Below are 56,030 nucleotides of genomic sequence, written 5' to 3'. Positions count from 1 at the left end.
TCACCGGCCACGACATCCTCGCCGCCCAGCACTTCCCCGATGCCATCGCGCACGGCGCCTACCCCGTCGACATCCACAACCCCCGCGGCACCGGCACCACGCTGCGGCGCGTGCCGCGCGGCAAGATGTACGACATCCCGCTGCGCTGCCTGATGCCCAGGGACACCGAGCGGATGCTGGTCGCCGGCCGGTGCATTTCCGGTACACACGTGGCCCACTCCTCGTACCGCGTGATGCCCATCGCGATGGCGACCGGGCAGGCCGCAGGTGTGTGCGCGGCCCTCGCGGTACGCATGGGCCGCAACCCGCGGAAGGTCCCGGCAGCTTGGGTCCAACGCGAACTCGTCAAGCAGGGCGCCTACCTACGTGAAGGGATCAGCGCGGAATCCGGCTCGGTCCCGCAGGGCCCCACGGCGTTCCCTTGAGGTCACTTGATTTTCCGCGACGTCCGGGGAGTCGGGGGGAAGGCCGGCAGCCCGTAAGCCGGGACCCGAGGCGGCCGTGGTCAGGCGGTGTCGAAGGTGTAGTGCGCGGTGTGGTCCAGCAGGTCCGCCGGGCGGACGTTGTTCCACGGCTTCATCGTCTCGTTGAGGTCGACGACGTCGGGGGTGCCGGCGAGCGGCAGGTAGCCGGAGGCGGGGTGGCGGCGCTGCCACTCGGCCCACAGCTTGTCTATGTAGGCGTGGTGGAGCCAGAAGACGGGGTCGTTGGGGGAGACTCCGGTGGCCATCTGACCGCCCACCCAGACGTGGACCCGGTTGTGCAGATTGACGCCCCGCCAGCCTTCGAGGTGATTGCGGAAGCCGTCCGAGGCACTGTTCCACGGGGCCATGTCGTACGTGGCCATGGCGAGCACGGACTCCACCTCGGCGCGGGTCGGCAGCTCCCGGCTGCCGCCCCCGAGCGATCTGCGCAGATACGTACGGTTGTCGACGCGCACGTTGATCGGCCAGTTGCCCGACGAGGCCGCGAACGGGCCGTCCATCACCCGGCCGTCCAGGCTCCGCCCGGTGCCGCCGAGGAAGTCGGGCGCCCACAGCGACGAGCGCGTCGTACGGTCGGTGCTCCAGTCCCAGTACGGCAGTGCGACCGAGGGGTCCACGGACTGCAGTGCCTGCTCGAACTCGATGAGGAATCTGCGGTGCCAGGGCAGGAACGACGGTGAACGGTGGCCCGTCCGCTCGCCGTTGTCGGTGTCACCGAGGATGAAGGCGTTGTGCGTCGTGACGAAGGCGTCGTACCGGCCACTGCGCTTGAGCTGCACGAGCGCGTCGACGAAACGCCGCTTCTCGTCGGCGGTCAGGCTCGCCTGGTTCTTGCGTACGGTCATGTGCGGGACTCCACGATGTGCTTGCGGGACGGGTCAGTTGGCGTTGAAGGGGATGAGCGGGGCCCCTTGCAGCTCCACCACCGCGGCGCGGGCGGCGGCGCGCGGGGTGGACACGGGGTCGTAGTGGCTGACGACGCTGATCCAGCTGCCGTCGGCGTTCCGCATCACGTGCAGCTCCACGCCGTCGATGAACACGGCGTATCCGGCGCCGTGATGGTGGCCGCCCCCGCTGACGGGGCGGCCCTCTATGCGGCGGCCCCGGTAGACCTCGTCGAAGGCTTCGGGTCCGCCGTGATGGTGTTCGGCGGCGGACGCCACGTGTGCGGCGAGGGCCTGGGAACCGGCCACGGCGGCCAGCGCGGCCGCGGCCCCGAGGGCACGGCGACGAGTGAGTTCCGGCATGCGGAGACCTCCAGTAATCAGCTGTGTTGACGACCCGATATGCCTATCGGGTCGTCAAAGAGCGGGAGAAATCGCCGAATGTCGGTTGGCTGTGATCCAGACAATTAAGTAAATGTCGTGCAAGGTTGAACGAAGATGATCTTGCCGCTGGAGGGGGCTCGCGGTCCACCGGAACGCGAAATTCCTCCCGTTGGGCGGCCTGCTGTGGATGATCTTGTCGGGCTGACTCGCGGTGAGTGGTGCGGCTCACGCCCGCAAGGTGACGTGAACTCCACCGGCCATACGCCCCGCTGCTGGGTGGCGTCGCTCTCTGGAGAATCCATGGCGGCCCTGCGCGATCGAGTGGCGGTCCCTGTCCTGGCGTTCGGCGGGATCCTCATGGCCGTCATGCAGACGGTGGTGGTGCCGTTGCTGCCGGACCTGCCCCGGCTGACCGGCGCCTCGGCGAGCGCGGTCTCGTGGATGGTGACCGCGACGCTGCTGTCGGGAGCGGTGCTGACCCCGGTGCTGGGCCGCGCGGGAGACATGTACGGCAAGCGGCGCGTGCTGCTGATGGCCCTCGGGATGATGACGGCGGGGTCGCTGCTGTGCGCCCTCACCTCGGACATCGGCGTGGCCGCATCCTCCGCCGCCCCGCCGCCCCGCCGCCCCGCCGCCCCGCCCCGCCGCGCCGCGACGCCGAGGCGACGAAGGCGGCCATCCTGCGCGCGGCCCGCCATCTGCTGGCCCGGCACGCCCACGCGGACATCACGCTCGAGGCGGTCGCCGACCGGGCGGGGGTGAGCGCGCCGCTGATCCTGAAGTACTTCGGCAACAAGGACGCGTTGTTCGCGCGCGTCATGTCCTTCGAGTCCAACGCCGACGCCCTGCTGGACGCGCCGCTGGAAGACCTCGGCCGCCATATGGTCCGCCATCTGCTCGAGGGCCAGACTCAGCGGGGCGCCGACCCCATCCTGCGGATCGTCTTCGCGCCGCTCCAGGGCGAGCAGGGCGACATACTGCGCGCCAACTTCCGTACCCAGGTCAGCGAACGCCTGGCCGAGCGCCTCACCGGGCCCGACGCGGGCCTGCGCGCCGAGCTCGCCGTCGGCACCCTGCTCGGCCTGGGCGTGATGTACGGCATCGCCCGTGGCACCCACCTGCGCGCCACCACGATCGACGACATCGTCGACCGGTACGCCCCGACGGTGCAGACCCAGCTCACGCCGTGAGGCGAGGCGCTACCGGTTCCCTGGGCGATATCAGTTCACCCCGTGCGGCCGGAACTGGATGCTGATCCGCGGTCCCGCCGCCCGCGCCGTCTTGGGGATGGCGTGCTCCCAGGTGCGCTGGCAGGAGCCGCCCATCACGATCAGGTCCCCGTGTCCGAGCGGGCGCCGCACGGTGTGTCCGCCGCGGCGGGGGCGCAGCAGCAGATCGCGCGGGGCGCCCAGGGACAGGATGGCGACCATGGTGTCCTCACGCGCGCCCCGGCCGATCCTGTCCCCGTGCCAGGCCACGCTGTCGCGGCCGTCGCGGTAGTAGCAGAGCCCGGCCGTGGTGAACGGCTCGCCCAGCTCTTCGGCGTAGTGCGCGGACAGTGCGTCCCGTGCCTCGTCCAGGATCGGATGCGGCAGCGGGTCGTCGGCACGGTAGTAGGCGAGCAGCCGCGGTACGTCCACCATGTGCTCGTACATCTGCCGCCGCTCCGCCCGCCACGGCACATCGGCCGCGAGCCGGGCGAAGAGCGCGTCGGCACCGCCGAGCCAGCCGGGCAGCAGGTCGATCCAGGCACCGTCGCCCAGCGTGGTCCGGCGCATTCCGTTCAGCGGACTGAGGTGGAGCTCGTCGGTCTGGTCGAAGAGCGAGCCCTGGAGGTGCGTGGCCATGCGACCAGCGTACCTCTGTAATCGAATATGTGTTCCATAACCTTCTGTGTCGCCTACCAGGGGACCGGCCCGGCGGCATCGAAGTAGCCGCCGGTGGGTCCGTCGGGGCCGATCTGTGCCATGCGCACGGCGATCTCGGCGCCCTGTTCGACGGTCTGGATGCCGGTGTTCCCGTTCAGGTCGGTCTTGGTGAAGCCGGGCTCCACCGCGTTGATCCGCATGTTCGGGAACGCCTTCGCGTACTGCGCGGTGATCATGTTGACCGCGGTCTTCGACGCCGGATAGGCGACGCCCGGGTAGTGGTACGCCGGGGTGTCGGGGTCGGTGACGAGGGCCATCGAGCCCAGGCCGCTGCTCACGTTCACCACGACCGGGGTGGCGGACCGCTGGAGCAGGGGGAGGAACGCGTGGGTCACGCGCACCACGCCGAAGACGTTCGTCTCGAACACGGAGAGCATCATCTCGGCGGTCACGTCCGCGGGGCCGACCACGGTGTTCCCTTCACCGCGCCCTTCGATGCCGGCGTTGTTGATCAGTACGTCCAGTCCGCCGTCTGCCTCGATGGTCTTCGCCGCGGCGGTGACGGAGGCGTCGTCGGTGACGTCGAGGACGACCAGCCGCACCCCGAGTTGTTCGGCTGCCCGGCGCCCGCGCTCCGGGTCCCGGCTGCCGATGTAGACGGTGTGGCCCGCGGCGATGAGTTGGCGTGCGGTCTCGAAGCCGAGACCCTTGTTCGCTCCGGTGATCAGTGTCGTCGTCATGTCTCCATGATCCGGCGGAGCCCCGCGGTCAGCCAGGAGACCTGTCTTCCTGGGACTGTCAGTACCAGGACGTTCCGAGCGGAGCGGTGCACAGTGGGGGCATGGCGGCTACGGAGTTCGGGCGGACGGTACGGCGCTGGCGTGACCGGGTCTCACCGGAGGCGGCCGGGTTGCCCGCGGGCGGCCACCGGCGGGCGGCCGGGCTGCGGCGCGAGGAGCTGGCCCTGCTGGCCGGGATCTCGGTCGATTACGTCACCCGCCTCGAACAGGGCCGGGCGGCCAACCCGTCGGAGCAGGTCGTCGAGGCCCTGGGCCGGGCTCTGCGGCTGTCCGGAGCCGAGCGTGAGCATCTCTTCCACGTCGCCGGGCTTGTGCCGCCGGGGCGGGACACGGTGCCCGCCCACATCCCGCCGAGCGTGCACCGGCTGCTGGACCGGCTGACCGGGACTCCCGTCGCGGTCTACGACGCGGCCTGGACGCTGCTCCTGGCCAACCCGCTGTACGCCGCATTGATGGGCGATCCCTCCGGGTGGCGCGGAAACGAGCGCAATGGGGTGTGGCGCAACTTCGCCGGCCCGGGCAGCCGTGTCCGCCACACACCCGAGGCCCGGCGCGCGTTCGAGACCGCGGTGGTCGCCGACCTGCGCGCGACCGCGAGCCGGTATCCGGCGGACCAGCGGCTGCGGCGCCTGATCGCGGAACTGCGCGCGAACAGCGACCGGTTCGCCGAGCTGTGGGACTCCGGAGCCGTCGGCCGGCAAGAGTCGGCGCGCAAGATCGTCGATCACCCGCAGGTAGGCCCCTTGACGCTGGACTGTGACGTCCTCAGTGTCGCGGGCAGCGACCTGCGCATCATGATCTACACGGCCGAGCCCGACACGGAGGACGCCGAACGTGTCGCCCTGCTCGGCGTGCTCGGCACCCAGGCGCTCGTGGAGCCCTAGCCGACCTCGTCGAGCACCTCGCGGATCACGTGCTCGGCGTTGGCCGCGATCACGGGGTTCGTCGTGCGGTAGTAGGGGAGTTGGGTCAGCGCCATGGACAGCACCCAACCGCGCCCGCGTGCCCACATGGCGTCGTCGGCGCCCGCGGCCTGCCGGAAGGCGGGCCTCGCCTCGGCGGGGAGGAGGTTCCAGGCGGCGATGAGGTCGCAGGCGGGGTCGCCGATGCCCACGGTGGCGAAGTCGAGGACGGCGCCGAGGCGGCCCTGGCGGGTGAGGAGGTTCATGGGCATCAGATCGGAGTGGAGCCAGACGGGCGGGCCGGTCCACAGGGGCGCCGCGAGCGCCGCCTCCCAGGCCGCCGTCGCCGCCGACGTGTCGATCGTGCCGTGGAGTTCGTCGATCGCGGAGCGCGTCTCGTCGTCCACGGTCGCCAACGGCCCGCCCCGGTAGGCGGGCGGCCCGCCGGGCAGGTCGACCTGCCGCATCGCGGAGACGAACCCGCCGAGGTCGGCGGCCAGCGCGCCCGGGTCCGTGAGGCGGCCGGGGACGGGGAGCTCGCCGTCGAGCCAGCGGAGCACGCTCCAGGACCACGGATAACCCTCCCCGGGCACACCGACGGCGAGGACCTCCGGGACGGCGAACGGCAGCAGAGGCGCGAGCCGCGGCAACCAATCCCGCTCCTTCTCCACATCGCCGGCGCCCTCCGGGATGCGAGGGAGGCGCACGGCCATGTCGTCGCCGAGCCGGTAGAGGGCGTTGACGGTGCCGGCCGACTCGACGCGCTTCAGCGGCAGCTCGGCCCAGCTCGGGAACTGCGCGGCCAGCAGCCGTCGTACGAGTGCTTCGTCGATCCGCACCTCGTGGGCGTGCATCGGGCCTGTCTGCATGGGCGTCCGCTTCCGGTGGGAGAGGTCAACGTCCGCCATCCTGCGGCCCGTTCGGCTTCCTCGCACGCGTTTTTGGCCTCATCGCCAGCCCCGGGCAACCTTGTTGCCGCCGCCGTCGTCTTGATCGGTAACGGGTGGGCAGCGTGTGAACCGTGGTGAGCCAGGGATTTCCAGGTGGAAATCCGGCGCACTATACGCTCTGCGTATACATACCGTGTATACGTCGGGTGTAGAGACGAGTCGTTGCACGCCGCCGACCTGCGGGACCCAGGAACAGCCGACACCGTCGGCCGAGAAGTGAACGCGGCCGACCGGTGGCAGACGGAAAGGCATACATGTACGGCAAGGCCTTCGCCCCCGAGTACCAGGGCGCTTTGACCACCCTGTCCGTGAACTCCTCGCTGACCGATGTCCTCGCGGCCGGCACCGAGCAACTGCGCGCCGCCGAGCGCGCGGGAGCGCGGGCCGAGGCGGCCCGTTCGGGCCTCGCGGTCGCCGAGGCGCACCGCCGCCTGGGTCAGGTGGCGGACGCCGACCGGGCGTGGAAGGCGAGCTACCGCACCGCCCGCGAGGCCGGGGACACCGGGGCGATGGCGTGGGCCCTGTGGAGCGGCGGCACACTGGCCCGGCAGCGCGGCGCGTTCCCGCTGGCGTGGCGGCTGCTGCGGCTGGCCGCCGAACTCGGCAAGGAGGCCGGGGATGTGGTCGTCCGCGGCTACTCCCTGGCGGGGATGGCGGAGACCGGCCGTATCCAGGGCGACTACGCGGCCGTGACCGCCCTGCACGAACAACTCCTGGCCGAGGCCCGCAAACGCGGCGAGGCCCGGCACACCGTGTGGGCCCTGGAGGGCATCGCGCAGATACACCGCAACACCGGCGCCTACGACACCGCGTACGCCATGTTCGAGGAGGCGGCCGAGATCGCCGCGCGCGCCGAGGACCGGCGCGGCCATGCCTGGGCGCTGCGCGGGCTCGCGGACATCGTCTCCGTACGCGACCAGGACGCGGACCGCGCGCTGGATCTGCTGAGCGAGGCGGAGGTGTCCTGCCGTGCCATGAACCTGTCCGGCGCGCTCGCCTACAACCACAAGATGCGTGGCAACGTCCTCTATCGTGCGGGGCGTTACGAGCAGGCCAGGGATGTCTACGCGCAGGCGCTCGCGGAGTTCGAGGCGATGAGCGAGCCGCGCGGCCGGGCCCTGTCCCGGCTCGGTCTCGTCAAGTCCCTCGCGCGCCTGGGCCGCGACAACGCCGCGACCGCCGCCGACCTCGCCGAACTGGCCGACGTACTGGAGCGCATCGGGCTGCGGCACGCCCGGCAGATGGTCGAGCGGGCACGTACGGAACTCGGCTTGATGTCGGAGGCCGCGCGATGACCCCTGCCGTCACGGCCCTGCAATCGCCGCCCACCGCGCCACAGATCCTGCGCCGCTGCCGTGACCTGGTCGCCCCGGCCCTCGCCGAGGCGATCGGCGGACTGCACCCCTGGGTGGCGGAGATGGCCGGATACGCGCTGGGCCGCTGCGAGGTCGGCGGCGCGCCCGCAACGCACAGTCAGGGCAAGGGCGTACGGCAGGCGCTGGCCGTACTGGGCGCGGAAGCGGCCGGAGGATCCGGCGAGGCGGGCGTGCCGGGCGCCGTCGCGGTGGAATTCGTGCACACCTTCTCGCTGCTCCACGACGACATCATGGACGGTGACGCGCTGCGCCGCGGCCGGCCCGCTGTCTGGAAGGCGTACGGCACCGGACCCGCCGTCCTCGCAGGCGACGCCCTCTTCGCCCTGGCCGTCGAGACCCTCACCGTGGCGCCCTTGGCGTCGCACGCGGCCGCGGCCGTACGGCAGTTGACCACGGCCCTGCGTGACCTGGTGCGCGGACAGGCAGACGACCTGCTGTTCGCCGACCGCCCCTGGACCGGGCCCGAGGCGGTGGGTGCGGGGGAGTACGCGACGATGGCCGAGCACAAGACCGGCGCTCTGCTCGGCTGCGCTCTGGCCCTCGGCGCCCAACTGGCGGGCGCGCCGCGGGAGACCGCCACCGCCCTGGACCGCGCCGGGCGCCATCTCGGGGTGGCCTTCCAGATCGCCGACGATGTTCTGGGCATCTGGGGCGATCCGGCGGTCACGGGCAAACCGGTCCACAGCGATCTGCGTCAGGGAAAGAAGACCCTGCCGGTCCTCGTCGCCCTGAACGCGCCCGGCCACTCCGCGCTCGCCGGACTCCTCACCTCTCCGGTCGCCCTCGACGACACCGGCGCACGCCGTGCGGCGGCCCTCGTCGAGCGGGCCGGCGGCCGTGCGACGGCCTTGCGCGAGGCGCGCCGTCATCTCGCCGCGGCGCACACGCTCCTGGCAGGCGCGTCCCTCGCCCCGCGCGCCGCCGACGAGCTGCGCACGCTGCTGTCGTCCCTCGCTCACCGCACGATCTGAGACTCCCTCGCCTCCGGTCCCGTCCGCTCCGGGCCGGAGGCGCTGCGACATCGGTCACATGCGCGAGTCAGTGGGTCCCACCAGGCAACCGTCTTATCCCCTCTCACATCTGTCCGGGCGACGCATGGTTGGGCGCCCATGGAGCACCGAGACATGAACATTCGTAAAAAGATCCCCTAAAGACCAATAAAAGGGATCTTTCGGCTTTACATGTACATGGAAAATCGGTGAGGGTGGCGTCCTGGGGCCCGACAGCCCCCACGGCGCTCAACAGCGCTGTGCCTCATGGCGGTTGGTGATCCCGGCCGCCCCTGTTCAAAGGAACTCAGTGCGTAGACCCCACATACGCCGCGTGGCGATCGCCGTCGCGGTGACGACGGCCGCCACGCTCCCGGCGGGCCCCGCCTTCGCGGCCGCGCCCGACTCGCCCGCCCGCGCGGCGACTTCGGCCTCCTCGCCGGTCGACGCCGCGCGGGCAGCGGCCTTCGCCCACGCCTCGGCCACCGGTGTCACCCAGGGCGACACCCTTCAGGCCAAGGACGTGATGACGGACCCGGACGGCAAGCAGCACGTCCGCTTCGTCCGCACCCACCAGGGCCTTCCGGTCCTCGGCGGCGACCTGGTCGTCCATCTCGGCAAGCAGTCCGCCTACCTCGGTGTGACCCGGGCCGCCGACCACGCGGTCAAGCCGGCCACCACCAAGGCGAAGCTGACGCCCCAGCAGGCCGAGCAGAAGGCCGCCGCGGTCGCCAAGGGCGACGCGGGCAGCGCCGAACTCGTCGTGGACGCCCGTGACGGCGCGGCCGCCCTCGCCTACCAGGTGCGTGTGACGGACAGCGACACCACGGAGGCCGGCGGCTCCCGCACGGTCATCGTGGACGCCCAGAGCGGCAAGATCCGCAGCAACAGCCCCGACAGCGACGAGTTCATCTCGCCGTCCCTGGAGGAGACGCTGCGCAAGCGGGGCGAGCAGGCGACCCCCGAGACGGGCACGGCCGCCCAGTCGTCCGGCCTGATCGGCGCGACGGGAGCCACGCACTACCCGGTCACCGCGACCGGGAGCGGAAAGTCCCTCTTCGCCGGCACGGTCACGCTGAAGACCACCCAGACGGCGCGCACCAGCTTCCTCCTCAAGGACCCCACCCGGTGGAACACCGAGACCCGGGATGCCAGGGGGCAGGAGCTGGAGAACTTCTCGCGCGGCAAGAAGTTCACCGACGGCGACAACAAGTGGGGCACCGGCACCACTGCCGGTCGGTCCACCGCCGCGGTCGACGCCCAGTACGGCATCACCAAGACGCTGGACTTCTACAAGAAGGCCTTCGGCCGCAAGGGCATCAAGAACAACAGCGCCGGTGCCCGCGGAATGGTCCACTTCGGCAACAAGGTCGGCAACGCCTTCTGGGACTCGGCGTGCGGCTGCATGCTGTACGGCGACGGTGACGGCGACCTGTTCAAGAAGCCGCTCGTCGTCCTCGATGTCACCGGCCACGAGCTGACCCACGGCGTTGTCGACGCCACCGCCGCCCTCGAACCCACCCGCGTGGACCAGGACGGCAACCAGTACGGCGAACCCGGCGCCCTCAACGAATCGCTCGCCGATATCTTCGGCTCGAACGTCGAGTTCGCCACCAACAACCCGAACAACCCGCCGAACTACCTCGTGGGCGAGAAGCTGGGCCTCGCGCAGAAGTTCCTGCGCCGCCTGGACCACCCGTCCCTCGACCGGCTCGAAGGCACGATCGACTACTGGTCGCCCGCGGCCTACGACACCGAGGTGCACGCCGGCTCCGGCGTCTCCTCGCACGCGTACTACCTGCTCGCCGAGGGCAGCGGCCGCAAGACGATCGGCGGTGTGCAGTACGACTCGCCGACGTACGACGGTTCGCGGGTGACCGGCATCGGACGCACCAAGGCCACCGCGATCTTCTACCGGGCGCTCACCCGCTACATGGTCTCCACGACCGACTTCCACGACGCGCGGAAGGCCACCCTCAAGGCCGCCGCCGACATGTACGGGGCGAGCAGCACCGAGTACAAGACGGTGAACAAGGCCTGGGCCGCCGTCAACGTCACCACCGCCAACACGCCCTCCACCGGGCACTGATCGGTGACGCGACCCGGCGCCGACGGGTGACGCATTCGCACGTCGACGGGTGAAAAAAGGGGGGTGCCCCGCCGTATGGCGGGGCACCCTTCGTCGTTGCCGGACTCAGTGCTGCTGCGCCTTCTGCGGCGTCACCTCGCTGGGCCGCACGACGACGTATCCCTCGCCCTCCAGCTTCAACTGCACGGCCTCACCGGAGCCGCCGCGGATCATCGAGCCGATCGACTGCGAGCGGTGCAGCGAGGTGTGCAGGTGGGCGGTCCAGCCGACGACGGCGTCCGTGTCGACGTACACCGGCTGCTGCTGTGAGACGGGGATGACCAGCGGGTTGCCCTCGCAGATCAGACCCAGACTGCCGTGGCCGGTGAAGACGCTGTTGAAGAGACCGCCGCCGGTGATGCCCGCGCCCTTCACGGTCTTTATCTCGTACGACAACGTGGCGTCGAAGCACAGGACGTTGCGGCCGTTGACGGTGAACACGTCGCCCGGCTCGATGCCGACGATGAAACAGTTCTGCGCCTCGTGCGCGAACCAGGCCTCGCCCTGCCCGCGGACGGTCATCAGCGGCAGTCCCTCACCGGTGACCGCCCGCTTGAGCATGCCGCCCACGCCCTGGCCCTTGCGCTCGAACTGCAGATTCCCCCGGTAGGCGACCATCGCCCCCTGCCGCGCGAACATCTCGCCGTTGACGGCGTACCTGATGGACTTGGCGTTCTGGATGGTCATGCCCGGCGCGAGAGCGGGCTGCACCATGTGGTCACTGGAAAAGAGATCACCCTTCATGCGGGCATCCTGTCGCGGAGGATTTCGTTCCGCCAAGATCGTGCGGAGCATCGTGCGGACCTGAGACATACGGCGGTGATCTTGTGACATGCGAAAGGGCCGGTCCGGGCGAACCGGACCGGCCCTGACGGGAGTTGTCAGGCGGCGTCGGCCGCGCCGACGTGGCCGTGCAGGCGGCCGACGACCTCGGTGAGCTGAGCGGCGACCTCGGCGTCGTCGACGGGGTGCGTCTCGGCGAAGCGGGTCACGGAGCCGGGAATGGAGAGCTTCACGTCCTCCAGGACGGTGCCGCCGGCGATGCCCACGGCCTTGCGGGCCTCGTCCTGCGCCCAGACGCCGCCGAACTGGCCGAACGCGGTGCCCACCACGGCGACCGGCTTGCCGGTGAAGGCACCGGCGCCGTAGGGGCGGGACAGCCAGTCGATGGCGTTCTTCAGCACGGCAGGGATCGTGCCGTTGTACTCGGGCGAGAAGAGCAGGAAGGCGTCGGCGGCACCGGCGGCCTCACGCAGCCGGACAGCGGCGGCGGGCACGCTGCCCTCGACGTCGATGTCCTCGTTGTAGAAGGGGACCTCGGCCAGGCCCTCGAAGAGGTCGACCTCGGCGCCCGCCGGGGCGAGCTTGACGGCCGCCTCGGCGAGCTGGCGGTTGTGGGAGCCGGCGCGGAGGCTGCCGACGAGCGCGAGGATACGTACGGACATGGTGATCTCCCGAAGCTGAAACATTGCCGCAATAAACCGGACCGAGGTCCGCTTAAATGTGTACCACTAAACCGGACCGCGGTCCAGTTGTCCTCGATTGCGGCTACGCTGGGTGCATGTCCACACCACTTCCGCCATTCCCGAAGCGACAGGAACCGTCCGACGAACCCGTGCTGATGGAGTTCGCCTCCCCGGAGGCGGCCCCGCAGCTGCGCGCCGATGCCGCACGCAATCGCGCGCGCCTGCTGGAGGCCGCCGCCCGCCTGGTGGAGGAGCACGGAGTGGACAAGGTCACGATGGAGGCCGTCGCCGCCGCGGCATCGGTCGGCAAGGGGACCGTCTTCCGGCGGTTCGGCGACCGCACCGGCCTGCTGATGGCGCTCCTCGACCACACCGAGCAGCGGTTCCAGACCGCCTTCATCGGCGGTCCGCCGCCGCTGGGCCCCGGCGCGTCACCGGTGGAGCGACTGCACGCCTTCGGCTGCCGCACCCTGCGCGACACCTCCGAGCAGCTCGACCTGTACCTCGCCGCGGAGCCCGACCCCTTCCGCCGCTTCAGCTCCGCCCCGTACCGCGTCCGCTTCATGCACGTCTGCATGCTGCTGCGCCAGGCCGCCCCGGCCGCGGACATCGAACTCGTAGCCCAGACCCTGATGGGATACCTGGACCCCGCCCTCATCCACCACCTGACCCGCCAGCGGGGCATGTCCCTGGAACGTCTGGAATCCGGGTGGCGCGACCTGGTGGACCGATGTACGGGCGCGTTGTCGGCCTAGCGCGCCCTCGGCACGGAGGCGGACAATGCGGGCATGGCCCATCGCCTCGACGATGTGAGTGGACCCGCTCGGCTGGCCGGGCCGGAGGAGGGCATCAGCCAGGAGGAGCTGGCGCTTGCCGCTCGGAATCACGGGATGCCGCTGGAGGCGCTGCGGTACGAGGTCACGCCGCCGGGGCTGCACTATGTGCTGACGCACTACGACATCCCGTACGCGGACGAGGGCACGTGGCGGCTCGTTCTCGACGGGCGGGTGCGGCAGCGGCTGCGGCTCGGAGTGGACGAGCTGAAGGCCTATCCCGCAGTCACGCAACGGGTGACGCTGGAGTGCGCGGGCAATGGGCGGGCCCTGTTGACGCCCCGCCCGGTGAGCCAGCCGTGGCTGGTGGAAGCGGTCGGTACGGCGGAGTGGACCGGCGTGCCGTTGCGGGTGCTGCTCGCCGAGGCGGGGGTGGAATCCGGGGCGGTGGAGGTGGTGTTCACGGGGGCTGATCATGGCGTGGAGCGCGGGGTCGAGCAGGACTACCAGCGGGCCCTGCCGCTGGACGTGGCCCTGGGCGGTGAGCCCGAGGTTCTCGTGGCGTACGCGATGAACAGTGCCCCGCTGCCGCCGCAGCACGGACATCCGGTGCGGCTCGTGGTGCCCGGGTGGTACGGCATGGCGCAGGTGAAGTGGCTGCGCGACATCACGGTGACGGATACGCCGTTCACGGGATTCCAGCAGGCCGTGGCCTACCGGCTCCGGCAGGACGCGGGTGACGAGGGCGAACCGGTCACCCGGATCGCCCCGCGCGCCCTGCTGATCCCGCCAGGTTTCCCCGACTTCATGTCGAGGAAGCGGGTGGTCCGGCCGGGTGTCGTGGCGCTGGAGGGGCGGGCCTGGTCGGGGCGCGCGCCGGTGACCGGGGTCGAGGTCAGCACGGACGAGGGACGTTCCTGGTCCGCGGCGGACCTCGACGGGGGAGAGGACCACCGCTGGGCCTGGCGGCCCTGGCGCTTCGCCTGGACGGCCATGCCCGGCCGCCATGTGCTCAGCACGCGGGCCACCGACGCCGAGGGCCGCACCCAGCCCCTGGAGCAGCTGTGGAACCGGGGCGGCTTCGCCAACAACCTTGTCCAGCGGGTCCCCGTACTCTGCCTGGAATCCGAGGACGCCGCCTGACGGCCGGAGCCTTGCGTCCGCCCCGGCCGCCCGGAAGCTCTCAGCTGAAGGGATCCAGCGTGATGTACGCCTGTTGCGGATTGCCGTCGTGGACGAGCGACTCGTAGTTGCCGACGTCGTCGAAGGCGAACGCGTAGGCCTTGCCGTCGGCCATCTGCGCATGGATCTTGCGGGCGTACTGGTTGGTCACCGTGTCCTGGTAGAAGTTCGCCGAGCTGGTGTCCGGCTGGTTGGGATTGACCAGGAGCGTGGAGCGGTTGAAGCCCGCGCACAGGGTGCGTGAAATGGGGCCGCGCACCAGGTCGTTGGGCGCGTCGAGCCGTTTGTAGCAGCCGAAGATGCTGTCGGAGTCGGGCTTCTGGAAGCTGGTGACGACCGCTCCGGCGCTGTTGGTGAAGTTCATGACGCCACCGGAGACCCGCCCGAAGTACTTCGTGTTCGGCTGGTCGGCGAACGGCGTCACCGTCAGCGTCGACGAACTGTACTTCTGCCACACGCGGTTGACGTAGTCGTCCATGACCGTGCTCGGCAGCGCGCCCGCCTCGATGCCGTGGCCGGGGGCGAGGGCCCGCAGGACGGTGCCGTCGGACCGGGTCTGGATCAGCTGGGACCAGCCGCCCGGCTGACCCCGCAGGGCGTTGAAGAACCCGTTGTATCCGCCCGGCTTGAGGTGGCCGGTGCTCTTCGTCGTGCCGTCGGCGAGCTGGACGCCGACGGCGTACGGCGCCGAGAACATATCGACCTGTGTGCTGTTGATCCACAGCCCCGAGTCGTTGAGTGTGTACTCGGACCAGTTGAAGAGGATGTTGCGGTTGGGATCGCTCGGATTCTGCACGGCCGGCTGCACCAGACCGCCGGTCGTCAGCCGGAAGTCGAGCTTCTGCCCGAACGAGAAGTAGATCCGTCCGGAGAACTTGGGGATCCGAATCGTCTTCGACTGCCCGTTCGCCGGTCCCGCGATCGACGCGTCGGCTGCGGGCGTCGGCGGATTGCCGCCCGCGGGCCACGCGTGGAACGTGCCGTTCGCGTCGGCCCAGCCCTGCTGGCCGGTCGAGAGCAGCGTGCCGAGGTCGTAGATGTAAACGGGGTCGCCGCGGCCCGAGTTGTTCGTGAACTTCAGTGGGATGGTCGCCGGGACGGCTGCGTCGGCCCGGGACGGGGCCCCGAACGTCAGCAACGCCGCGGTGAGGGTGGCCGCGGCCACCGCCAGGGCCTGCCAGGTGAGTCTTCTGCGCACTCTCTTCCTCCTTGGTGGGGGGATTTCAGTGAGGTGGATTCCGGTGGACGCTGATCGTCCGGTTTCCGTCTGAGAGCGCTCTCAGGATTGCGTCGGGTGGCGTACATGTCAACGATTCGGACAGGGTTGGTCCGGTCCAAGTGCCGTTGCTTCCAACGCCGTTACATCCGATGATCAGTGCCGACTCGGGAGGAACCGCCATCGGCTGCGCAAGCCCTGGCCAACGGCCTTCTGTCGACGAGGGGTTGACCACGGAACGCCCCCACTGGTTCAGTGGCTCAGCCACTCATCCACTTGCCGGAGGGGGAACCGTGGAGGCACTGCCCCGCGAGACCATCGTGGACGTCCTGGAAGACCGGCTGCGCACGGACATACTCAACGGCCGTCATCCGGCGGGGAGTTATCTGCCCCCGGAGCGCCAACTCGCCGACGGCTACGGCGTCACCCGCACCACCCTCAAGCACGCCTTCGGCCGGCTCGTCCAGGCGGGCCTGCTCGAAACCCGGCACGGCGTCGGGACCCGCGTGCGCGACTACGCACGCCTGGGCGGGGCGGACCTGCTGCCCATGCTCGTGCGGCACGACGCCAAATGGGTCCACGAGGTCTTCGAAGTGCGACGCGGCATCGGTGCGTTGATCGCCGAGCGGGCCGCGACCCGGGCCACCCGCACCCAGCAGGCGGAGCTTCGCGCCCTGCTGGAAGCCGTACGTGAGGCCGACGGCGCCGACGCGGTGCAGCTGGCCGATGTCGAGGTGCACCGCGCCCTCGCCCGGGCCACGGGCAACCGCGTCTACGTCCTGCTGACGAACACGCTCTTCAACGCCTACCTGCCCGTGCGCTCCCTGCTCAAGGGGCCCTTCACCGACCCGGCGGTGGCCCACGAACGGCTGGCGCCGGTGGTGGACGCGGTGGCGGCCGGTGACGCCCGGCAGGCGCACGCGGCAGCCGACGCCTATCTGCGGGCGACCGAGCGCATCATGCTGGACGGTCTCGCATGAGGGGCACCGCGTTCACGGAGACGATGCTCGGCACGGTCCGGCTCGACAACGAGCCACGGGAGCGCCGCATACGCCTCGACCTGCGTGCCGAAGCCGACCGGATCCTGCGCCCGCACCGCACGACCCAGGCGAGGCTCAGCGGCCGGGTGCGGATCGCCGGATTGGCCGACGACCCCTGCGCCGAGGGCGAGTTGGAGGTGTCACCCCTCGCCCGGCGGCGCATCCGCTACCAACTCGACTTCACCGTCGACGGTCGCGGCCTCACCCTGGACGGCTGGAAGTCCGTGACCGCGCGCCGCCCGGTCGAGTCGATGACCGTCCTGCCGTTCACGCTGTACGAGGGCGACGCACGGGTGGGGGAAGGAGTGCTCCGCTTCCCGCTGGCGACGGGCCTCGCGCCGTTCCTCCTCAGCTTCCGCTTCCCGCGCCGTGAGAGCCGTGCCGAGCACGTCGCGCCGCGCTGGAGCGGCTCACCGGGCCGCACCGAGGTCTGGTACACGACGCTGACCGATCCGGCGAGCGGCACCGGCGTCTGGCTGCACCACGAACTCACCGCGCCCGCCGACGGCTCCGAGCCGTTCGCCCACGGATGGGTCGCGGCGTTTCCCCGCGAGGGCGCGGTACGGCATGCCCGCTTCGGGCCCGTCCCCTGGACCCGGCCGGCGGACGGCTTCGCGGGAGACAACGTCACGGCCACCCCGGGACAACTGACGGGAAGCGCCGGTGACTTCCACTGGAAGCTCACCGAACGCCCCCGAGGGGCCCCGCTGTTCACCTTCCCGCGCTGGTCCTGGCGTCGGCCGCTGCTGCCCGCCGCCCAGATGCTCCCGGCCGCGCGGTCCACGTACGAGGGCGAATTTTCGTACGGGGAACAGGCCTTGACCCTGCGCGGCGCACCCGGCGCCTCGGCCCGCATCTACGGGCACGGCAACGCCCACCGGTGGACCTGGCTCCACGCGGAGCTCGGCGACGGCGACGTCCTGGAGATCGTCGCGGCCGTGTCCACCCGGCCGGGCCTGCGGCGGCTTCCTCCGCTGGTCTTCCTGCGGCTGCGCCGCCGGGGCCGGACCTGGCCGCGCCGGGCGGAGCGGTCGGCGATCGGCTGGCTGGGCGTGGGACGGTTCCGGGCCGTATTCGGGCTGCCCGAGTGGACGGTGACCGGCCGGACCGTGCTGCGCCGCATCCGCGTCGACGTCAACCAGCCCGCCGAGCGGACCCTCACCCTGGAGTACCGCGACCCGGACGGAGCCCGCGCGGTGTGCCGCAACAGCGAGTCCGCCGACGCCCGCGTGGTGCTGGAACGCTGGTGGGGCCGCTGGCGCCCGGAGGCGTCCTGGCACCTGGACGGCACCGCGCACGCCGAGGCGGGCGAGCGGTGACCGCCGAGGGGTTCGTCGTGGGACCGCTCGCCCGGGCGGGCGACCGGTGACCGCCGACGGGTTCGTCGCCGCGCTGCTCGCCGACACGGGCGACGAGGGCTGGCCCGCCCGCGTGCCGAACCGGCTCGACACAGTGCTCGCGGCGCTGCCCAGGCCCGCCCGAGCCGGGGTGCGCGCCGCCGTCGCGGCCCTGGAGACGTACGCCGTCCTGTGCACCGGCAGACGTCTGGCAGCCCTCGACCCCGACGAACGTGAGAGCGTGCTCGGCTCGCTGGCCGCACGCCCCCGGCTCGTCCCGCTGCTCGACGTGCTCAAGGTTCCCGTCCTGCTGGCCGCGGGCACCGAGCGGATGCCGGCCGCGTCCGTTTCCGCGATGGCGCCCGAGGATCCGCCCCTCGAGTGCACTGCGGCCCAGGAGTGGCCGACCCGCTCGACCGCCGACGTGGTGGTCGTCGGATCCGGCGCGGGCGGCGCCGTGGCCGCCCGGACCTTCGCGCGCGCCGGACTGAGGGTCGTCGTCCTGGAGGAAGGCGAACATCACTCGACGGCTTCCTTCGGGCGCCGGGCGCCGCTCGACCGTTTCGCCGAGCTGTACCGGGACGGCGGCGCCACGGTGGCCGTGGGCAACCCGCCGCTCCTGCTGCCGGTCGGCCGCGCCGTCGGCGGCACCACCGTGGTCAACTCCGGCACCTGCTACCGGACTCCGGACCATGTGCTGGCCCGCTGGAGCCAGGAGTACGGATTCGGGCTCGCCGAGGGCTTCGGGTCCCGGCTCGACGAGATCGAGCGCACCCTCCGCGTGGCCACCCAGCCGCTCGACGCGCTGGGCAACAATGGGCTGCTCGCCCTCGCGGGGGCCGAGCGGCTCGGCTGGCGGGCCGGACCACTGCGCCGCAACGCGCCCGGCTGCAAGGGCTCGTGCCAGTGCGTGGTCGGCTGCCCCACCGGCGCCAAACAGAGTGTGCAGCTGTCCGTCCTGCCCGACGCGTGCGCCGCGGGGGCCCGGATCGTCACCGGCGCGCGGGTCCGCCGCATCCTGGTGGAGCACGACGGGCCAGGAGCGCCGCGCGCCGCCGGAGTACAGGCACGGCGGCCGGACGGCAGCGAACTGGAGATCCTCGGCCCGCTCGTCGTGACGGCGGCCGGGGCGCTGCAGACACCAGCCCTGCTGCGCTGCTCGGGACTGGGCGGACATCCACGTCTGGGCCGCAACCTCAGCGTGCACCCGGCCACGAGCGTCGCGGGACGCTTCCCCGAGCCGGTCACCGCCTGGCGGGGTGTGCTGCAGAGCGTCGGCATCGAAGAGCTGCACGCGCGCGGCGTCCTCATCGAGGCGACCGCGAGCCCGCCCGGCATGGGAAGTTTCGTCCTGCCCGGCCTGGGACGCGAGCTGCGGCGCGAACTGGAGGACACCGACCGCCACGCGACCCTCGGCGCCATGATCGCCGACCGCCCCTCCGGCCGGGTCCAGGGCCGGGACCGCACGCTCGTCCGCTACGACCTGGACCCCCGTGACGGCGACCGGCTGATGACGGCCGTACGCGCCATGGGGCGGCTGCTCTTCGCGGCGGGCGCCGAGGAGATCCTCACCGGCGTCCCCTCCGCCCCGCGGGCCCGCTCCCTCGACGAACTCGACGAGCTGCTCGCCACGGTGAACGCCCGGAACCTGCACCTCTCGGCGTTCCACCCGACCGGCACGGCCGCCGCGGGCGCGGATCCGCAACGGGCCCCCACCGACCCCCAGGGCAGACTGCGCGGCGCCCGGGGCGTCCTCGTCGTCGACGGCTCGGTGCTGCCCAGCTGCCCGGAGGTCAACCCGCAGCTGAGCATCATGGCGGCCGCCCTGGCGATCTCGGAGAACTGCCTCGAGGGGGAGCGCGGGCCGGCCGCACCCTGAGCCACTCCGATGCTCCGCGCCGTTCGCGGACCTGGAGACCGGCGCGGAGCATGAGGGGAGTCCGGAACGGCAGGAAGAGGACGAGCCCGCATGAGCAGACGCATTCCCCACGGGCGCGGCGGATCACGGCGTATCGCCGCCCTACTGGCCACGCTCGCGTGCGGGTCCGTGCTCGTCTCGTGCAGCACCGACAGCGACAATGACAGGGGCGCCTCCTCCTTGGGCCCACGCCCGACCCGGCCGAACGAGTCCAACTTCACCGGCACGCCGCCGTCCGTCCTGGCCTCGGCCGCCTCCTCGATCATCGACTCCGCGCGCGCCTCGGCGTCGGCGGCGGCCTCCTCCGCATCGGCAGCGGCGTCGGCGTTCGCAGCGTCCGTCTCCGCCGAGACGGAACGCGCCGCCGCGGCCGCGGAGAAGGAGCTGAAGGACGTGAAGGGCAGCGGCAACGCGATGTCCGACGTCGCCATGACCGGCCTGCCCAGAGCACAGACCGGCGGGCTGCTCGCCGTACTCGTCACCATCACCAACAAGACCGACCACAAGGCGTCGTACGCCGTGCAGATCGACTTCAAGAATCCCGACGGCAAGGTCGTGGAGACCAGGTACGTCGGAGCGGAGAACCTCGACCCGGGGGAGCGGGCCCAGCCCGTTGCCATCAGCCGGGAGCCCGCCAAACCGGTGCTGAGCCCCGTGCTGGCCAAGGCGCAGCGCTACTGACGCCGCCTCCGGCGCGCGCACGCGCGGCTGGCGGGCCCGAGTGGACAACACCTTGTCCGGGGGGACGGCGGCGTCGTGTCGTCACCGAAGGCCGCCCGCACCGGCCGGGTCGATCCCGCCCGGGACACAAGGGGGCGTGCTGAACGAGCGCAACGCCGAGCGGGTGCAGGGGCATTGAGCTCAGGCGGCCGGTTCACGCACCAGGTGCACCGCCGTGCTCGACCAGTCGCCCGGCGGCAGGTCGAGGCGGAGCCCGTACTCGGCGAGCACGGTGGCGTGGTGCACGGCGCCGGTGCGGGCGTCGCGGTAGCGGGCCGCGCGGGTCAGGCCGCGCAGGCGGACCGGGAGGACCGGGGCGCCGTGGCGGGTAACGCGGCGGTACGCGAGCAGCAGGGTCTCCGAGGCGTCGGCGGCCGTGTACTGCAGCACGGAGACGGCGTCCTCGGAGGGCGGGGAGAGACGGTCCAGCCTGCCGTGCTGCACAAGAGGGCGCACCTTCTTGTACTCGGCGACCAGGGCGGCCCCCTCCCGCAGTTCCTCCTCGGACCAGCGCGTGAGATCGCCCCCGATGCCCAGTGCCCCGGCCATCGCGACATGGAAACGGAAGCGCAGCGGAATCGTGCGGCCGGTGAGCTGGTTCGGCACGTCCGTGACCCACGAGCCCATGGTGCGCGCCGGATAGACCTGGCCGTAGCCGTGCTGGATCCACATCCGGTCGGCGGCATCGGTGTTGTCCGACGCCCACGCCTGGTCCGTACGGAACAGAATGCCCAGGTCGACCCGGCCGCCCCCGCCACTGCACGACTCGATCCGCAGCGCCGGGTGGTCGGCGCGGAGGCGGTCGACGACACCGTAGAGATTGCGCACGTACGCGGGACCGAGGCGGTCGGCACCGTCCGGCTCACCGGGCCACCCGGGCTCGCTGAACGCGCGGTTCATGTCCCACTTGAGGAAGTCGATGCCGTGGTCGCCGACCAGCCGGGTCAGCCAGCCGTACGCCCAGTCGGCGACGTCGCGGCGGGCGAAGTTGAGGACGAGCTGGTGGCGCAGCTCGGAGCGGGTGCGGCCCGGGAAGTGCAGGACCCAGTCCGGGCGTTGGCGGTAGAGATCGCTGTCCGGATTCACCATCTCGGGCTCCACCCACAGGCCGAAGCCCATCCCGAGCCCGTGCACCGCCCGGACCAGCGGCCCCAGCCCTTGGGGAAAGCGGTCGGGGGCAGGTGTCCAGTCGCCGAGGCCTGCCCGGTCGCTGCGGCGCGCCCCGAACCAGCCGTCGTCCACCACGTACAGCTCGACCCCGAGCGCTGCCGCCCGCTCGGCGAGCGCCTTCTGACCGGCCTCGTCGACGTCGAAGCCCGTGGCCTCCCAGGAGTTGTAGAGCACCGGCGCCATCTCGTCCGGATGCGGCAGGACATGGGCCAGGGTGTACGCGTGCCAGGCACGGCCGGCCGCTCCGAAGCCGCCGTCGGTGCACAGGCCCGCGAACGGCGGAGTGGTGAACTCCTCGCCCGGCGAGAGCGGCACGGTCATACCGTCGTGCCCGACGCCTCCGGTGAATCCGGCCCGTCCGTCCGGAGTGCGCTGCGCGGTGATCCGCCAACTCCCGCTCCACGCGAGGGCGGCGCTCCACACCCGGCCGTGCTCCTCCGTCGCCTCGCCCCCGTCCAGCATCAGCCAGGGGTTCGCGTGATGGCTGGTGATGCCGCGTCGGCTGGTCAACGCGGTCTCGCCGTACGGGAGTTGCTCCCGGCGGAGTTGACTTTCGGCGGACCACTGTCCGGTGACATGGCTGAGCCGGTAGTCCCGTAGCGGGGGCAGGGTCCACGCGGCCGAGTCGGCGCGCAGCAGGGTGACGGGCTCGTCGCCGGCGTTGCGGACGACGGTCCAGCGTTCGATGACGTCCGTGTCGCCGCGTACGCGGTAGTGGAGTGCCACGTGCAGGGGGTAGCGGCGGTCGCGGAACGCCAGCTCCAGCTCGCCCTCGTGGACGCGATGTCCGGTCGGCTGCCACTCGAAGGCGCGGGATCCGTCCACGAAGCGGACTTGCAGCGACGGCGGACCGTAGCGGGTTCCGCCGTCCACCGGAAGTTCCTCCCCGACGGGCGGCCTTCCCTCGAAGCTGCTGGTCTCCGGACTGTGCGGCACGGCGAGTTGTTCGGCTTCCGCGAGCGTCAGCCGGGGCCCCCAGGCGAGGTGGCAGGGGGCTCCGGTCTCGTCGATGCGCAGCGCGTACGACGTGTGCGGTGTGGCCAGCAGCCAGACCCCGGTGTCCGGGGCGAAGGAGATCATCGACAGGGGATCCTCACGTTCCGGTGATGCCGCGCGACGCTTGAAAGCCAACCCTGACCTTCGATCATGTGTCAACACCCCCTGTGTATCTGTCATTTGCAGGCCACAAGCCTGTCAAAGGAGGTCCTCAAGATAATCCTGTTTCTTTCATTGACAGCAGAAAATAAGGGACTTAGGTTCCGGCCATGCGCTCGACCTCTCGTACCGAGGCGTTCCCGGCCCACACGCCGGCCGCTTCCCAGATCTTCACCACCGTGCTGTCGCACGGCCCGCTCACCCGCTCGGAGATAGCCGGACGGACGCGGCTGTCGGCGGCGGCCGTCACCAAGGCGGTCCGGCCCCTGATCGAGGCCGGCTACCTCCTGGAGGACGTCGACGAGGACGCGCGGCAGCCGTCCCTCGGGAGGCCCGCCAACCCGGTGCGGGTCGACGGCGGGAGGGCGCTGTTCATCGGCGTCAAGATGACCGGCGACGAACTGATCGCCGTGCTCACGGACTTGTGCTGCCGTATCAGGGTCGCCCGGCATGTGCCGCTCACGACCCATGACCCCAAAGCGGTGCTGGCCTCGACAGCGGCGCTCGTCCAGGAGCTGTTGACCGAGGCCGACGGCTTCGGGGTGCGGGTCCAGGGACTGGGCATCGCGGTGTCCGGCGATGTGGACCGCGCGGCCGGAGTGGTGCGCTACTCGCCGTTCCTGGACTGGCGCGACGTGCCACTCGCCGAACTGGCCGGGATGACCACCGGGTTGCCGGTCACGGTCGACAACGACGTACGGGCGCTGACCGTCGCCGAGCAGTGGTTCGGCGCCGGAGTGGGCCTGTCCGATTTCGCGGTGGTGACCGTCGGCGCGGGCATCGGCTGTGGCCTCGTGGTGCACGGGCAGGTCGTGTCGGGGGCGCATGGTGTCGCCGGCGAGATCGGGCACGTCCCCATCGACCCGGCCGGTCCGCTCTGCCACTGCGGCAACCGCGGCTGTGTCGAGGCGATCGCCGCGGACTCGGCGATCGTCGGCAGAATCCGGGAGGTCACCGGCGTCCACGTGGCCGACGCCGCCGAAGCCTTGGACCTGGCCCACGCCGGCGACCCCGGAGCGCGCGAGGTGTACGCGCGGGCGGGGGAGGCCATCGGGCGGGGCATCGCGACCGTGGCCAACCTGCTCGGCCCCGAGCGAGTGATCATCTCCGGCGAGGGCCTCGCCGCCTACGACCTGTTCGCCGAGCAGATCCGCGACGCGTTCGCCGCGGCCGCCTTCGGATCGGCCGCGCGCTGCGATCTGCAGACCCGCCCGCTGCCCTTCGAGGAGTGGGCGCGCGGGGCCGCGGCCACCGCGATCCAGTCCTTCATCAGATCAGACACGTACTAGCAGGCACGAGGAGTAACGATGACGCAGCAGAGCCGCCAACACCTGGCTGCGCGTGGCCCCGGTCGGCGCAGAGTGGTCGGTGGGCTGTTCGGACTCGGCGCGGCCGCACTGGGAGCGCCCGTCCTGAGCGCCTGTGGCGGGGGAGCGGGCGCCGACCCCAAGACGGTGACCTTCGGATCCAACGGCGCCGACGCCACGCCCAAGAAGGCCTACGCCGCGGTGACCGAGGCGTTCGCCAGAGACAGCGGGTTGAAGGTGAAGACGAACACCGTCGACCACGACACCTTCCAGAAGAGCATCTCCAGTTATCTGCAGGGCACTCCGGATGACGTCTTCACCTGGTTCGCGGGCTACCGCATGCAGTACTTCGCCAAGAAGAAGCTGTGCAGCCCGCTCGACGACGTGTGGGACACGATAGGCGCCGGTTTCAGCGACGCCACCAAGCAGCTCTCGCGTGGCGAGGACGGCACGTACTACTTCGTGCCGCTGTACAACTACCCGTGGGCCGTCTTCTACCGCAAGAGCCTCTTCAAGGAGCGCGGCTACCAAGTCCCGCAGAAGTGGAGCGAGTTCATCGCGCTCGGCAAGCGCATGAAGAAGGACGGCCTCGCCCCGATCGCCTCCGGCTACGGCGGCGGCGACAGCTGGAGCATCCTCGGCGCCTTCGACTACCTGAACCTGCGGGCCAACGGATACGACTTCCACATGTCCCTGATGCGCGGCAAGGTCTCCTGGACCGACAAGCGCACCGTCGCGATCCTCGACCTGTGGCGCGAGCTGACCCCCTACTACCAGCCGAGCGCGGGCGGCCGCTCCTGGCAGGACGCCGCGCAGTCGCTGCTCGACAAGAAGTCCGGCATGGCCGTCATCGGACTCTTCCTCGGCCAGCAGATCACCGACGAGAAGATACGCGCCGACATCGACTTCTTCCCCTTCCCCGAGATCGACCCCGCCCACGGCCAGGACGCCGTGGAAGCCCCCACCGACGGCTTCATGCTCAGCCGCAGGCCCAAGAACGAGGACGGCGCCAAGAAACTCCTCGAATTCCTCGGCGGCGCCCACGCCGAGGAGCTGTACATGGGCGTCGACCCGAGCAACCTCGCCGTCAACGAGCGGGCCGACACCGGCTCGTACAACGCACTCCAGAAGAAGTCGGCCCAACTCATCGCCTCCGCGAAGCACATCAGCCAGTTCGCGGACCGCGACAGCGATCCCGGCTTCATCTCCACCGTCGTCCTGCCCGGCCTGACCGAGTGGCTCGGCCACCCCGACGACGGGTCGGGGACGCTGAAGAAGATCGAGTCCCAGCGTTCGCGTTTCTTCACGGCCTGACCAGGACGGGAAAGGTCTCAGGCACCGTGTCCTCCACGCCCGTCACCCCCAAACGCCCCCGCCGCCTCGGCCCCGGCGACCGGATCTTCCTCACCGTCATCATCGGGATCCCGCTCGCCGCCCTGCTCTTCTTCGTCTGGCTGCCCGCACTGGCCTCCCTGGGACTCTCCTTCACCACCTGGGACGGCATCGAGCCGGCCGACATCCACTGGATCGGCCTCGACAACTACCAGCAGATCCTCACCAACTACCCGCCGTTCTGGCCCGCCGTGCGCCACAACGTGATCTGGCTGCTGTTCACGGCCCTGCTGCCCACACCGTTCGGCATCTTCCTCGCCTACCAGCTCGACCGGAAGATCCGCTTCACCAGGATCTACCAGACCGCGATCTTCCTGCCGATGGTGCTCTCCCTCGCCGTCGTCGGTTTCATCTGGGAGATCATCTACAACCCCGACACCGGACTCCTCAACGGCATCCTGAACGCGGCCGGTTCGGGCCACCATATCGACTGGCTCGGCAACCCCGACCTCAACCTGTGGGCCGTCCTCGTCGCCTCCGGCTGGCGCCACACCGGCTACATCATGATCCTCTACCTGGCCGGCCTGAAAGGCTTCGACCCGGCGCTGAAGGAAGCCGCCGCGCTCGACGGCGCGAACGGCCGCCAGACCTTCCTGCGTGTGGTCTTCCCGGCCCTGAAACCGGTCAACATCATCATCCTCGTCGTCACGGTCATGGAGTCCCTGCGGGCCTTCGACATCGTGTACGTCCTCGGTGGCGGCGTCGGCAGCAAGCCCGGCATGGAACTGCTGTCCCTCCTCATCACCGACAACATCATCGGCGAGTCCAGTCACATCGGTTACGGCTCCGCCCTCGCGGTCGTCCTGCTCCTGGTCTCCCTTGCCGCCATCGGGACCTTCCTCGTCCAGACGTTCCGCACGGAGGACCAGTGACCACGACGGTGACACGGCCGTCCTCCCGGCTGCGCGAGCCCCAGACGCCGAAAACCCCGACGGCGCCCCGGCGCCAGACCGGCCGCCATCTGATGCTCGCCGGCACAGCCCTGCTCTGGCTCGTCCCGCTCCTGTGGGCCGTCTACACCTCGCTGCGCCCCTACTCGGACACGGCCAAGCACGGCTATCTCTCCTGGCCGCACAGCCTGAGCTTCGGCAACTTCACGGACGCCTGGAACCAGTCCGGGATGCCGCACTTCTTCTGGAACTCCGTCCTCATCACCGTCCCGTCGGTGCTCGGCACGCTGCTGTTCTCGGCGGCCGTCGCCTTCTTCGTCTCCCGTTTCGACTTCCGCTGGAACATCGTCCTGCTGATGCTGTTCACCGCGGGCAACCTGCTCCCGGCCCAGGTCCTCATCACCCCCCTGTACCGGCTCTACCTCCTCATCCCGCTGCCGCAGTGGATGAGCGACTCGCTGCTCCTCTACAACTCGGCCTGGGGCATCATCGCGATCCACATCGCCTACCAGTGCGGCTTCTGCACCTTCGTCCTCAGCAACTACATGAAGACGATCCCCAAGGAGATCTCCGAGGCGGCGCTCGTCGACGGCGCCCCCGTCTGGCGGCAGTTCTTCCAGATCATCCTGCCGCTGTGCCGACCGGCGTTCGCAGCGCTCGCGACGCTCGAATCGATCTGGATCTACAACGACTTCTTCTGGCCGCTCGCCCTCATCGAGACCGGCGACAAGCGCCCCATCACCTCCGCCCTGGCCAACCTCCAGGGCCAGTACTTCACCAATCCCAACCTCATCGCGGCCGGTGCGCTGATGACCGCGATCCCCACGCTGCTGGTGTACTTCGCGCTCCAGCGCCAGTTCATCAGCGGACTCACCATCGGCTCGGGCAAGGGCTGAGCAGCCGCAACGCGCCGTCCGAACCACCGGAACACCCCCCGGCCCGAGCCGCCCGAACACAGGGGCACGAGCCGCCCCGCCTTCACCGCCCCCGCTGACACCGTCCCAGGAGGTCCGACCCATGCGGTCATCCTCGTACTCCGTCCTGCCCACCCGTGCCCTGAGAGCCATGGTGGTCCTCGCCCTCACCGCGGGCATCGCGACGGCCGTGCCCGCGGCCCACGCCGACACCCCCGCACCCGCCGTGGCCGCCAAGCCGTATATGGGCTGGTCGAGTTGGAGCATGCAGTCGTCCAAATACCCCGGCCTCAACCCGGACGGCGACTACAGCTACCTCACCGAGGCGAACGTCCTCAAGCAGACCGATGCGATGGCGGCCAAGCTCAAGCCGTACGGCTACGAGTACGTCAACATCGACGCGGGCTGGTGGCGCGACCGGTCCTGGAAGCCCGAGTTCGACCAGTACGCCCGCCAGCAGGCCGACCCGGTGCGCTTCCCGCACGGCATGAAGTCCGTCGCCGACCACATCCACGCCAAGGGCCTCAAGGCCGGCATCTACCTCCCCGTCGGCCTGGAGAAGGAGGCGTACGACGAGGGCAGGGCACCGATCCACAACGCCGACGGCTGCACCACCGCCGACATCGTGTACGGCGACCTGCGCACGACCAACGGCTGGGACAGCGCGTACAAGCTCGACTTCTCCAAGCCCTGCACCCAGAAGTACGTCGACTCGCAGGCGCGGCTGCTCGCCGACTGGGGCTACGACTTCCTGAAGCTCGACGGCGTGGGCCCGGGCTTCGGCAAGGGCGGCGACCAGTACGACAACGTCGCCGACGTGGCCGCCTGGCAGAAGGCCATCGCCGCCACCGGACGCCCCCTCCACCTGGAGATCTCCTGGTCCCTCGACATCGGCCACGCCGCCGACTGGAAGAAGTACTCCAACGGCTGGCGCATCGACACCGACGTCGAGTGCTACTGCAACACACTCGTCAGCTGGGAGAACTCCGTCGACGACCGCTGGGACGACGCCCCCGGCTGGACCCGGCACGCCGGTCCCGGCGGCTGGAACGACCTCGACTCCCTGGACGTCGGCAACGGCGCCATGGACGGCCTCACCAAGGCGGAGCGGCAGAGCTACGCGACCCTGTGGGCCATCGCCAAGTCCCCGCTCTACACCGGCGACGACCTCACCCGCCTCGACAGCTACGGCGTCTCCCTGCTGACCAACCGCGAGGTCATCGCCCTCAACCAGGGCAGCACCCCGCCCGCCCGTCCGATCACGCCCTCCGACGCCCAGCAGGTGTGGGCCGCGAAGAACGCCGACGGCAGCTACACGGTCGCCCTCTTCAACCTCGCCGACGCGCCCGCCCCCGTCAGCGCCGACTGGTCGTCCCTCGGTTTCACCGGCAGGGCCGCCGTACGGGACCTGTGGAACCACGAGAACCTCGGCACCTACAAGAACAAGGTGACGCAGGCCCTGCCCGCCCACGGCTCGCGCCTGTTCACCGTCACCCCGCACGGCACCGCCCTGACGACGGCGGCGTACGAGGCCGAGTCCGCGTCCAACACCCTCAGCGGCAACGCCTCCGTGGCCGACTGCGGTGCCTGCTCCGGCGACCACAAGGTCGGCAACCTCTATCTCGGCGGCACGCTCCGCTTCAACGACGTGACCGTGGACAAGGCCGGCACGTACATGGTGAAGGTCGCCTACGTCAGCGGTGACGCCCGCTCGGTCGACATCTCCGCCAACGGCAACGGCGCCACCCGTCACGCGTTCCCCTCCACCGGCGACTGGGGGAGCGTCGAGAGCGTGAGCGTGCCCGTCACCCTCAAGGCCGGCGCCAACACGATCACCTTCGACAGCGGTTCGAGCTACGCCCCGGACATCGACCGGATCGACGTACCGAAGTCCTCCTGACCCCCGCGGGGGCCCCGGCGCCGCGCCGCCGGGGCCCCGACTTCCCCTGGAGCCCCGCATGGACACCGCACCGGACAGCAGTCTCCCCAGCAGACGCCGCCTGCTCTCCCTCGCCGCCGCGGCCGGAGCAGCCACGGCACTCGGCGGCCTGCCCGCCTTCACCGCCTCCGCCGCACCCGAGCGCCCCGCCGAGTCCCCTTCCCTGACGGGGAGTTCACGCAACGTGTTGTGGTGGCGGGCGCCCGCCGACGAGCACTCGATGATCGGGCAGGGCCTGCCGATCGGCAACGGACGGCTGGGCGCCCTCGCGAGCAACGACCCCGGGCGTGAACTCCTCCTGATCACCGACGCCACCCTGTGGACCGGCGGACTCAACGACACACTCGACTCCGACGGCCAATTCCCGTACGCCCGCGAGAACTTCGGCTCCTTCACCCTGCTCGGCCGGCTGACCGTCGATATCCCGGACCACGACCTGTCCGCCGTCAACGACTACCGGCGCACGCTCGACCTCGACCAGGGCCTGGTCACCACCTCGTACCAGCGCTCCGGAGTGACGTACGAGCGCAGCGTCTTCGCCAGCCGCCCCGACGACGCCATCGTCGTGCACTTCACCCAGAGCGGCGGCGGCCGTTACACCGGAACCGTCACGCTGGAGGGCACCCACGGCGAGACCACGCACCGCCCGTCCTTCGCGGGCGCCTTCCCCAACGGCCTGCGCTACGGGGCGGCGATGACGGCGTACGGCAGTGGCGGCAAGGTCTCCGTGGACGGCTCGCGGATCACCTTCAGCGGCTGCAGGGACCTCACCGTGGTGGTGAGCGGCGGCACGAACTACGTGCCCGACGCCGCCACCCACTACCGTGACGCGTCCCTCGACCCCGAGCGGCTGGCCCGCACCAAGGTCCGCGACGCCGCCGCACACTCGGCGACCACCCTGTTGCACACCCATGTCGCCGACTACCGGGCCCTGTTCGGGCAGATGGACCTCTCGCTCGGTACGTCGTCCGCCGAGCAGCGCGGTCTCGACACCTGGGAACGGATCACGGCACGTGCCAGGGACGGAGCGCCCGACCCCGAACTGGAAGCCGCCTACCTGCAGTTCGGCCGCTATCTGATGATCTCGGGCTCGCGGGGGAGTCTGCCGCTGGGCCTCCAGGGGCTGTGGCTCGACGGCAACGACCCCGACTGGATGGGCGACTACCACACCGACATCAACCTCCAGATGAACTACTGGATGGCCGACCGGGCCGGTCTGCCGCAGGGCTTCGACGCCCTCACCGACTACTGCCTCGCCCAACTCCCCTCCTGGACCGACCTCACCCACCGTCTCTTCAACGACCCGCGCAACCGCTACCGCAACTCGACCGGGAAGATCGCGGGCTGGACGGTCGCCATCTCGACCAACGTCCATGGCGGGATGGGCTGGTGGTGGCACCCAGCGGGCAACGCCTGGCTCTGCAACACCCTGTGGGAACACTACGAGTACACGCTCTCACGCGCCTACCTGGCGAAGATCTATCCGCTCCTCAAGGGTGCCTGCGAGTTCTGGGAGGCACGGCTGCTCAGGACCACCCTGCCGGGCAGCACCCGCGAGGTGCTCATCGCCGACAGCGACTGGTCTCCCGAGCACGGCCCGCTCGACGCCAAGGGCATCACCTACGCCCAGGAACTGGTATGGGCGCTGTTCGCCAACTACCGTACGGCAGCACAGGAGTTGAAGAGGGACGCGGCCTACGCCGATACGATCGACTCCCTCCGGAAACGCCTGTACCTTCCCCAAGTAAGCCCCACATCAGGCTGGTTGGAGGAGTGGATGTCACCCGACAACCTTGGGGAGACCACCCACCGCCACCTGTCCCCGCTCGTGGGCCTCTTCCCCGGAGACCGCATCCGCCCGGACGACTCCACCCCGGCGGCGCTCCTCGACGGCGCGACCGCCCTGCTCACCGCCCGCGGAATGGAGAGCTTCGGCTGGGCCAACGCCTGGCGGGCCCTGTGCTGGGCCCGTCTGAAGAACGCGGACAACGCCTACCAGCTGGTCGTGAACAACCTCCGCCCCTCGACGCACGGCAGCAACGGCACCGCCCCCAACCTCTTCGACATCTACGAGGTGTCCGAGGGCCGCGGCATCTTCCAGATCGACGCCAACTTCGGCACTCCGGCCGCGGTGATCGAGATGCTCCTCCACTCACGCCCGGGCCACCTCGAACTGCTTCCCGCCCTTCCCGGCGCATGGGCGAAGGAGGGCTCCGTCACGGGCGTCGGGGCGCGCGGCGGCTTCGTCGTCGATCTGCGCTGGCGGGGCGGCAGACCCACCGAGGTCGAGGTCCGCAGCGTCGGCGGCCGGACGACGACCGTGACGTACGGCGACACCTCCCGGGAGATCACCCTGGCACCCGGAGCGTCCGTCACCCTGCGGGGGTTCGACCGATGACAACATCACTGCGGCCACTGCTCGTCACCGTCGTCACGCTGCTACTGGCCGCGGTATTCGGTCCGGCGTCCGCGACCTCCCAGGCACCGACCGCACGCCACGAAGTGATCACCTGGGGTGCGAGCGCCGACCGTATGGGCAATGCGGTCGCCGACCACAGCTACCGCCTCGTCGTGCACACCAGCGTCGCCGGGGACAACCTCCGCATCCGGCTCTCCAACGCCTTCGGCGACCGGCCGCTGACCTTCGACAGCGTGTACGCGGGTGTGCAGAGCTCGGGCGCCGAGCTGGTGCATGGCAGCAACCGGCGGCTGACCTTCGGTGGCGCCCGCTCCGTCACCGTGCCCGCGGGCGCCACCACGTACAGCGACCCACTGCCCGGCCGGCTGCCCGCCGCGACCAACCTGGTCGTCAGCCTGCACACGGCGCAGGCGGCGGGACCGGCGACCGGCCACGGGATGGCCATGCAGACGTCGTACGCCGCCGCGGGCGACCACACGGCCGAGGAGGGCGCGGCCAACTGGACCGAGCGGATCGGCTCCTGGCTCTACCTCGACGCCGTCACCGTACGGACCGACACGTCCACGTCGGCTGTCGTCGCGCTCGGCGACTCCATCACCGACGGCTGGCAGTCGACCACCGATCTGAACCGCCGCTGGCCCGACTACCTCGCCCGCCGACTCCAGAAGGCGGACACCCCCCTCAAGGGCGTCGCCAACGAGGGGATCTCCGGGAACAAGGTCCTCGCGGACGGCGCCGGGCAGAGCGCGCTCAACCGGCTGCAACGCGATGTGCTCTCCCACCCCGGAGTACGCACGGTCTTCCTCTTCGAGGGCGTCAACGACATCAAGGCCCATACGGGCGTCACGGCCGACGACATGATCGACGGCTACCGGCAGATCATCGAACGGGCGCACGCGGCAGGGAAATGCGTCGTAGGCGCCACCATCGCCCCCTTCAAGGGCTGGTCCGAATGGGACGCCGCGGCAGAGTCCGTACGCGTCCAGGTCAACCAGTTCATCAGAGACAGCGGGGAGTTGGACGCCGTCACCGACTTCGACCGGATCCTGCGCAGCCCGTACGACCCCGAGCGGATCCTGCCGTTCTTCGACGGCGGCGACCATCTGCATCCCAACGACAAAGGCATGCAGGCGATGGCCGACGCGATCGACCTCGGGAGCCTGACGTCCTGCTGACGACCGCCTCACCACCGATGCCGGTGGCGCGGCCGCTGTGGACCGGCGAACGGCTCGTTCTTCTCACGGCCGGGTGCCGCCCGGAGCGTAGTAGCTCAGGAATATGTCGACGCCGCCGGCGATCAAACGGTCGGCGGGGCCGTCGTCGATGTCGGCGCCGTACGCGCTGAAGACCATGTGTGGACAGAGCAGCAGCGAGTAGAGCTGCGGGATGGCCACGTCGAGGTCGGTGATGTCGAGTCGGCCCCGTTCGACCAACTCCCTGAGTGCCCCCCATGGCGGGGTGGTGGCGCTTGGTACCGCCGTGGCGCCAGACCTCGCCGAGTTCGGGGAAGCGGTGCAGCTCCCGGGCGACGACGTTGCGCAGCGCGAGGACGTCCGGGTTGCCGCGGATGCCGTCCACCCGGGCGCGGGCCGCGGCGACCAGGGCTTCGCGGAGGTCGTCCGCGTCGGCGAGGTGGTCGATGGCGGTCACCAGGGTGCCGCCGAGCGGTGCGTCGAGTGAGTCCTTGGTGACGGCGATGAACAGGGCCTCCTTGCTGCCGAAGTGGTTGTAGACGGTCACCTTGGACACGCCCGCCTCGGCGGCGATGAGGTCCACGCTGACGTCGAAGCCCTCGCGCAGGAAGAGCCCCCGGGGGGTGGCCGTCCTGTCCACCGTCGCAGCCGCGGGCATCGAGCACGGCGCCGTCGACGGCTTCACGGACGCGTTCATGCTCGGCGCGGTCGCGGCCGCCGTTGCGGCCGGGGCCGCCCTGCTTCTCGTATCGTCCGGGAAGCCGTCGGATGACCGGGGGTCCGCATGTGCACTGAAGACGCCTGACCGCACCGCCGGCGAAGGGGCGCGGGCGGGCGGATACGCCCGGCTCAAGAAGCCTCGTCTGGACGCATCCCGGCGAGGGTGACGCTCACGAGACGGCGAACCGCCGCCTTGGAGGGCAGATTGCCGGCCGCGGTGAGGGCGTGGAGGCAGTATGTGGCGAGCTCGCCGGGGGCGATGTCGTCGCGCAGGTCGCCGGTGCGTACTCCCTCGGCCACCAAGTCCCGGACCATGCCGTGGAGTTGCCGCTGCGCCTCGGTGACGTGCTGATCTCGGTGCAGGAACGCCGAGAGATCGGTGTCATGGTGCCCGCGGGACTCGTGGGAGATGAGGGCGAATGCCTCCAGCACGGCCTTGAGCCGTTCACCGGGGCCGTCCGCCCGGTCCCGGGCTTCGGCGAGGAGGTCGAGGTGGCCGCCGACCTGCCGCTCGTGCCAGGCGAGCAGGATCGCTTCGACGTCCGGAAAGTACTTGTACAGCGTCGCCCGGCCGATGCCGGACTCCTTGGCGATCCGGGACATCGTCACCGACGCCAGTCCGTGCTCGGCGACCAGCGCCGCGGTGGTGTCCATGACCGCGGTGCGCACCGCCGCCCGGTGCGCGTCGATCGTCTCGGTCCACAGTTTCGGCACCTCCTCAGTGTACGGCCCGACGACGTCGAGACGGATTGGATTGACAGCGACAGAGTGTATTGATAAATCTGAAGTCGGCACGGGAATCCGGATCGTCGTGGCCAGGGAAGGAGGCGAGCATGGCTGACCCGCCCCCTCGCCCTCGGCACGATCCCGAGCCCCTGCGAACGCCCGAGGCTCCGGATGCCAGGGACCTCGCCTCGCTGCCCGTGCACAGAAAGGAAGGTCATGCCGACCACCGAAGCCCGTGTCGAGACCGAGCGCCCGAGCCGGTATCTCGTCCAGCTCTGCAAACACTTCGACAACAAGGGGCGGCACCTGGCCCATCGGCCGCGCGGCCACGGCGGCGGGGACGAGCGGGAGCTTCGCGAGATGCGGGCAGCGGCGGCCGAGGCTCAGGTCGAATGGTCCGAGACCAGGGGAACCGTTCGTCTTCCCTGGGGCCGGTGCGAGATGCGGGCCGACCCGGGCGCGCTGACGGTGAACGTCGAAGCCGCGGACGAGCGGAACCTGCGGCGGCTCCAAGATCTCGTCGCCGGGCATGTGGAGAGGTTCGGCAGACGCGAGGGTCTGACGGTGACGTGGCACGGCCCCGAGGCGGCGACGGAACCGCCCGGCGAAGCCGTCGGCGTGGTTCCGGCACCGCGAGGGGCAGCCCTACGACGCCGCCGGCACGGGAGGACCGCGGCCCTCGCGGTGGCGGGCGTGCTCGCCGTCGCCGTACACCTCGGGTTGGGCGGAATCCTTCTGGCGAACTGGCGCTGGACGGGGTGGGCCGTGGGCGTCGTCCTGGCGGTCGTGCTGCTGAAGGCCGCCGTCCTGACCGGCCTGGGCCGCTTCGTCATACGTCGCAACAAGATCTCCAAGGCCCGCTGACGCCTTCGCCTCGCGCACAGGCCTGACGAAGCCGCTCGGCACGGCAACGGCGATGGATGGCGGATACCCAGGGGGTGGGCGCGTGCGCCCGGGCTCCCGAGGGGACCTGGGCGCACGCTCGTGCTGTGGATCAGAGCCGGTCGAGAATGCTCTGGAACTGCTCGACCTCCGCGGACTGGCCCGTGACGATGCCGGCGGCCATCTTCTTGGCGTCGGTGTCCTTGCCGGCCTTCTGCTCGTTCCTGGCCATGCTGATCGCACCGTTGTGGTGGTCGATCATCATCTGGGCGAACATCTTGTCGAACTCCGTGCCCTTCATGGCCTTGAGTTCCTTCATGTCCTTGTCCGACATCATGCCGCCGCCGCCCATGTCCATCCCGGGCATGGAGTCCGTCGTGGTCGGCCTGCCCCAGGACTTCAGCCAGCCCGTCATGGTGGTGATCTCGGGGTCCTGGGCCTTCTCGATCGTGCCGGCCAGGTCCTTGATCTCCGCGTCGGAGGCGCGGCTGTCGGCCAGCTGGGCCATCTCCACGGCCTGCTGGTGGTGCGGGATCATCATCTGCGCGAAGGTGACGTCCGCGTCGTTGAAGCCCGCGGCCTCGACGGTGGCCGTCGCCGAGTTCTTGCCGCTGCCGTGGTCCATGCCGCTCATGTCGTGGTCGCTGTCGCTGCAGGCGGACAGCAGCAGGGATCCGGCGGCTAGGACGCCCACCGCCGCGATGCGGCGGGCGGACCTGCGGCGCAGGGCGCGCGTGAAGGTGGTCATGGTCAATTCACCTCGTGTGTTGGCTCTTTGGCTGTTTTGGCGTACGCGTCGTCGCGGGACCGCGCAGGAGAGCGCGCCCGCGAGGGCGGTTCGGCCTAAAGCCGCAGGACCGACAGCTGGGTGAGATCGGGGCCGCGGGGCGGAGGGTTGGGCCGCAGCGTGACCGGGGCGTCGGCGAGGAGGCCGGCCAGCCAGTCGGGACGGCGTGCGAACGCCATCCGCACGAGCGCGGCGAGCACCCACGCGGCGACCAGCACCGCCATGCACAGCGAGAGCATGTCCATCGCCATGGCGGGCTCGTGCGGGGACGACGTGTGCGTGGGATCCGTCGCATGACCCTGCGCCCGGGGAGCCGGGGCCTCCATGGGGTCGTGCGCCGCGGACGGCGTGTACGCCGTCGACGCATGAGATCCGGCGCTCATCCCGGAGCCGGAGGACCCGTCGGGGTGTCCCACGGTGTGCATGACGAACACGCCCAGCGCGAGCGCCACGACGAGCAGCAGGTGCCCGAGGGCCACTCCTGTTCGTACCTTTCGCCTCACGCGCACCCTGGGGTCTCCACCTGTGATCGTTCCGGACCTTGCCCTCCGACAGTACCGAAGGCGGGCGGCCGCGCGTCGGCCGGGCGCCAAGGAACGCCCCCGGAAGGCCAGTCGGGCACGGCAGGCCAACTCGTGGCCGGCCTCGTCGTCGGCGGCGCGGACGGTCTTCGCGATGGACGTCCGTGCCAGGTCAGTCGGCATCGAGCGTCTTCCACCGAAGGATCGACGAGCTTACCCCAAAAGAGGATGAACAAGGCCGTATCGTGATGTTCCCCTTACGATCGGTCACATGCCGCAGGAACCGGCCGGCTGCGTGCTGCCGCGCAAGCCGGCCCTCGCTCTCCTCGTGGGCCTGGCTCTGTTGCTCATGGCCCACGTCATGGCGTGTGCCGCGCATGCGGCCGAGAGCCACCTCCACCCCGCGGCGGCCGCGTCCTCGACGCATGCGGAGTCCGGCGCCGACGTTGCCGACGTACCGCGGTGGGTCTCCGACGTGTCGGACTGCTCGACGAGCGGCGATGCCGACGGACACCCGGGGCACGACGTCTCCTGCTGTGACCCGGCCGACTGGCCCGCGAACCTGCGCGCGCCGGCAGGGGCCCTGCTCCTGGCCCTGTCGCTGCTCGCCCTCCTCGCGCTCCGGCGCCGCGCGGCGGACCCGGCGACGTCCTGCGGGCCACCGGGACCAGGAGAAACCGTCGGCGCACTGTCCCCCGGCGGTCCCCCACTGCTGCGCCTCGTCTGCGTCAGCCGTACGTGACGACGCCCGCCCGGCACGCCCGCCGGGCGTTCGGCACACGTTCCCGTACGGCACAGACACGCGGCCCCAGTGTGGGCCGCGGAAGGACCATGACATGAGCACAGCCCTGCGCCGGATCTCCTCGCGCGACCTCTCCTCCTTCCTCGCGGCACATGAACTCCCCGACCCGGTCGGCGCGCCGCGCCGCTCGCCCGCCGGCATGGTCGGCAACACCCCCGTCCTGTGGATCGGCGAACCCTTCAATCCCGCAGGGCGCGGCTTCTGGGCCAAGCTCGAAGGCGCCAACCCCGGGGGGATCAAGGACCGCCCGGCGCTGCACATGGTCTCCGCGGCGCGTGAGCGCGGCGATCTCATGCCGGGCGCCCCGATCATCGAGTCCACCAGCGGCACCCTCGGCCTGGGCCTGGCGCTGGCCGGGATCACCTACGGCCACCCGGTCACCCTGGTCACCGACCCCGGGCTGGAGCCACTGATGGTGCACCAGCTCCGCGCCCTCGGCGCACACATGGACGTCGTCACCGAGCCCCACCCGGCGGGAGGCTGGCAGCGGTCCCGCAGACAACGGGTCGGCGAACTGCTCGCCCGTACGCCATCGGCCTGGTGCCCCGATCAGTACAACAACCCCGACAACGTCGCCGCGTACGCCTCGCTCGCCCTCGAACTCACGGTCCAGCTCGGCCGGATCGACGTCCTCGTGGCGGCGGTCGGCACCGGCGGACACTCGGCGGGGATCGCCCGCACCCTGCGCACCTTCCATCCGGCCCTCAAACTCGTCGGTGTCGACTCGGTGAACTCGACCGTCTTCGGCCAGCCCGCGGGCCCGCGCCTGATGCGTGGCCTCGGCAGCAGCATCCATCCGGGCAACGTCGACCACGCGGCCTTCGACGAGGTCCACTGGGTCGCCCCCGGGGAGGCGGTGTGGACCTGCCGCGAGCTGGCCCGCGGCCACTACGCCAGTGGCGGATGGAGTGTCGGCGCGGTCGCGCTGGTGGCGAACTGGCTGGCCCGTACGGAGCCCGCGCGCACGCGTATCGCGGCGATCTTCCCCGACGGCGTGCACCGCTACTGGAACACGGTCTACAGCGACGACTACTGCCGTACCCACGACCTCCTCCACCGCCTGCCGGCCGCCGAGCCGGACGAGATCGCGCACCCCGGCGAGCGCACCGTCGGGCGCTGGACCCGCTGCGTCGGCGTCACCGCGCGCGTCGAGGCGGAAGGGGCGGCGCGATGAGGTCACTCACCGAGCAGTTCCGTTCCTTCAGCGGATGCGTCCGGCTGTTGATGGTGCAGCAGTTCACCATCAACACCGCCTTCTACATGCTGATGCCCTATCTCGCCGTTCATCTCGCGGACGGACTGGGCATGGCCGCCTGGGCGGTCGGCCTGGTGCTGGGAGTACGCAACTTCACCCAGCAGGGGATGTTCCTGGTCGGTGGCACGCTCGCCGACCGCCTCGGCTACAAGCCCGTGATCATGGCCGGGTGCGTGCTCCGTACCGTCGGATTCGGCCTGCTCGGCTACGTCGACTCGCTGCCGGCCCTCGTCGCGGCGTCGGCGGCGACGGGGTTCGCCGGAGCCCTGTTCAACCCGGCGGTCCGCGCCTTTCTCGCGGGGGAGGCGGGGGAGCGGAGAGTGGAGGCGTTCGCGGCGTTCAACGTCTTCTATCAGGCCGGGATGTTCGTCGGCCCGCTGGTCGGACTCGTCCTGCTGTCCGCCGACTTCGCACTGGTCTGCTCCGTGGCGGCGGTGCTGTTCCTCGCCCTGACGGTCATTCAGTTCCGCATGCTGCCCGATCGCAAGGGCACCCCGTCGAACGAACCCGGCGGAGTACTGGCCGACTGGCGCACCGTGGTCCGCAACCGTCCCTTCCTGCTCTTCTCCGCCGCCATGATCGGCTCGTACGTCCTGTCCTTCCAGGTCTACCTCGCCCTGCCACTGGAGGCCCACCGCGTGGCCCCGGACAGCGGTGACGCGGTGACCACGGCCCTGTTCGCGGTCTCCGCCGGGGTGGCCGTGGCCGGGCAGGTGAGGATCACGGCGTGGGCCCGGGTCCGGTGGACCTCGCGGCGCGCCGTCGTCCACGGCATCGCGCTCATGGGCGGGGCCTTCGTGCCGCTGCTCGCCGACACCCAAACGGTGAGCGGTGATACCGATGCCATCGGTTGGTTGACGGCTCTGGCCCCCCTGTTCACGACGGTCACCCTGCTCGGGCTGGGCACGGCCGTGGTCTACCCGTTCGAGATGGACACCGTCGTCTCGCTCGCGGGCGGACGCCTGATCGCCACCCACTACGGCCTGTACAACACCGTCTCCGGACTCGGCATCACCCTGGGGAACCTGGCCACGGGCGCCGTCTGGGACGCCGCCCAGCGCAGAGGACACCCGGAGTTGGTCTGGTGGGTGCTCACGGCGACGGGCGCACTCTGCGCCGGGTGTGTCGGCCTGCTGTCTCGCTCGGGCCGCCTCACGAGTCGGCCCGAGCCGGAACTCACCAGGGCGGCATCAGCGAGGTGATCGCCGCACTTACCGGCACCGGCCTGGGCGTGCAGTGTCTGGATGAGTACGCCGGGGATGCCGCAACACCGACAGCCCACACCTGCTCGCCGAACGATCACGGCGGAGCTGTACCTCGGCCAAGCCGACCGGGACCTCTCCATGCCCCCCGGGCAGATGAACGCTTCGACAAGGCCCTCACCACGGCAAACCAAGTGGACATGCAGGTTATCGGCGACGTGACGACCAAGTCGTACGTCGGGATTCGGATTCCATCGTGGCGACATGGACCAAACGGTAAAGTGATCGCGTGACCACGGAACGTGCAGGGGAGAGGCGGCAGTTCGGGCATCGCGCCCGGCTTGCACTGACCCCTGCGCAGGTCCGGGGCATTGACGACCAGGCGCACGCGGCCCGCACCATGTGGAACCTGCTGCACGACTGGTGGACGATGCTGCCGAAGGACAAGCGTTCCCTGGCCGCCGCCGACGCGGCGATCCGGCAGGCACGCAAGGACCTCGACTGGCTCGCTGTCCTTCCCGCGCAGGCAGCACAGGCGGTCCTGAAGACGTACTTCCAGGCGTGGAAGAACTGCTGGGACTCCCGCGCCTACGCGCCGAACTTCAAGTCCCGCATCCGCTGCGTGATGAGCGTGGACATCCCGCAGGGCCGGGACCTGAACATCGTCCGCGTGCACCGCCGTTGGGGCATGGCCACCATTCCCAAGGTGGGCCGGGTCCGCTTCCGCTGGACGAAAGACCTGCCAGTGGGCAAGCGGGCCAACAAGGAGAACCGGATCACCGGCGCACGGCTGGTCAAGGACGCGCTGGGCTGGCACATCGGCTTCCGCGTCCAGACCCTCGAACCCACGCCCGAGCCCCACCAGGGGACCGAGGTCGGCATCGACGCCGGGGTGAACCTGCCCCTGGCCCTCTCCGACGGCAACCACTTCGACCACGGCCGGCCCGCCCGCCTCCCGGACGCAACCGCCGACCGCGACAAGTGGCTCAACGCCGACGAGAAGGCCAAACTCCTGCGCCTGGAGCAGCGGGCCGCGCACCGCAAGAGTTTCCGCAAGCCGGGCGAGCGCACCTCGAACCGTCTGCGGCGCACCTACGACCAGATCAGGCAGCTCCGTGCAACAGCCACGCGCCGAGCCGTTGACTGGCAGCACAAGACCACGACCGAGATCGCCGACCAGTACGGCACGGTCGTGGTCGAACAGCTCACCATCACGAACATGGTCAAGTCTGCCCGGGGCACCGTCGCAGAGCCGGGCAAGAACGTCGCGCAGAAAGCCGGGCTGAACCGCTCCATCGCCCAGGAGGCGTGGGGCCGCACGGTCACGATGCTGACGTACAAGCTTGCCCGGCGCGGCGGGACTCTCGTCAAGGTCCCTGCGCCCGGGACCTCCCTGCGTTGCTCGGCCTGTGGCTTCACCACGCCGGGCAGCCGGGAGGACCAGGCCACGTTCGTCTGCAAGAACACCGACTGCGGCTTCGAGGCACATGCCGACTGGAACGCGGCCCGGAACATCTTGCACCTGTACCGGATCGGCCACGTGGTGGCGGTCCCGGCTGCCGGGAGGTGCAGTCGTCAGGCGCGGAAACGCGTCAAGCCCGCCACTGCAAGGTAGGTGGGAATCTCCCGGCTTCAGCCGGCAGAGCACTTCAAGTGTTGTCCGCCCGCGACATGCGGAGAGCGAGGTCCTGGAGCAGGTCGGCCGTCTTGATGTCGGTCCGTCCGGAGTCGTGGACGTCGGCGAGTTCGGAGAACAGGAACGCGAAGGCGCCCACAAGGGAGATGGTGGCGGGCAGATAGGCGTCCGCGACGGCCTGGCCGGCCTCCGCGGGTCCCGCGTCGGCGGGCACCTCGACCCGGGGGAACACCTCGGTGACGAGCGCGCCCAGCTGGGTCTCGGTCGATTCGACCTCGGCGTCCTCGTCCTGGGCGATCCTGCGCACCATCGCGTTGGTCTCGGTAAGGACGCCGATGGCGCGCAGGATGATCTCCGTCTGTTCCATGCGGTGAGCCTAGACGGGCGAAGCCCCGCTGTGGCCTCCGTATTCGGTTCGGGATGGTAGACAGTGGTCATGAACGACTCCTCCCGCTCCCGCCCGGGCGGCGCACGATGACCGCGGGCATCGACACCCCGGACCGCCGGGGTCGCACCGGACTCGACCGCGTCGGCCGCGACCTGACCGGCAACCCCCGGGTCAAGGTCCGCGATGTGAAACTCCTGTCCTGCCACTGGTACGTGGAGCGCACCACCACCTTCGACTTCCAGCACGCCGACGGCAGCTGGAGCAGCCAGGAGCGCGAGACGCACGACCGCGGCAACGGAGCGACCCTCCTCCTGTACGACGCCGAGCGCGAAACCGTGCTGCTGACCAGGCAGTTCCGCTACCCGGTGTACGTCAACGGGCACCCCGACGGCATGCTCGTCGAGACACCGGGCGGACTGCTCGACGAGGAGGACGAGCATCCCGAGGTCGCCGTGCGGCGCGAGGTCATCGAGGAGACCGGGCACACCGTCGGCGAGGTCGAGCACGTGTTCGACGTCTACATGAGCCCCGGCTCGGTCACCGAGCGGGTGAGTTTCTACGCCGCCTCGTACGGCCCCGCCACGCGTACCCACGAGGGCGGCGGCCTGGACGAGGAGGGCGAGGACATCGAGATCGTCGAACTGCCCTTCCGCCGCGCCCTGGAGATGATCCGCACCGGGGAGATCGCCGACGCGAAGACGATCATGCTGCTGCAGTGGGCGGCTCTGGAAGGACCGTTCAAGAAGGCTTGACTTGAAGAGCGCTTCAAGTTCCAGACTCCCGTTCAGGCCCGGGGATTTCGGGCCCGAACGGGAGGGACACCATGAAGTACCGCACGATCGGCACCGATCCGAAGACCCGTCGTGAGGTGAGCGTGCTCGCGCTCGGCGCGATGCTGTTCGGCTCGCGGACGGACGAGAAGACCTCCTTCGCCGTACTCGACCGCTATGTCGAGGCCGGCGGGAACTTCATCGACACGTCCGACAACTACGCCTTCTGGACCGACGACAGCCAGGGCGGGCAGAGCGAGGCGCTGCTCGGGCGCTGGCGGCGCAGCCGCGGCATCGGCGACGAGATCGTCATCGCGACCAAGCTGGGCGCGCGCCCCCTGGCCCCCGGCACCAGCTATGTCGACAACCCTGAGGGTCTGTCCGCCAAGGTGATCCGCGAGTCGTCCGAGCGCAGCCGGGAACGACTTGGTGTGGAGAAGATCGATCTGCTGTACGCGCACATCGAGGACCGCGCCGTCGCACCGATGGAGACGGTGGAGGCGTTCGGCGAACTCGTCGCCGAGGGCAGTGTCGGGCTGCTCGGGGTGAGCAACCACGCCATCTGGCGGGTGGAGCGGGCCCGGGCCCTGGCTGCGGCGGCGGGGCTGCCCGGCTACGAGGTCCTGCAGTACCACCACAGCCTTCTGCGGCCCCGCGCCGATGTGCCCAGCGGGCTCTTCCCGGAGGGCAGCCTGGGTGCGGCGACCGGGGAACTGCTCAGCTATCTGCGGGCCGAGCCCGCCCTGACCCTGGTCGCCTACTCGCCGCTGCTGACCGGCGCGTACGTACGGCAGGACAAGCCGCTGCCGGCCGACTACGACCACCCGGGAACGCCGGCCCGGCTCGCCGTGCTGCGGGACGTGGCGAAGGAGACGGGGGCGAGCCCCAACCAGGTGGTGCTGGCCTGGCAGATCGGTGCGGAGCTGCCGGTTATCCCGCTGGCCGGGGCGTCCTCCGTGGCGCAGCTGGAGGAGAACCTGGCCGCGGTGGAGCTGGAACTGACGCCGGACCAGCGGGCGCGGCTCGATGCGGCGCACTGAGGGGGCTCGGGCGCGGGGCGGTCCCGGACGACTAGAGGCCGGTTTCGCCCGGGGACCGGCGGGTCGTGAGGAGGAGCGCGATGTCGTCGGGGCGCTCGGTGGCCTGCCGGGCCTCCGCGGTGAGCAGGTCGGCCGCGCGGGACAAGGAGGGGCCGCCCGGCCTGCCGTGCGGGGTGCCCGCGCGGGCCAGCGTCGCGCGGACCGTTTCGACACCCTCGTCGAAGTCGGTGCCGGGGCGCTCGACCAGGCCGTCCGTGTAGAGGGCCAGCACGGCGTCGGGTTCCAGCAGCAGGTTCGTCACCGGGTACCGGGCCTCGGGGTCCACCCCGAGCACCACGCCGCCGGGCAGGTCCAGGACCTCGGTGCGGCCGTCGGGATGGCGCAGCAGGGGCTGCGGATGCCCGGCCCGGGCGGCTCGGGTGACGCCCGTGACCGGGTCCACCCTGACGTAGCAGCAACTCGCGAACTGGCCGGGGTCGAGGTCGATGAGCAGCCGGTTGGTGCCGCTCATCACCTCGTCCGGGGAGCGGTCCCCGAGCGCGAATGCCCGTACCGCGCTGCGCAGTTGGCCCATGGTGGCGGCCGCCTGGACACCGTGCCCCTGCACGTCGCCGATCACCAGGGCGAGTCCGTCGCCGGCCTCGACGACGTCGTACCAGTCGCCGCCCACGTCCATGCCCAGCGTGCCGGGCAGATACCGCCCGGCCGTCTTGATCAAGGGGTGCGCCGACAGGCGGTGCGGCAGCAGGGCCTCCTGAAGCCCGCGCGCGAGGGCGGCCTCGTTGTCGTAGCGCCGGGCCCGCTCCAGGGCCTGCGCGATCAGTCCGGCCAGCGCTGTCAGCACCGTACGCTCCTCGGTGCTGAAGGTGTGCGGACGGTCGAAGCCCAGGATGCAGGAGCCGACCGGCCGCCCCGAGGCGATCAGCGGCAGGAAGGCCCGGGACCCCTCGTTGGCGTCCAGCGGGATGCCCGGATAGGCGGCCGCCAGCTGCTGCATCGACTCGAAGAAGAGCGGGCGGCCAGTGGTGAGCGCCTCGACCCCGGGCAGCTTGGCGTCCAGACCCACCCCGTCGAAGGGGGCGAGGAATCCGTGGGGGAATCCGGTCTCCCAGGCGAGGTACAGGCGCCGGTCCTGGAGCAGATAGATGGCGAGGCGGCGTCCGCCGAACGCGGGTAGCAGCTCCCGCATCACCACCTCGGACACCTGGCGGGCGGTCATGGCCTCGGTCAGCGCGATGGCGAGGACGATGGGCCGGTACAGCGGCGCCGTCGTCGGGACGCCGGTCTCGGGGTCGTCGACATCGGTCTGTCCGGCCTCCGTCATCCGCGCGTCGAACGGGGCGGCCTCAGTGGTGTCCGCGACCCGCCCCATCGGCACGATCTTGCACGTCAGGATGGCGGGGCCGGGGTAGAGGGACAGCGTCAGCCAGGTGCCTCCTCTGCGCCCCAAGGGCACCTCGCTGCCGTCTCCTCGCGGGCGTCTGACCTGGCATTGCACCGGATCCTGCGACATCAGCGCCCCGCGCAGATGATCCTCGTACGTCGGCCGGTCCATCCAGGGCACCGCCTCCCAGAGGGGTCGCCCCAGCAGCTCCGTCCGCGGCCGGCCGAGCAGCTCGGCGGCGGGCGGGTTCACATACGTGATCAGGCCGAGCCGGTCGAGTGCGAACACGCCCTCCGGGAGCAGATCGGCCGCTTCGTCGGCCGCCGGTCCCGGGCCGGGATCGACGACCACGCCGCTCACGCGGTAGGGCGGGATGGGCGCCGCACCGGAGGTCCACAGCTCCAGCAGTCGCAGTCTGCCGTCCGCGGTACGCACCGGCAGCGGGTGGGGCGGCGGCCGCCCGGCGGCCGTCTCGCGCAGCGCGGCCAGCAGCAGGCGGGGATCGTCGTGGGCGACCGCGTAGGCCAGTGCCTCCGGCGTTCCGGCGAAGCCCTCGCGACTGGTGCCGAGCAGGGCCCACAAGGCGTCGTCCGCGATGACCGTGCCATCGGCGGGATCCCAGGTGAACCCCCCGACACGCCGCGAGGAGGGACCGTTGGCCGGTGGCAGCATGCACATCGGCTCCCCGTCCCACAGGACGCCCGTCCCGTCCTTGTCCAGCGCGGCCAGAGCGGCACCCAGCTCCTCCGCCACCGCCGTCATCCGGTCGCGGTCCGGCAGTACCTCGGTGGCGTCCGAGGCCGGGGGCCGCAGCACGGTCAGAACGCCGAACGGCGCCGAGGCCCCCACGACCGGGACATACAGCGAACCGAACTGGAACGGCAGCCCGGCGGCGAGCTGCGGATAGCGGCGCATCGTCTCCGCGGGGTCGGCCAGCAGCACCTCCACGCCGAGCCGATAGGCGTCGGCGACGGGGAACGGCCGGTCCACATGCATACGCCACCAGGGACGGAACAGCTGGCCCGGCAGACCCGCGAGCACGGCCAGCCTCAGCAGTCCGGGCGTGCCCGAGCGCAGATAGACGCCCGCCGCGAAGCCGCGGGCCGCCTGGATCGCGTCCGCCACGGCGGCGCTGAGCAGGGAGGCCAGGCTTTCCAGCGCCTGGTCCTCACGCTCGGCGCTCCCAGTCATCGGTCTGCCCTCGTCCGCCCGCCGCCAGGGGGGTAACACAGCAAGAATGCGCCCCCGAGGCCCCTGACCGCACCTTTACGTCCTCCGCGATACGCGGTTGCGCTGCTGATTTTCGTGGCCGCGCTCAAACTGTGCCCAGCGCGAAGATACCGGGTCACACGGCGTTCGGGAGCCGCTCGGCAGCGAGTGATTCAGGAAGCCGGCCCGCGGCGAGCGTCTCGGCGGCGACGGCCGCCACGGCCTCGGCCACCGCCGCGAGCGCGGGGGAGTCGAGTTTCCACTGCTGCCAGAACAGCGGAACGTCGACGACCCGGTCCGGCGCGAGGTTGACCAACCGCCCGGCGCGCAGCAGTGGTTCGGCCTGCACCTCGGGCACCATGCCCCAGCCCAGACCAGCCGCTACGGCCTCCACGAACCCCTCCGACGTGGGCATGAAGTGCCGCAGCGAACTCGCGCCGCCGCCACCGCGCAGCGCGCGGACGAACTCGTCCTGGAGGCCGTCGTTGCGGTCGAAGACCACCAGCGGCGCGTCGCCGATCACCTCACGCAACGGCGTCTGGGGCGATCGGCCGCCGAGCCGTCGCGCCGCGAATCCGGGACTTGCGACCGGCAGATAGCGCATCCGGCCGAGGGCGCGGACCGAGCAGCCCGTCACGGCGTCCGGCGACGAGGTCACGGCCGCCATGACCAGCCCCTCACGCAGCAGCGCGGCCGTGCGGTCCTGGTCCTCGCGGCGCAGCTCGAAGCTGAGCCGCAGCTCCTCCGGTACGCGGGTGAGCGCCGGGAGGAACCACGTGGCCAGGGAGTCGGAGTTCACGGCGATCGACAGCCGTGTCGGCTCCCCGGAACCGGTCATGCCGAGCTCGGCGTGCGCATCGCGCTCCAGCCGGGCCAGCTGGCGTGCGAAGCGCACCACGACCTCGCCGGACTCGGTCGGCCGCACCGGTTTCGTCCGCATCAGCAGGACCCGGCCGGTGCGCTGTTCGAGCGCCTTGACCCGTTGGCTGACCGCCGACGGCGTCACATGGAGGGCGGCCGCCGCCGCGTCGAACGTGCCCTCGTCGACCACCGCGAGGAGGGTGCGCACCTGGTCGAGGGGAAGCTCCGTCATCACAAGCGCTAATGATACATAAGAATCTTTAGCTGTACTCCGGGCGATCTGCTTTCTAGCGTCGATGTCATGACAGACGCGCTCACCACCACGGCCGCCGGATTCGGCACCGGCCTCTCCCTCATCGTCGCCATCGGCGCCCAGAACGCCTTCGTCCTGCGCCAGGGCATCCGCCGGGACGCGGTCCTCGCCGTGGTGAGCATCTGCGCACTGTCCGACGCGGCGCTCATCGCGCTGGGCGTCGGCGGTGTCGGCGCGGTGGTGGTGGCCTTTCCCGCGGCGCTCACCGCGGTCGGGCTGATCGGCGGCGGATTCCTCCTCGTGTACGGATTCCTCGCCGCGCGCAGGGTGCTGAAGCCCTCGGCCCTCCAAGCGGCGACCGTGTCGGCCGGCTCGCGGCGCCGCGCCGTGCTCACCTGCCTGGCCCTGACCTGGCTCAACCCGCACGTCTACCTCGACACCGTGTTCCTGCTCGGCTCGATCGCGGCCGACCGCGGCTCGTTGCGCTGGACCTTCGGACTGGGTGCCGCTCTGGCCAGCCTGTGCTGGTTCGTCGCGCTCGGCTTCGGCGCCCGGCTGCTCAGCCGTTTCCTGGCCCGGCCCTCGTCATGGCGTGTGCTGGACGGCCTGGTCGCCACGACGATGATCGCGATGGGCGGCATGCTGATCGCCGGAGCCTGAGCCGTCGTACGCCCGGCGGCCAGGTCCGAGCGTCGTACGCGCGGCGCACAGTCCGATCCCCGAACGACGCGTTCCGCTCCCCCTCAGCCATAGTGATCCCTGAACCGAAAGATGTATCGAGCAGCCAGGACGAGCGTGGACGCCAGCGAGAGCAGTACGGACAGCAGCCCCACCGCCCATGACGGGACACCGGGACCGGAGCAGGCGAATCGGCGCGGATGGCGCCGCTGGACGATGGACACCCGGCCGCTGCGCCGCCCCGCCTACCGCCGACTGTGGTCCTCGACGATCGTCACGGCGGTGGGCAGCCAGCTCACCGCCGTCGCGGTGCCCAAGCAGATCTACGACATCACCGGCTCCTCGGCCTGGGTCGGCTACGCGAGCCTCGCCGGCCTGCTGCCCCTCGTGGTCTTCGCGCTGTGGGGCGGCGCGATCGCCGACAGCATGGACCGGCGCAAGCTGCTCCTCATCACGAACAGCGGCATAGCCGTCACCTCGCTGCTCTTCTGGATACAGGCCGTCACCGGGCTCGACTCGGTGCTCGTCCTGATGGCGCTGCTCGCCCTCCAGCAGGCGTTCTTCGGCCTGAACTCCCCGGCCCGCAACGCCTCCATCGCCCGGCTGGTCCCCGCGGACGAACTGCCCGCGGCCAACGCGCTCGGCTCGACCGTCATGCAGACCGGGCTGGTGGCTGGGCCCCTGCTTGCCGGTGCGCTCATCCCGGTCATCGGCCTGCCCGAGCTCTATCTGATCGACGCGGTCGCCCTGTGCGTCACCGTGTGGGCGGTGGTGCGGCTGCCCGCCCTGCCGCCGCTGACGGTATCGGCGGCCAAGCGGGCGGGCTGGCGCGAGGTCGTCGCCGGCTTCCGCTACATCTCGGTGCACAAGGTGCTGTTGCTGTCCTTCCTCGCCGACATCATCGCCATGGTCTTCGGCATGCCCCGCGCCCTGTTCCCGCAACTCGCCGCACAGACCTACGCGCCCTACGGCGAAGGGCTCGCGCTCGGCCTGCTGTTCGCGGCGATCCCCATCGGCGCGGTGATCGGCGGACTGATGTCGGGCACCTTCTCCCGCGCCCGCAGACACGGCCTCATGGTCATCGTCGCGGTCGTGGCCTGGGGCGCGGCCATCACGGGGTTCGGGCTCAGCACCAGCCTGTGGGTGGCGGTGGCGTTCCTCGCCGCGGCGGGCGTCGCCGACATGGTCTCCATGGTCTTCCGCGGCGCGATCCTGCTCTCCGCCGCCACCGACGAGATGCGCGGCCGGATGCAGGGCGTTTTCACCGTGGTCGTCGTGGGCGGCCCGCGCCTCGCCGATGTCCTGCACGGCACCGCCGGCTCGCTCCTGGGAACACGCGCCGCGGTCGCGGGCGGCGGCCTGCTGGTGATCGCCGCCGTGCTGGGCCTGGCCGCCGCGACACCTGCCCTGAGGCGCTACACGATGTGACGCCGGAGCCGGCCGCGATGGTCACCCCGAGCCGGAGCCGGCCGCGATGGGCATTCCGACGCCGGAGCCGGCCGCGGTGGTCCTGGAGTGATCGCCCTGGGGGAAACACGGCCTCCCTCGGAATTTCACACGCGGAACATCACCGCCGAGAGCGCCGCGCGGCTCGCGGCGGTACTGGACGCCCAGGACGTCAATGACGGCGTACACCGCTGCGCGCTTGGGCGCACGCGGCGCTCGGCCCGGCGAACGGGCGATCGACATCGGCTCCGGCACCGGATCGCAGACCCGGAAACTGGCGGCTGCCGTGGCTCCCGAGGGCCAGGCACTCGGCATTGAGCCGAACCCCGGGCTGCGCGCCGTGGCCGGGAAGCGGGCGGCCGAGGCCGGCAGCCCCGCCCGCTGCGTGGACGGCGACGCGTTCACCCTGCCCGTGCCCGACTCCTCGGTCGACGTGTAGTGGTGCGAACGGGTGCTCCAGCACCTCCTCGAACCGGAGAAGGCCGTCGCCGAGATCGCGCGCCTGCTGCGCCCCGGCGGGCCGGTCGCCCTGCTGGACACCGACGGGGCGACCACGATCCTGCGTCCCGACTACCGTCGCGGCCCTCACCTCCGGCGCGCTGTCCGCGGCCGCGGACCCGTACTCCGGACGCAAGCCGGCCGGCTGACGGCGCCGGTCTGGTGATCGACGACCGAAGCGCAGCGCGATCGCCCTACGAGGACCTCTCGGACGCGGCCGCACAGCGCGCCCTGCACAGGTCCGTAACGATGTTCGGAGCTGTGGCACACCGTCCGGAATGAACCGGAATACAATGGACACGCCGTCGCTGACGGAGAGAGCACTCAGGTTTCCCCTGGCATTGGGGGTTCACGTGCAGATGAACACCGCGAGCTATGAACTGATCGCAGCGAACTCGACGGTGAACGCGGTCCTCGCCTTTGTCGGTGGCCTCTTCATCGCCGGCGCGCTCGTCTGGGCCGTCATCCTGGGCATCAGGGTGCGGAGCAAAGAATCGCCCCCGCCCCGTCCCGACGAGCAGCCCCACCTGCCCTCTACCGGAGCAGTCCACGAAATCCGGGAGAAGCGGGAACCCGACGAGGTACCGATCGCCGCGGACGAGAGCGAGCGGCTGATGCCGTACAACATCCACGCCCTGGGCACCAAGCACGCCGCTGACCAGCGTCGAAGGCGTTGGGTCCCCGGATCCAGCGGGTCCTTCGGCGGCGGCGGTCAAGGACTGTCGTAACCGGGCTGCGGCACGACCTGACCGCCCTGCGGGGCGGTCAGGTCATGTGTGCGCCTTAGGGCAGGTCGGCCGCGGAGTCCTCGGGGGCCAGGTCGCGGCGCAGGCGCAACCAGGACGGCTGGCGCAGCAGGCCGGCCCGGGTGCGGGTGCTGTAGCGGACCTCGCCGACCAGCCGTGGCAGGACCCAGTGCGCTCCGGCCACGCGCGGGACGCTTGCGAAAGGACAACGGTCGGTCTCGGCGGCCCGCAGCAACTGGGCGAGTTCCCACCGTTCGGCCTCGCTCCAGCCGGTGCCCACGCTCCCGACGTAGCGCAGCCGTCCCGCCTCGCGCTGGCCCACGAGAACGGCGCCGGGCAGCCCCGACAGGCGTCCCTTGCCGGGGACCCAGCCGCCGACGATGACGTCCACGGTGCGCATGTTGCGGATTTTGATCCAGGCGCGTGAGCGCACCCCGGGCTCGTACACGGAGTCCAACCGTTTGCAGATCAGCCCCTCCAGGCCGCTTTCCCGAGTCGCCCGCAGGGCCAGCTCCCCATGGCCGACGAGCGCGGTCGGCGTCGACCAGAACGGACCGCTGAGGGCGAGTCCCTCCAACTCCCGGCGCCGGCGCGTATAGCTGAGGCCCGTCAGATCGCCCCGCAGATACATGACGTCGAACAGGACGAGATGCGCGGGCGCCTCCGCCGCACGACGAGCCGCCTTGCCGGGAGACCGGGCCAGCCCCATACGGGACTGCAGGAGCTGGAAGTCGCCGCGTCCTTGCTCGTCCAGTACCAGGATTTCGCCGTCCAGGATCGCTGGGGTCGTGCCGACAACACCGCCCAGGGAACGGAGTTCGGGATACGCGGCGGTGATGTCCTCTCCCGACCGGGCACGCAGCAGCACGCTGCCGTCCCCGGGCAGGTAGACCACGGCACGCTGACCGTCATGCTTCGTCTCGTACGACCAGCGCATGTCCTGCGTGGCGGGCGGCAGGGTGCCGGGTGTGGCGAGCATGGGGGCGATCAGCGGCAGTCTCACAGCTGTGTTGTCGACACACCCTCAGGTGCCCACGCACCCCGGCCCGCCGTTTCGCCTGAACGGCGTCGCCTTCCGCGACGCTTCTCCGGCTCTCGACGCCTCAGCTCTTCAACGCCTCGGTCATGAGGGTCTGCAGATACAGCCCACGTCGGGCATCGAGCTCGCCGGACCGCCCCGACCGTACGGCGGTGGCGAACTCCCGGCGCAGCACCGGCCAGGACTCCTCGTGGTCGAGTGTGCCGCTGTCGAAGGCCAGCTCGGGGTGCGGGCCGAACAGCTCGATGCGCGTGGTGCCGTGCTCGATGTCGACCGATCCCGACAGCGAGGCCTGGCTCACGGCTCCGCCGGCATGCTCGCAGGTGAGCTCGATCCAACGGCGCGGGTCTCCGGAGCCCCGCACACGGACGACGGGACCCAGGGCCGCGTCCAGCAGATCCAGAATGTGCGGCCCGAGGTCCAGCAGAGCGCCGTGTTCCAGGCGCCACGGGGTCGCGAAGTCGCCGCCCAGGAAAGCGCCGCTCAGACAGCAGGACCGAGCGCCTACGCTGTCGAGGCCCTGGGCGGCCTTCAGGAACTGCCGGGTGACCGGGTGGTAACGGTTCGTCAGGACGAGCTGGGAGACGACGCCGGCGCTGTCGATGGCGTCCACGAGGCGCTGTGCCGAGGGCAGGTCCAGTGCGATCGGCTTCTCCAGGAGCAGGGCCTTGCCCGCCTTCGCGGCACGCGGCGCGAACTCCGCCTGCACGGCGGGCGGCACCGCGAAGGCGACCGCCTCGCAGCCGTCGAGCAGTTCCTCGAACGTCGCGGCGACTCCGGCACCGTAAGGGGCAGCCGTTTCACGGGCCGCCTCGGGGCGGCGTGCCCACACCGACGTCAGCCGCGTCTCGGGCCCGGCGGCGAGCACGCGCGCGTGCACGGCGCGCGCCCAGGGCCCCGCGCCGACTAGCCCGACCCTGACCGGTGCATGGGACCAGGTGTGCGAGGTTGCGGTCACGAGAAGTCTCCTCTGTGGGGTGCGGGTCGCCGGACGAGTGGACTGGTGGACGAGTGGACTGGTGCACGAACTTCACCACGATGGCTGGGGCCTGGGCCAGGGTGAGTGGTGTTCAGGACCAAGAGCCCTGACGCAACGGGGCAGGGCGCGCGAGAACAGGGACCGGCGCAAAGAGAAGGAAGCACGCATCTGTTCCTCGTGGCGTACCCCGCGCCATCATTCGGGTCATGAATCCCACACAGGACATAGCGGGCCCGGCGGGCGGCCCCGGTCTGCCCGTGCTGCCGGAGAACTGGCAGCGATGTCTCGCGGTGGCGGCACACCCGGACGACATCGAGTACGGGACCGCGTGCGCCGTCGCCCGGTGGACGGCCCAGGGCAAGCGGGTCACGTATCTGCTGGCGACCCGGGGAGAGGCCGGCATCGACAGCGTGCACCCCGACCGGGCGGCGCCGCTGCGCGAGGCCGAGGAGCGGGCCGGGGCCCGCCAAGTCGGCGTCGACATCGTCGAGTTCCTCGACCACCGCGACGGTGTCGTCGAGTACGGACCGGAACTGCGCCGTGACATCGTGCGCGCGATGCGCCGCCACCGGCCCGAGGTCGTGGTGTCGGGCGCGTTCACCGTGCGCATGGTCGGCGGCATCACGAACCAGGCGGATCACCGGGCGGTGGGCCTGGCCGCCCTGGACGCGGCACGCGACGCGGGCAACCGCTGGGTCTTCCCGGAACTGGCCGACGAAGGGCTGGAGCCCTGGAACGGAATCCGGAGGGTGTGCCTCGCCGGCGCCGAGCAGCCCACCCACGGCGTGGACGTCACCGGCGACCCCCTCGAACGCGGTATCGCCTCGCTCGAAGCGCACGCCGAATACACCAAGGGGCTGGGAGCCGGGGCCTTCGAGCCGCGCCCGTTCCTCACCTGGGCGACCGGAATGGGCGGTCGCGCTCTTGGCGTCGAGTCCGCGGTCCTCTTCGACGTTCACCAGCTCATCCCCGACGGGCCGCCGCCCTGGGTATGACGACACGGCCGCCCACCAACGGTCGGCTCCCGTCGGACCGAGCCCACAGGAGCCCCGAGTTGCCCGTCACCGACCAGAGCGCGTACGACGCCCGGCTCAACGCGGCCACCTGGAACCGCATCGGGCGGCCCCGCAGCGACCGCCCGAAGACGATGGAGTGGATGTTCCGGACCGCTCCCGGCCCCGGACCCGAACTCCTCGGCGCGCTGGCCGGCGCCTGCGTCGCCGAACTCGGCTGCGGGCACGGGGCCCAACTCGCGGGGCTGGCCGAGCACGGCATCGCCCGCGGCATCGGCATCGACGTCTCCCCGGTACGCATCCACCGGGCCGCCACCCATTTCTGCGACGTCGACACGCTGGAGTGGTGGCTCGGTGACGCCGTCGCGATCGCACCCCACTTGCCGCCGCTCGACGCGGCGTTCTCCAACTACGGCGCCGCCTGGTTCTCCGACCCCCACCGGTTGCTGCCCCGCATCGCCGAGCGGCTCAAACCCGGCGGGCGGCTCGTCCTGTCCTGCCTCACCCGCTCGACCGGAATGCCCGAAGGACGCCGCCGCATGCTCGTACGCACCGGCCCTGCGCAGTCGATGTGGACCGTCCGCTGGATGTACAGCGTCGCGGGATGGCTGCGCATCCTCTCCGAGTCGGGCTTTGCCACCGACTACGTCTTTCGACCCACCGACCGCGTCAACGCCTTCTGGGGGACGGTCGTGATCCAGGCTCGGCGTAACTTGGCCTGATTGAGGGGGTTGGCGGGCGAGCAGGCTCATAGGCTGAGCGCGCGTGATCACCCCAGGCCCGTGGACGACCACTACTGGCCCGCGCGTGCTCACCCATGACCCGTGAGTGATCTCCATCGACCGGAGGAGCGAACGTGACGCCACGCCCGCAGCAGGCCGCCGCCAGACGCACAACTGTCCTTCGCCGAGAAGCCGTTGTCGCGACGGTCCCCTTCGCCGTCGCGGCCCTGCTCGCCGCGGCCGGACCGGCGGCGGTCGGCACCGGGGGCTCCGCCGGTGCGGGAGACCCGTACTTCCCCCTCGCGGGCAACGGCGGTTACAACGTCCACCACTACGACCTGACCCTCGGCTACGACCCGCAGAGCCGGCACCTCGACGGCAAGGCCGTCCTCACGGCGCGGGCCACCCAGCGCCTGACCCGCTTCGACCTCGACTTCAAAGGGCTGAAGGTCACGGGCGTCACCGTCGACCACACCAAGGCGGCCTTCCGCCGCGACGGACAGGAACTCGTGGTCACCCCACGCGACGCCCTCTGCAAGGGCCAGGAGTTCCGCGTCACCGTCACCTACTCCGGCACACCCAAACCGGTCACCGATCCCGACGGCTCCCTCGACGGCTGGATTCCCACCGACGACGGGGCGTTCGTGGCCGGCGAACCGCAGGGCGCCATGACCTGGTTCCCCGCCAACAACCACCCCAAGGACAAGGCGTCGTACGACTTCACGCTCACCGTCCCCCAGGGGCGCACCGCCGTCGCCAACGGCGTCTTCCTCGGGCAGCGGACTGCCCACGGCCGCACCACCTTCCGCTGGCGGCAGGCCGAACCGATGGCGGCCTACCTCGCCACGGCGACCGTCGGGAAGTTCAAGGTCGAGCAGTTCACCACCCCCGACGGCCTCAAGGTCTACAACGCCGTCGATCCGCGCGAGGCGGCCGCCGCCGCGCCCGTCCTCAAGAAGCTGCCGTCGGTACTGGCCTGGGAGAGCAAGGTCTTCGGTCCCTACCCGTTCCGTGCCGCCGGGTCCATCGTCGACCGGGCACCACAGGTCGGATACGCGCTGGAGACCCAGACCCGGCCCGTCTACGACTCGGCGCCCGACCTGAGCACCCTTGTCCACGAAAGCGCCCACCAGTGGTTCGGGGACTCCGTCACCCTCACCACCTGGAAGGACATCTGGCTCAACGAAGGCTTCGCGACGTATGCCGAGTGGCTCTATGCCGAGCAGCACGGTGGCGAGAGCGCGCAGAAGACGTTCGACGCCCTGTACGCCAGTCCGGCGAGCAGCGACCTGTGGGCGTTCCCGCCGGCCGACCCCGGCAGCGGGGCGCACATCTTCGACACGCCCGTCTACTCGCGCGGTGCCATGGCTCTGCACAAACTCCGTACGGCCGTGGGTGACCCGGTGTTCTTCCGCATCCTGCGCGCCTGGGCCGCCGACCACCGTGACCGCCACGGGACCACGACCCAGTTCATCCGCCTCTCCGAACGGGAGTCCGGGCAAGACCTCGACGCCCTGTTCGACACGTGGCTCAACACACCAGGCAAGCCGTCCTCACCGTGAGGTTTTTCGCCCCCTCCGCCCCTACCCGTCCCGTCCCTGGGGGCTGCGCCCCCAGACCCCCCCGAAAATACTACCCCCGGTCCCCCCCCCCCCGGTTTTGGGGGGGGGGGCCAG

At 70.8% G+C, this 56,030-nt stretch carries 51 protein-coding genes and 3 pseudogenes (1 of these 54 running past the window's edge); 35 read left to right on the top strand and 19 right to left on the bottom strand.

What is annotated here, in order from left to right; all coding sequences use genetic code 11:
• Positions 1–425, top strand: the 3' end of a protein-coding gene (locus ACFY0T_RS28060; protein WP_388876128.1) for an FAD-dependent oxidoreductase. The gene continues 1,039 nt to the left of window position 1, outside the view; only the last 425 of its 1,464 coding nucleotides appear in the window; its start codon lies off the left edge, out of view; it ends in the stop codon at positions 423–425.
• 80 nt (positions 426–505) lie between these two features.
• Here the strand turns inward: ACFY0T_RS28060 and ACFY0T_RS28055 are convergent, their stop codons facing one another.
• Together ACFY0T_RS28055 and ACFY0T_RS28050 are read right to left on the bottom strand one after the other, a co-directional pair.
• Positions 506–1,330, bottom strand: a complete 825-nt coding sequence (locus ACFY0T_RS28055; RefSeq protein ID WP_388876126.1) for a tyrosinase family protein — start codon at positions 1,328–1,330, stop codon at positions 506–508.
• Positions 1,331–1,363: 33 nt separating this feature from the next.
• A complete protein-coding gene (locus tag ACFY0T_RS28050) occupies positions 1,364–1,732 on the bottom strand; it encodes a tyrosinase cofactor (protein WP_388876123.1) in 369 nt (122 codons plus the stop codon).
• A 290-nt stretch (positions 1,733–2,022) separates the two neighbouring features.
• On the opposite strand from ACFY0T_RS28050, the pseudogene ACFY0T_RS28045 reads away from it, so the two are divergent.
• Both ACFY0T_RS28045 and ACFY0T_RS28040 read left to right on the top strand, forming a co-directional pair.
• Positions 2,023–2,365, top strand: a pseudogene (locus ACFY0T_RS28045) (MFS transporter); the annotation flags it as partial.
• On the top strand, positions 2,353–2,943 hold the full coding sequence (locus ACFY0T_RS28040; protein ID WP_388876807.1) for a TetR family transcriptional regulator: 591 nt from the start codon (positions 2,353–2,355) through the stop codon (positions 2,941–2,943). The pseudogene ACFY0T_RS28045 and the gene ACFY0T_RS28040, both read left to right, overlap by 13 nt.
• Before the next feature lie 30 nt (positions 2,944–2,973).
• Here ACFY0T_RS28040 and ACFY0T_RS28035 read toward each other — a convergent pair whose 3' ends face one another.
• Both ACFY0T_RS28035 and ACFY0T_RS28030 read right to left on the bottom strand, forming a co-directional pair.
• Positions 2,974–3,600, bottom strand: coding sequence for an alpha-ketoglutarate-dependent dioxygenase AlkB (locus ACFY0T_RS28035; protein WP_388876120.1), 627 nt, complete (start codon positions 3,598–3,600; stop codon positions 2,974–2,976).
• Positions 3,601–3,653: 53 nt separating this feature from the next.
• The gene (locus ACFY0T_RS28030) at positions 3,654–4,361 is read right to left on the bottom strand and encodes an SDR family NAD(P)-dependent oxidoreductase (RefSeq protein WP_388876118.1); all 708 of its coding nucleotides are present in this window, start codon (positions 4,359–4,361) and stop codon (positions 3,654–3,656) included.
• A gap of 101 nt (positions 4,362–4,462) precedes the next feature.
• Here ACFY0T_RS28030 and ACFY0T_RS28025 point away from each other — a divergent pair, with 101 nt between their 5' ends.
• Entirely contained in the window at positions 4,463–5,305 is an 843-nt protein-coding gene (locus ACFY0T_RS28025; RefSeq protein ID WP_388876115.1) for a helix-turn-helix transcriptional regulator, read from the top strand.
• Here ACFY0T_RS28025 and ACFY0T_RS28020 read toward each other — a convergent pair.
• Complete coding sequence (locus ACFY0T_RS28020; protein ID WP_388876113.1) at positions 5,302–6,177, bottom strand: aminoglycoside phosphotransferase family protein; 876 nt, start codon at positions 6,175–6,177, stop codon at positions 5,302–5,304. The genes ACFY0T_RS28025 and ACFY0T_RS28020 overlap by 4 nt on opposite strands.
• A gap of 350 nt (positions 6,178–6,527) precedes the next feature.
• Here ACFY0T_RS28020 and ACFY0T_RS28015 point away from each other — a divergent pair, with 350 nt between their 5' ends.
• From ACFY0T_RS28015 to ACFY0T_RS28005, 3 genes are all read left to right on the top strand, one after another.
• Positions 6,528–7,568 carry a tetratricopeptide repeat protein gene (locus tag ACFY0T_RS28015; protein ID WP_388876110.1) on the top strand — a complete coding sequence of 347 codons (1,041 nt, stop codon included), beginning with the start codon at positions 6,528–6,530 and terminating at the stop codon, positions 7,566–7,568.
• On the top strand, positions 7,565–8,620 hold the full coding sequence (locus tag ACFY0T_RS28010) for a polyprenyl synthetase family protein (RefSeq protein WP_388876107.1): 1,056 nt from the start codon (positions 7,565–7,567) through the stop codon (positions 8,618–8,620). Before ACFY0T_RS28015 ends, ACFY0T_RS28010 begins: the two co-directional genes overlap by 4 nt.
• Before the next feature lie 328 nt (positions 8,621–8,948).
• Complete coding sequence (locus ACFY0T_RS28005) at positions 8,949–10,727, top strand: M4 family metallopeptidase (RefSeq protein WP_388876104.1); 1,779 nt, start codon at positions 8,949–8,951, stop codon at positions 10,725–10,727.
• Between the two features lie 105 nt (positions 10,728–10,832).
• Here ACFY0T_RS28005 and ACFY0T_RS28000 read toward each other — a convergent pair whose 3' ends face one another.
• Together ACFY0T_RS28000 and ACFY0T_RS27995 are read right to left on the bottom strand one after the other, a co-directional pair.
• Positions 10,833–11,510 carry an AIM24 family protein gene (locus tag ACFY0T_RS28000; RefSeq protein ID WP_388876101.1) on the bottom strand — a complete coding sequence of 226 codons (678 nt, stop codon included), beginning with the start codon at positions 11,508–11,510 and terminating at the stop codon, positions 10,833–10,835.
• 137 nt (positions 11,511–11,647) lie between these two features.
• Positions 11,648–12,211: an NADPH-dependent FMN reductase gene (locus ACFY0T_RS27995; RefSeq protein ID WP_388876098.1), complete on the bottom strand. Its 564-nt coding sequence runs from the start codon at positions 12,209–12,211 to the stop codon at positions 11,648–11,650.
• Between the two features lie 116 nt (positions 12,212–12,327).
• Here ACFY0T_RS27995 and ACFY0T_RS27990 point away from each other — a divergent pair, with 116 nt between their 5' ends.
• Entirely contained in the window at positions 12,328–12,987 is a 660-nt protein-coding gene (locus ACFY0T_RS27990; RefSeq protein ID WP_388876095.1) for a TetR/AcrR family transcriptional regulator, read from the top strand.
• A 33-nt stretch (positions 12,988–13,020) separates the two neighbouring features.
• Complete coding sequence (locus ACFY0T_RS27985; RefSeq protein WP_388876092.1) at positions 13,021–14,148, top strand: sulfite oxidase; 1,128 nt, start codon at positions 13,021–13,023, stop codon at positions 14,146–14,148.
• Between the two features lie 40 nt (positions 14,149–14,188).
• Here the strand turns inward: ACFY0T_RS27985 and ACFY0T_RS27980 are convergent, their stop codons facing one another.
• The gene (locus tag ACFY0T_RS27980; protein WP_388876089.1) at positions 14,189–15,385 is read right to left on the bottom strand and encodes a glycoside hydrolase family 64 protein; all 1,197 of its coding nucleotides are present in this window, start codon (positions 15,383–15,385) and stop codon (positions 14,189–14,191) included.
• 311 nt (positions 15,386–15,696) lie between these two features.
• Between ACFY0T_RS27980 and ACFY0T_RS27975 the strand changes: the two genes are divergently transcribed.
• The 4 genes from ACFY0T_RS27975 (at position 15,697) to ACFY0T_RS27960 (ending at position 20,379) form a co-directional block, all read left to right on the top strand.
• On the top strand, positions 15,697–16,383 hold the full coding sequence (locus tag ACFY0T_RS27975) for a FadR/GntR family transcriptional regulator (RefSeq protein WP_388876086.1): 687 nt from the start codon (positions 15,697–15,699) through the stop codon (positions 16,381–16,383).
• The gene (locus ACFY0T_RS27970; RefSeq protein ID WP_388876083.1) at positions 16,380–17,762 is read left to right on the top strand and encodes a hypothetical protein; all 1,383 of its coding nucleotides are present in this window, start codon (positions 16,380–16,382) and stop codon (positions 17,760–17,762) included. Before ACFY0T_RS27975 ends, ACFY0T_RS27970 begins: the two co-directional genes overlap by 4 nt.
• A 46-nt stretch (positions 17,763–17,808) precedes the next feature.
• The gene (locus tag ACFY0T_RS27965; protein WP_388876081.1) at positions 17,809–19,659 is read left to right on the top strand and encodes a GMC family oxidoreductase N-terminal domain-containing protein; all 1,851 of its coding nucleotides are present in this window, start codon (positions 17,809–17,811) and stop codon (positions 19,657–19,659) included.
• A 90-nt stretch (positions 19,660–19,749) separates the two neighbouring features.
• Complete coding sequence (locus ACFY0T_RS27960; protein WP_388876078.1) at positions 19,750–20,379, top strand: hypothetical protein; 630 nt, start codon at positions 19,750–19,752, stop codon at positions 20,377–20,379.
• Positions 20,380–20,559: 180 nt separating this feature from the next.
• On the opposite strand, the gene ACFY0T_RS27955 is transcribed toward ACFY0T_RS27960, so the two are convergent.
• The gene (locus ACFY0T_RS27955; RefSeq protein WP_388876075.1) at positions 20,560–22,668 is read right to left on the bottom strand and encodes an alpha-galactosidase; all 2,109 of its coding nucleotides are present in this window, start codon (positions 22,666–22,668) and stop codon (positions 20,560–20,562) included.
• 185 nt (positions 22,669–22,853) lie between these two features.
• Here ACFY0T_RS27955 and ACFY0T_RS27950 point away from each other — a divergent pair, with 185 nt between their 5' ends.
• The 7 genes from ACFY0T_RS27950 to ACFY0T_RS27920 all read left to right on the top strand — a co-directional run bounded on the left by ACFY0T_RS27950 (position 22,854) and on the right by ACFY0T_RS27920 (position 32,779).
• Entirely contained in the window at positions 22,854–24,032 is a 1,179-nt protein-coding gene (locus ACFY0T_RS27950; protein WP_388876073.1) for an ROK family protein, read from the top strand.
• Between the two features lie 18 nt (positions 24,033–24,050).
• Positions 24,051–25,364: an ABC transporter substrate-binding protein gene (locus tag ACFY0T_RS27945; RefSeq protein WP_388876070.1), complete on the top strand. Its 1,314-nt coding sequence runs from the start codon at positions 24,051–24,053 to the stop codon at positions 25,362–25,364.
• Positions 25,365–25,390: 26 nt separating this feature from the next.
• Positions 25,391–26,314, top strand: coding sequence for a carbohydrate ABC transporter permease (locus ACFY0T_RS27940; protein WP_388876067.1), 924 nt, complete (start codon positions 25,391–25,393; stop codon positions 26,312–26,314).
• Complete coding sequence (locus ACFY0T_RS27935) at positions 26,311–27,228, top strand: carbohydrate ABC transporter permease (RefSeq protein WP_388876065.1); 918 nt, start codon at positions 26,311–26,313, stop codon at positions 27,226–27,228. The genes ACFY0T_RS27940 and ACFY0T_RS27935 overlap by 4 nt, the downstream gene beginning before the upstream one ends.
• A 121-nt stretch (positions 27,229–27,349) precedes the next feature.
• Positions 27,350–29,146 carry an alpha-galactosidase D gene (locus ACFY0T_RS27930; protein WP_388876063.1) on the top strand — a complete coding sequence of 599 codons (1,797 nt, stop codon included), beginning with the start codon at positions 27,350–27,352 and terminating at the stop codon, positions 29,144–29,146.
• A 58-nt stretch (positions 29,147–29,204) separates the two neighbouring features.
• On the top strand, positions 29,205–31,583 hold the full coding sequence (locus ACFY0T_RS27925; RefSeq protein WP_388876060.1) for a glycoside hydrolase N-terminal domain-containing protein: 2,379 nt from the start codon (positions 29,205–29,207) through the stop codon (positions 31,581–31,583).
• Positions 31,580–32,779 carry an SGNH/GDSL hydrolase family protein gene (locus tag ACFY0T_RS27920; protein WP_388876057.1) on the top strand — a complete coding sequence of 400 codons (1,200 nt, stop codon included), beginning with the start codon at positions 31,580–31,582 and terminating at the stop codon, positions 32,777–32,779. Before ACFY0T_RS27925 ends, ACFY0T_RS27920 begins: the two co-directional genes overlap by 4 nt.
• A gap of 63 nt (positions 32,780–32,842) precedes the next feature.
• On the opposite strand, the gene ACFY0T_RS27915 is transcribed toward ACFY0T_RS27920, so the two are convergent.
• On the bottom strand, positions 32,843–33,037 hold the full coding sequence (locus ACFY0T_RS27915; RefSeq protein ID WP_388876856.1) for a hypothetical protein: 195 nt from the start codon (positions 33,035–33,037) through the stop codon (positions 32,843–32,845).
• Positions 33,038–33,083: 46 nt separating this feature from the next.
• Here ACFY0T_RS27915 and ACFY0T_RS27910 point away from each other — a divergent pair, with 46 nt between their 5' ends.
• Positions 33,084–33,284 carry a hypothetical protein gene (locus ACFY0T_RS27910; RefSeq protein WP_388876853.1) on the top strand — a complete coding sequence of 67 codons (201 nt, stop codon included), beginning with the start codon at positions 33,084–33,086 and terminating at the stop codon, positions 33,282–33,284.
• A gap of 63 nt (positions 33,285–33,347) precedes the next feature.
• Here the strand turns inward: ACFY0T_RS27910 and ACFY0T_RS27905 are convergent.
• Together ACFY0T_RS27905 and ACFY0T_RS27900 are read right to left on the bottom strand one after the other, a co-directional pair.
• Positions 33,348–33,455: pseudogene (locus ACFY0T_RS27905) on the bottom strand (hypothetical protein); the annotation flags it as partial.
• Positions 33,456–33,646: 191 nt separating this feature from the next.
• Positions 33,647–34,231, bottom strand: coding sequence for a TetR/AcrR family transcriptional regulator (locus ACFY0T_RS27900; RefSeq protein ID WP_388876054.1), 585 nt, complete (start codon positions 34,229–34,231; stop codon positions 33,647–33,649).
• Positions 34,232–34,459: 228 nt separating this feature from the next.
• On the opposite strand from ACFY0T_RS27900, the gene ACFY0T_RS27895 reads away from it, so the two are divergent.
• Complete coding sequence (locus tag ACFY0T_RS27895; protein ID WP_388876050.1) at positions 34,460–35,107, top strand: DUF2218 domain-containing protein; 648 nt, start codon at positions 34,460–34,462, stop codon at positions 35,105–35,107.
• Between the two features lie 130 nt (positions 35,108–35,237).
• On the opposite strand, the gene ACFY0T_RS27890 is transcribed toward ACFY0T_RS27895, so the two are convergent.
• Positions 35,238–35,873: a DUF305 domain-containing protein gene (locus tag ACFY0T_RS27890; RefSeq protein WP_388876047.1), complete on the bottom strand. Its 636-nt coding sequence runs from the start codon at positions 35,871–35,873 to the stop codon at positions 35,238–35,240.
• A 95-nt stretch (positions 35,874–35,968) separates the two neighbouring features.
• Complete coding sequence (locus tag ACFY0T_RS27885; protein ID WP_388876045.1) at positions 35,969–36,391, bottom strand: DUF6153 family protein; 423 nt, start codon at positions 36,389–36,391, stop codon at positions 35,969–35,971.
• Positions 36,392–36,704: 313 nt separating this feature from the next.
• Here ACFY0T_RS27885 and ACFY0T_RS27880 point away from each other — a divergent pair, with 313 nt between their 5' ends.
• The 4 genes from ACFY0T_RS27880 to ACFY0T_RS27865 all read left to right on the top strand — a co-directional run bounded on the left by ACFY0T_RS27880 (position 36,705) and on the right by ACFY0T_RS27865 (position 41,307).
• Positions 36,705–37,175 (top strand): hypothetical protein, encoded by a 471-nt coding sequence (locus tag ACFY0T_RS27880; RefSeq protein WP_388876042.1) that lies wholly within the window; start codon positions 36,705–36,707, stop codon positions 37,173–37,175.
• A 94-nt stretch (positions 37,176–37,269) separates the two neighbouring features.
• Positions 37,270–38,409 (top strand): PLP-dependent cysteine synthase family protein, encoded by a 1,140-nt coding sequence (locus tag ACFY0T_RS27875; RefSeq protein WP_388876039.1) that lies wholly within the window; start codon positions 37,270–37,272, stop codon positions 38,407–38,409.
• Entirely contained in the window at positions 38,406–39,692 is a 1,287-nt protein-coding gene (locus tag ACFY0T_RS27870) for an MDR family MFS transporter (RefSeq protein ID WP_388876036.1), read from the top strand. Before ACFY0T_RS27875 ends, ACFY0T_RS27870 begins: the two co-directional genes overlap by 4 nt.
• A gap of 289 nt (positions 39,693–39,981) precedes the next feature.
• Positions 39,982–41,307 (top strand): RNA-guided endonuclease InsQ/TnpB family protein, encoded by a 1,326-nt coding sequence (locus tag ACFY0T_RS27865; protein ID WP_388876033.1) that lies wholly within the window; start codon positions 39,982–39,984, stop codon positions 41,305–41,307.
• Between the two features lie 34 nt (positions 41,308–41,341).
• Here the strand turns inward: ACFY0T_RS27865 and ACFY0T_RS27860 are convergent, their stop codons facing one another.
• Positions 41,342–41,695, bottom strand: a complete 354-nt coding sequence (locus ACFY0T_RS27860) for a hypothetical protein (RefSeq protein ID WP_388876030.1) — start codon at positions 41,693–41,695, stop codon at positions 41,342–41,344.
• A gap of 107 nt (positions 41,696–41,802) precedes the next feature.
• Between ACFY0T_RS27860 and ACFY0T_RS27855 the strand changes: the two genes are divergently transcribed.
• Entirely contained in the window at positions 41,803–42,468 is a 666-nt protein-coding gene (locus ACFY0T_RS27855; protein ID WP_388876027.1) for an NUDIX domain-containing protein, read from the top strand.
• Positions 42,469–42,539: 71 nt separating this feature from the next.
• Positions 42,540–43,526 (top strand): aldo/keto reductase, encoded by a 987-nt coding sequence (locus ACFY0T_RS27850; RefSeq protein ID WP_388876024.1) that lies wholly within the window; start codon positions 42,540–42,542, stop codon positions 43,524–43,526.
• A gap of 31 nt (positions 43,527–43,557) precedes the next feature.
• On the opposite strand, the gene ACFY0T_RS27845 is transcribed toward ACFY0T_RS27850, so the two are convergent.
• Positions 43,558–46,101, bottom strand: coding sequence for a SpoIIE family protein phosphatase (locus ACFY0T_RS27845; RefSeq protein ID WP_388876021.1), 2,544 nt, complete (start codon positions 46,099–46,101; stop codon positions 43,558–43,560).
• A 154-nt stretch (positions 46,102–46,255) separates the two neighbouring features.
• A complete protein-coding gene (locus ACFY0T_RS27840) occupies positions 46,256–47,215 on the bottom strand; it encodes a LysR family transcriptional regulator ArgP (protein WP_388876018.1) in 960 nt (319 codons plus the stop codon).
• 66 nt (positions 47,216–47,281) lie between these two features.
• On the opposite strand from ACFY0T_RS27840, the gene ACFY0T_RS27835 reads away from it, so the two are divergent.
• From ACFY0T_RS27835 to ACFY0T_RS27820, 4 genes and pseudogenes are all read left to right on the top strand, one after another.
• Positions 47,282–47,893 carry a LysE/ArgO family amino acid transporter gene (locus ACFY0T_RS27835; protein WP_388876015.1) on the top strand — a complete coding sequence of 204 codons (612 nt, stop codon included), beginning with the start codon at positions 47,282–47,284 and terminating at the stop codon, positions 47,891–47,893.
• Positions 47,894–48,028: 135 nt separating this feature from the next.
• The gene (locus ACFY0T_RS27830; RefSeq protein ID WP_388876012.1) at positions 48,029–49,339 is read left to right on the top strand and encodes an MFS transporter; all 1,311 of its coding nucleotides are present in this window, start codon (positions 48,029–48,031) and stop codon (positions 49,337–49,339) included.
• A 193-nt stretch (positions 49,340–49,532) separates the two neighbouring features.
• Positions 49,533–50,021 (top strand): annotated as a pseudogene (locus ACFY0T_RS27825) (methyltransferase domain-containing protein).
• A 193-nt stretch (positions 50,022–50,214) separates the two neighbouring features.
• On the top strand, positions 50,215–50,583 hold the full coding sequence (locus tag ACFY0T_RS27820; protein WP_388876804.1) for a DUF6479 family protein: 369 nt from the start codon (positions 50,215–50,217) through the stop codon (positions 50,581–50,583).
• A 55-nt stretch (positions 50,584–50,638) separates the two neighbouring features.
• Here ACFY0T_RS27820 and ACFY0T_RS27815 read toward each other — a convergent pair whose 3' ends face one another.
• Positions 50,639–51,580 (bottom strand): ATP-dependent DNA ligase, encoded by a 942-nt coding sequence (locus tag ACFY0T_RS27815; protein ID WP_388876801.1) that lies wholly within the window; start codon positions 51,578–51,580, stop codon positions 50,639–50,641.
• Between the two features lie 124 nt (positions 51,581–51,704).
• A complete protein-coding gene (locus tag ACFY0T_RS27810) occupies positions 51,705–52,598 on the bottom strand; it encodes a Gfo/Idh/MocA family protein (RefSeq protein ID WP_388876009.1) in 894 nt (297 codons plus the stop codon).
• 227 nt (positions 52,599–52,825) lie between these two features.
• Between ACFY0T_RS27810 and ACFY0T_RS27805 the strand changes: the two genes are divergently transcribed.
• The 3 genes from ACFY0T_RS27805 (at position 52,826) to ACFY0T_RS27795 (ending at position 55,916) form a co-directional block, all read left to right on the top strand.
• Entirely contained in the window at positions 52,826–53,614 is a 789-nt protein-coding gene (locus ACFY0T_RS27805) for a PIG-L deacetylase family protein (protein WP_388876007.1), read from the top strand.
• Between the two features lie 59 nt (positions 53,615–53,673).
• Positions 53,674–54,354 carry a class I SAM-dependent methyltransferase gene (locus ACFY0T_RS27800; protein ID WP_388876005.1) on the top strand — a complete coding sequence of 227 codons (681 nt, stop codon included), beginning with the start codon at positions 53,674–53,676 and terminating at the stop codon, positions 54,352–54,354.
• A gap of 134 nt (positions 54,355–54,488) precedes the next feature.
• Positions 54,489–55,916 carry a M1 family metallopeptidase gene (locus ACFY0T_RS27795; RefSeq protein WP_388876002.1) on the top strand — a complete coding sequence of 476 codons (1,428 nt, stop codon included), beginning with the start codon at positions 54,489–54,491 and terminating at the stop codon, positions 55,914–55,916.
• Positions 55,917–56,030: the final 114 nt, after the last annotated feature.

Source organism: Streptomyces sp. NPDC001530 (genome assembly GCF_042894545.1).
In the GTDB taxonomy this organism is placed as follows: Bacteria; Actinomycetota; Actinomycetes; order Streptomycetales; family Streptomycetaceae; genus Streptomyces.
Note: the sequence above shows the minus strand (reverse complement) of the source record. Positions and strands in the feature narration are given on the sequence as shown.

What these genes read in the sequence shown, in the direction of transcription:
- ACFY0T_RS27890 (WP_388876047.1), bottom strand. Translation starts at nt 35,873, where the DNA reads ATGACCACCTTCACGCGCGCCCTGCGCCGCAGGTCCGCCCGCCGCATC.
- ACFY0T_RS28020 (WP_388876113.1), bottom strand. Translation starts at nt 6,177, where the DNA reads ATGCACGCCCACGAGGTGCGGATCGACGAAGCACTCGTACGACGGCTG.
- ACFY0T_RS27945 (WP_388876070.1), top strand. Translation starts at nt 24,051, where the DNA reads ATGACGCAGCAGAGCCGCCAACACCTGGCTGCGCGTGGCCCCGGTCGG.
- ACFY0T_RS27845 (WP_388876021.1), bottom strand. Translation starts at nt 46,101, where the DNA reads ATGACTGGGAGCGCCGAGCGTGAGGACCAGGCGCTGGAAAGCCTGGCC.
- ACFY0T_RS27970 (WP_388876083.1), top strand. Translation starts at nt 16,380, where the DNA reads ATGAGGGGCACCGCGTTCACGGAGACGATGCTCGGCACGGTCCGGCTC.
- ACFY0T_RS27815 (WP_388876801.1), bottom strand. Translation starts at nt 51,580, where the DNA reads ATGCTCGCCACACCCGGCACCCTGCCGCCCGCCACGCAGGACATGCGC.
- ACFY0T_RS27930 (WP_388876063.1), top strand. Translation starts at nt 27,350, where the DNA reads ATGCGGTCATCCTCGTACTCCGTCCTGCCCACCCGTGCCCTGAGAGCC.
- ACFY0T_RS27850 (WP_388876024.1), top strand. Translation starts at nt 42,540, where the DNA reads ATGAAGTACCGCACGATCGGCACCGATCCGAAGACCCGTCGTGAGGTG.
- ACFY0T_RS28050 (WP_388876123.1), bottom strand. Translation starts at nt 1,732, where the DNA reads ATGCCGGAACTCACTCGTCGCCGTGCCCTCGGGGCCGCGGCCGCGCTG.
- ACFY0T_RS27820 (WP_388876804.1), top strand. Translation starts at nt 50,215, where the DNA reads ATGAACACCGCGAGCTATGAACTGATCGCAGCGAACTCGACGGTGAAC.
- ACFY0T_RS28015 (WP_388876110.1), top strand. Translation starts at nt 6,528, where the DNA reads ATGTACGGCAAGGCCTTCGCCCCCGAGTACCAGGGCGCTTTGACCACC.
- ACFY0T_RS28055 (WP_388876126.1), bottom strand. Translation starts at nt 1,330, where the DNA reads ATGACCGTACGCAAGAACCAGGCGAGCCTGACCGCCGACGAGAAGCGG.
- ACFY0T_RS27995 (WP_388876098.1), bottom strand. Translation starts at nt 12,211, where the DNA reads ATGTCCGTACGTATCCTCGCGCTCGTCGGCAGCCTCCGCGCCGGCTCC.
- ACFY0T_RS27895 (WP_388876050.1), top strand. Translation starts at nt 34,460, where the DNA reads ATGCCGACCACCGAAGCCCGTGTCGAGACCGAGCGCCCGAGCCGGTAT.
- ACFY0T_RS28030 (WP_388876118.1), bottom strand. Translation starts at nt 4,361, where the DNA reads ATGACGACGACACTGATCACCGGAGCGAACAAGGGTCTCGGCTTCGAG.
- ACFY0T_RS28025 (WP_388876115.1), top strand. Translation starts at nt 4,463, where the DNA reads ATGGCGGCTACGGAGTTCGGGCGGACGGTACGGCGCTGGCGTGACCGG.
- ACFY0T_RS27920 (WP_388876057.1), top strand. Translation starts at nt 31,580, where the DNA reads ATGACAACATCACTGCGGCCACTGCTCGTCACCGTCGTCACGCTGCTA.
- ACFY0T_RS28010 (WP_388876107.1), top strand. Translation starts at nt 7,565, where the DNA reads ATGACCCCTGCCGTCACGGCCCTGCAATCGCCGCCCACCGCGCCACAG.
- ACFY0T_RS27855 (WP_388876027.1), top strand. Translation starts at nt 41,803, where the DNA reads ATGACCGCGGGCATCGACACCCCGGACCGCCGGGGTCGCACCGGACTC.
- ACFY0T_RS27870 (WP_388876036.1), top strand. Translation starts at nt 38,406, where the DNA reads ATGAGGTCACTCACCGAGCAGTTCCGTTCCTTCAGCGGATGCGTCCGG.
- ACFY0T_RS28035 (WP_388876120.1), bottom strand. Translation starts at nt 3,600, where the DNA reads ATGGCCACGCACCTCCAGGGCTCGCTCTTCGACCAGACCGACGAGCTC.
- ACFY0T_RS27955 (WP_388876075.1), bottom strand. Translation starts at nt 22,668, where the DNA reads ATGATCTCCTTCGCCCCGGACACCGGGGTCTGGCTGCTGGCCACACCG.
- ACFY0T_RS27925 (WP_388876060.1), top strand. Translation starts at nt 29,205, where the DNA reads ATGGACACCGCACCGGACAGCAGTCTCCCCAGCAGACGCCGCCTGCTC.
- ACFY0T_RS27860 (WP_388876030.1), bottom strand. Translation starts at nt 41,695, where the DNA reads ATGGAACAGACGGAGATCATCCTGCGCGCCATCGGCGTCCTTACCGAG.
- ACFY0T_RS27875 (WP_388876039.1), top strand. Translation starts at nt 37,270, where the DNA reads ATGAGCACAGCCCTGCGCCGGATCTCCTCGCGCGACCTCTCCTCCTTC.
- ACFY0T_RS27805 (WP_388876007.1), top strand. Translation starts at nt 52,826, where the DNA reads ATGAATCCCACACAGGACATAGCGGGCCCGGCGGGCGGCCCCGGTCTG.
- ACFY0T_RS28000 (WP_388876101.1), bottom strand. Translation starts at nt 11,510, where the DNA reads ATGAAGGGTGATCTCTTTTCCAGTGACCACATGGTGCAGCCCGCTCTC.
- ACFY0T_RS27960 (WP_388876078.1), top strand. Translation starts at nt 19,750, where the DNA reads ATGAGCAGACGCATTCCCCACGGGCGCGGCGGATCACGGCGTATCGCC.
- ACFY0T_RS27950 (WP_388876073.1), top strand. Translation starts at nt 22,854, where the DNA reads ATGCGCTCGACCTCTCGTACCGAGGCGTTCCCGGCCCACACGCCGGCC.
- ACFY0T_RS27990 (WP_388876095.1), top strand. Translation starts at nt 12,328, where the DNA reads ATGTCCACACCACTTCCGCCATTCCCGAAGCGACAGGAACCGTCCGAC.
- ACFY0T_RS27880 (WP_388876042.1), top strand. Translation starts at nt 36,705, where the DNA reads ATGCCGCAGGAACCGGCCGGCTGCGTGCTGCCGCGCAAGCCGGCCCTC.
- ACFY0T_RS27985 (WP_388876092.1), top strand. Translation starts at nt 13,021, where the DNA reads ATGGCCCATCGCCTCGACGATGTGAGTGGACCCGCTCGGCTGGCCGGG.
- ACFY0T_RS27835 (WP_388876015.1), top strand. Translation starts at nt 47,282, where the DNA reads ATGACAGACGCGCTCACCACCACGGCCGCCGGATTCGGCACCGGCCTC.